We start from the raw sequence: 57,671 nt of genomic DNA, 5'->3' as shown, positions 1-57,671 counted from the left end.
GCCGGTGATAATTGCCAACGGAATCCACAGCAGGAACCAGTGCTCCTTAGGGCGCGACAGAATGCCGCCGCCCTCGGTCAGGCCCGCACCGATGCCGTAGGCCAGCAGTGACGAAGCCAGGATGAACAGCGGCTGGGCGCGTTGCTTCAGGCCTTTGTACAGGCCCCAACCGAGCATGAATATCCACGGGATAAAACCAATGATACCGACGTAGTAGAGCACCCCGAGGGCAAAGCTGTGAGGTTCGCGCAGTTGGTCTCCATCTGGCAGAGTCAGAAACAGCTCGGAGTCGTAACTATGACCGATCCACGGATGTTCGGAGATAAGCCGCAACGACATGCTCCACAGTTCCAGGCGGAATGAGCTGCCTCGTTCAGTAATCGATTCGGGGTATAGCAACAGGAGCGCGGCAGCACCCAGGACCATGCCGCTGAGAAGTAAAGCCGAGCGACGGTTGCGGCTGACAAAACTCATCCACAGGATGGACAGCGTCAACGCCACCAAAGGCGTACGTGAGCCGGTTGCCAGCACGGCCGCAGTCATGATTGCCAGCGCTGGTACGCTGAACCACAACACCTTCAGGCGCTGGGTGGTCATGCAGACGTACAGCCAATACACAGTGAAAAAGCCAAAAAGGTGCGAGCTGAGCAGCGGGTTATCTAGGGCGCCAAGGCCACCGATCATGCGCATGCCGGGCTGAAAGACTTTTGCAAACGCCACAACGTTACCCAGACTCACCACCAGCGCAATGATAGCAGCGCTAAAGAAGATAGGCTTGAACAGCTCATTGCGATAATGCAGCAGGAGGCCACAGCCACCAAACAGCATGAAGGTGTTCAGCGGCCGCTTGAACAGGTCGGTATCGGAACTGGGCTCAGGGCTCCAGAGCAGGCTGGTCAGAGCCCAAACGGAGAAGGATAGAAACGCAATAGCCAGGGGCTCTCTTAACAGATCCTTGAGTTCCCGGGGACGCATGAGCAGCAGAAACAAGGTCGGTACGCTGAACAGGATGTATACGATCCGATGCAGTACATTACGATTGCCGACGAAGAACAGTGCACTCAGGAGCAGCAACAAGCCAACAGGTAAAATCCACAGGACCAGGAAGTCGAAAACGCGATTTGAGCCATAGATAAGGCGCTTGGAGTGCATACAGTAGAGCCATTCCAGAAATAGAAAGCCAACCATCTTAAGCTAGTGGCTAAGTAATGTCGCCGGTAGGATCCAACCGGGCCGCGGCTTACGCCGGGTGCAAGTACAACAGAGAAGCTGTGCTAAAGTCAGCCTCCTTTTTCAAAACGCCGCGTGATATGACCGACTCCAGTCCGAGCGCAAGCCCTTCGAGCTTGAAAATATACTTCCGCCTGCTCAGTTACGTTAAGCCCTATATGGGCTTGTTCGCGTTGAGTATCCTTGGATTTCTGATTTTCGCGTCGACCCAACCGATGCTGGGTTACATCCTCAAGTACTTTGTCGACGGTCTCTCCAATCCGGAAGCTGTGCTGTTCCCGACCGTGCCCTTTTTGCGCGACCTGCAATTGCTGCAGGCAGTGCCGCTGCTGATCATCCTGATCGCGGCCTGGCAGGGCCTTGGTTCGTTCCTGGGCAACTACCTGTTGGCCAAGGTCTCCCTGGGTCTGGTCCACGACTTGCGGGTGCAACTGTTCAACAACCTGCTGACGCTGCCCAACCGCTACTTCGATAATCACAACTCCGGGCATCTGATTTCCCGCATCACCTTCAACGTGACCATGGTCACGGGGGCCGCGACCGATGCCATCAAGGTGGTGATCCGCGAAGGCATGACGGTGATCTTCCTGTTCGCCTCCTTGCTGTACATGAACTGGCGCCTCACATTGGTAATGATCGCGATCCTGCCGTTGATTGCCGTGATGGTCAGTACCGCCAGCAAGAAATTCCGTAAGCAGAGCAAGAAGATCCAGGTGGCCATGGGCGACGTGACCCACGTGGCCTCGGAGACCATCCAGGGCTACCGCGTGGTGCGCAGCTTCGGCGGTGAAATCTACGAACAGAAGCGCTTTTTCAAGGCCAGCCAGAGCAACACCAACAAGCAACTGCGCATGACCCGCACCGGGGCGATCTACACCCCGGCGCTGCAATTGGTGATCTACTCCGCCATGGCCGTGCTGATGTTCCTGGTGCTGTACCTGCGTGGCGACGCCTCGGCGGGTGACATGGTGGCCTACATCACTCTGGCGGGCTTGTTGCCCAAGCCGATCCGCCAGCTCTCGGAGGTCAGCTCGACTATTCAGAAAGGTGTGGCGGGCGCCGAAAGTATCTTCGAACAGCTGGACGAAGACGTGGAGGTCGACCACGGCACTCTCGAACGCGACAAGGTCAGCGGTCGCCTGGAAGTTCGTCACCTGAACTTCACCTACCCTGGCACCGATCGCCACGTGCTCAAGGACATCAGCTTCACCGCCGAGCCTGGGCAGATGATTGCGCTGGTGGGGCGCTCGGGCAGTGGCAAGTCGACCCTGGCCAGCCTGATCCCGCGCTTTTACCATCATGAAAGCGGTGAAATCCTGCTCGATGGCATCGAGATTGAAGACTACAAGTTGCTCAACCTGCGCAAACACATTGCCCAGGTCACCCAACATGTGACCCTGTTCAGCGACACCGTGACCAACAACATCGCCTACGGCGACCTGGCCGGTGCACCTCGTGCCGATGTGGAAGCGGCGGCGGCGGATGCCAATGCGAAGGACTTCATCGATCAGTTGCCCAAGGGCTTCGATACCCAGGTGGGTGAGAACGGTGTGCTGTTGTCCGGCGGCCAGCGTCAGCGTTTGGCGATTGCGCGTGCGTTGCTCAAGAATGCGCCGTTGCTGATCCTCGACGAGGCCACCTCGGCCCTCGATACCGAGTCCGAGCGGCATATCCAGGCGGCACTCGATAAGGTCATGCAAGGCCGCACGACCCTGGTGATCGCGCACCGTTTGTCCACCATCGAGAAGGCTGACCTGATCCTGGTGATGGACGACGGGCGGATTGTCGAGCGTGGTACCCATGGCGAGTTGTTGGCGCAGAACGGTTACTACGCCCGCCTGCATGCCATGGGTCTGGATGCACCGGTGCAGGCTGATATCACCTGATCCAACCGGCATCACGGTGTAAAGGAAATGTAGGAGCGAGCTCGCTCGCGAAAAACCTCAACGATAAACCGCGCTTCCTGAATAAACGCGGCGTCTGTGAGTTTTTCGCGAGCAAGCTCGCTCCTACAGAGAGCAAATCCCCTCCCACATTTGCCCTGCGGTGGTCGCAAGCCATCGCAAACCCTGTGCTAATATCGCGCCCCTGTTCATTTTGTATGTGGGTTGCTCCATGAAGTTGTCCATGCCGCGATTCAATCAAGCCGCTGTCTTGGTGGTCGGCGATGTCATGCTCGACCGTTACTGGCATGGTGGTACCTCACGGATTTCCCCTGAGGCTCCGGTACCGGTCGTCAAGGTCGAGCAAATCGAAGACCGCCCAGGTGGCGCTGCCAACGTCGCGCTCAATATTGCCGCCCTCGGCGCCCCGGCCTGCCTGGTGGGGGTGACCGGCGACGACGAAGCGGCCGAAAGTCTGGCCAACAGCCTGCAGGGTGCCGGCGTGCATGCGTTGTTCCAGCGCATCGCCCATCAGCCGACGATCGTCAAGCTGCGGGTCATGAGCCGTCACCAGCAGTTGCTGCGTATCGATTTCGAAGAACCCTTCGCCACCGACGCCCTGGCCCTCGGCGACCAGGTCGACGCGCTGCTCGACGGTATCAAGGTGCTGGTGTTGTCCGACTACGGCAAAGGCGCCTTGCAGAATCACCAGGTGTTGATCCAGGCCGCCAAGGCTCGCAACATTCCGGTGTTGGCCGATCCCAAGGGCAAGGACTTCTCGGTTTACCGAGGCGCCAGCCTGCTCACGCCCAACCTCAGTGAGTTCGAAACCATCGTCGGCGGTTGCGCTGATGAGCACGAACTGGTGAGCAAGGGCGCGGCGCTGATGGCCGATCTCGACTTGGGCGCCTTGCTGGTGACCCGTGGCGAGCACGGTATGACCCTGTTGCGTCCGGGTCACCCGGCGATGCACCTGCCGGCGCGTGCCCGTGAAGTGTTTGACGTTACGGGCGCCGGTGACACGGTAATCTCTACTCTGGCTGCGTCTATCGCGGCTGGCGAGGAACTGCCCCACGCCGTGGCCTTGGCTAACCTGGCCGCGGGCATTGTGGTGGGCAAGCTGGGTACTGCAGCCATCAGCGCACCTGAGTTGCGCCGTGCGATCCAGCGTTCCGAAGGCTCGGAGCGCGGTGTGCTGGGCCTGGAGCAGTTGCTGCTGGCAATTGACGATGCTCGAGCTCACAACGAAAGCATTGTGTTCACCAACGGTTGCTTTGACATCCTGCACGCCGGGCATGTGACGTACCTGGAGCAGGCAAGCGCCCAAGGCGATCGCTTGATCGTTGCGGTCAACGACGACGCTTCGGTCAGCCGCTTGAAAGGTCCTGGCCGCCCGATCAACAGTGTTGACCGGCGCATGGCGGTACTCGCGGGTCTGGGCGCGGTGGACTGGGTGATCAGCTTTTCCGAAGGCACCCCGGAAAACCTGTTGGCCCAGGTCAAGCCCGATGTGCTGGTCAAGGGTGGTGACTACACCGTCGATCAGGTAGTCGGTGCGGACATCGTCAGTGCGTATGGCGGCACGGTCAAAGTGTTGGGTCTAGTGGAAAACAGTTCAACCACCGCAATCGTGGAGAAGATCCGTAATAATGATTGATACTAAAAAATGGATTCTGATCACTGGCGGGGCTGGGTTCATCGGCTCGCATTTGGTCGATGCGCTACTTGCTGGAGGCTATTGGGTCCGTGTGCTGGATAACCTCTCCACCGGTAAGCGAAGCAATTTGCCGCTTGATAACGAGCGATTCGAATTACTTGAAGGTGACGTCGCCAATGCTGAAGAGGTGGCGCGAGCCGTTGTTGGTATGACGGCGGTGGTGCACTTGGCGGCAGTAGCCTCTGTTCAAGCATCGGTGGATGATCCCGTCGGCACTCATCAGAGCAATTTCGTCGGCACCTTGAATCTCTGCGAGGCTATGCGCAAGGCTGGCGTGAAGCGTGTGGTATATGCCTCCAGTGCAGCTGTATATGGCAACAATGGTGAAGGTGCTTCGATTGACGAGGAGACGGCTAAAGCTCCATTGACGCCCTATGCGTCAGACAAGTTGGCTGGCGAATATTATTTTGATTTCTACCGTCGCCAGCATGGCCTGGAACCGGTGATTTTCCGCTTCTTCAATATTTTCGGACCCCGTCAGGATCCGTCATCGCCATACTCTGGCGTGATCAGCATCTTTAGCGAGCGTGCTCAGCGCGGCTTGCCTATCGCCGTGTTCGGCGATGGTGAGCAGACCCGCGATTTCATGTATGTGGGAGATTTGGTTGATCTGCTGGTACAGGCCGTTGAGGTGCCAGATGCACCCTTGGGTGCTATTAACGTCGGTTGGAACCGTACCACCACCCTGAGGCAGGTTCTGCGGGCGTTGGAAGAGGCACTCGGCTCGCTTCCTGCTGTGACGTATGAACTGGCGCGCTCTGGCGATATTCGGCACTCCAGGGCGAACAACCAAAGGTTATTGGCCAGTTTCACGCCGCCCGAGCCTACCCCGTTGAAAGTGGGGCTGGAGCAGCTGTTGAACGGCTGACTGCTGGACCTGCATGAGTCGAGGTGGACAAAACCGTCCGCCTCGCGCCTCAATGAAAGGGTTAACGCATCAGCTTCTGACTTTTTTCTTCGGCACGATCTTGCGCAGCATCTGCCGTGCCTTGCCGGTCAAGCGCTTGAGCTTGGAGTCTTTTTCCGGTTCTGCCAGGCCCTGCTGCCTGAGCCAATCCTTCCAGCGAATCCGCTCATCGCGCACCAGCCAGCCTTCTTGCTGGGCAAAACTTTCCGCCAGATAGAGGCCGCGCGTGCTGGCCGGGTACAGTTGGTCTTTCTTGACCGTGTACAACTCTGCCAGTGGCTCGCCATCTTTGAGCGGCATCAAGTACAGGTCCGGGCGCTGACGGTCCAGGCGCGCCACCAGTTGGTCACCCTCCAAACGCTCATCCACATGAAACAAGCTGAGGGACTTGGCTTCCTTCGGCACTTCCAGGCGCAGGTCATAAATCAATTGCAGCGAGGCGGTCGGCAGGTGCACATAGGCCCGTGGGCGCTCCATCAGTTGCATGGTGGCGCAGCGTACCGGGCGTGCGGCGCCGGACAAGGGGCTGAGCCGAAACGGTAGGGCCTCGCGGTAATGCAGGGCGGCGGAGTAGGGCGCCGGCAGCCAGGTGTCGTTGAAGCGCCCGCCGAGCCAGCCTTCTGGGGTTTCGAGCAGGCACTCTTCGGCAATTTCCTGGATGGCGGTGTGCAGCGGCAGGTTCAGTTCATGGGCCGGGACGTAGCCGGAGATCAGCTTGAGCACAACATCGCCACGGTCCTGGCGGCGTTGGCGCACCAGCACCCAGTAGTCCTTGTTTTGCCAGTGCAGGGTCAGGCGTACCGAGACGCCGAGGTTCGCCAGTTCCAGGGCGAAGCGTTCGGCATCTGGTACCTCGACCGGCTTGCGCCGTTGCAGGGTCTGGGCGAAGTTGAGCGGCATGCCGACGCTCTGGTAGCTCAGGCCTTCGGGGGTGGCTTCGACGTGCAGCGGCAGTGTCTTGAAGTTGCTGGGGTTCTTTCTTATGAGCGTACGCGGCATGTCGGCTCCTTCTTGCGACGGGGTCGGCCGCGTGGGCGGCATCAGAGTTGACGAATGACCCGGGCAGCAGTTGCTACGTTATGGGCCAGGTGCAGCGGATTAATGGTCCCGACAATAGCACTGGCGACGCCCGTTTGCGCGAACAACAAGGTGAAACTGGCCTGAATTGGATCCATTCCCGGTTCCAGGCATACGTGGCCGCTGGCCAGCGCTTTTTTCACCAGGATGCCCTTGCCGTGGGCGGCCGCATAGTCGATCACGGCCTTCTCAGCCTGTTCGTTGAGGTTGTAGGTGACCATCGCGCAGTCGCCCTGTTCCAGCGCTTTCACGCCGCCCTCGACGGTTTTGCCGGAGAAGCCGAAACCGCGGATCTTGCCGTCTTTCTTCAACTGCTCCAGGGTCTGGTAAACCTCGCAATCGTTGAGGATATGCAAGTCGTTGCCGTCGGAGTGCACCAGCACCAGGTCGATAAAATCCGTTTCAAGTCGTTTCAGACTGCGTTCGATCGACATCCGCGTATGGGCCGCGCTGAAATCGTGATGGGAGACGCCATTGGCAAACTCTTCGCCAACCTTGCTGACGATGACCCAGTCCTTGCGCTGGTCACGCAGCAGCGGCCCCAGGCGCTCTTCGCTCATGCCATAGGCTGGTGCGGTGTCGATCAGGTTGATGCCCAGCTCGCGGGCCTGGCGCAACAGCATGCGGGCCTCGTCGTCGCCAGGGATCTGAAAGCCGTTGGGGTATTTCACCCCTTGGTCGCGGCCCAACTTGACGGTGCCCAGGCCCAGGGGTGACACCATCAGGCCGGTGCTGCCCAGGGGGCGATGCAGGTCGTGCAGGGTTGGCAGGCTCATGGCAACAGTTGCTCCCAGGCGGGTTGGCCGATTGCCGGTGCTGGCAGCTCGGGCAGCGGGGTATTGGCGCCTGGGCGGATGCCGTCGCGCTCCAGAGCGTGGAGTACGAGGTCGGCGAAGTCCGGCGCCAGGGCCAGTTTGGTGGGCCAGCCCACCAGCAGACGGCCGTCTTCGGCAAGGAACGCGTTATCGGGACGGCTCAGCCCCGATTGCAGCGGCTCGGCGCGATCCACCCGCAGGGTGGCCCACTGAGTCTGGCTCATGTCGATCCAGGGCAGCAGTTGCGCCAGCTCTTTTTGCGCGGTGGCGATCTGTTCTTGCGGCGTACGCGCCACACCGTCAGCCTCGGCGATATCGCCGCCCATGTACCACACCCAGTTGCCGTCGGCGGCCGGGTGGGTGGTTACGGTGATCCGCGGCTTGGTGCCGCCGCCCAGGCAGTGGGCGTACAGCGGCTTGAGGCCGGGGCCTTTGGCGATGATCATGTGCAGCGGGCGTTTTTGCATGGCCGGCTGGCTATGGCCCAGGGCGGCGAGCAAGTCTGCCGTGCCGCCGCCAGCGCTCAGGACTATGCGTTGGGCGCGGATTTCACGGCCATCGACCTTCAAGCCCACCAGGGTGCCACCCTCCAGCAACGGTTCGATGTGCTGACCAGCAAGCAGACCGTCACCGGCCAATTGCGCCAGGCGGTTGATCAGGCTGGGCACGTCCACCACCAGCTCGGCCAGGCGATAGACCTTGCCTTTGAAGCGACGGTCCTGCAGCGCCAAGGGCAGTTCGTCGCCCTTGACCTGATCGACGCGGCCACGCACGGCCTTGCTGGCAAAAAAGCTGGTGAGGTTGCCGGCAATCGTGCCGGGCGACCACAAGTAATGCGCCTGGGACAGCACGCGCACACCGGACAGGTCCAGCTCGCCGCTGCCGGCCAGGGCTTCACGCCAGCGGCGCGGCATATCGGCAATGGCTTCGGAGGCGCCGGTGAGCGCGCCATGCAAGGCGTATTTCGCACCGCCGTGAATGATCCCCTGGGACTTCAGGCTTTGCCCGCCGCCCAGGGTGGCGCTTTCCACCAGTACCGTGGAAAACCCCTGGCCGCGCAGGCGCGCATTGAGCCAGAGGCCGGCAACCCCGGCGCCGACAATCAGAACGTCGGTGGAAATAACGGATGGCATCGGCGACCTCAGTGTTCAAGACAAGAGGCGCAGTATACAGGCTGTTGAGTGGCGGTCAGTGCCCGGCGGTTTTCGAGAACAGCTGAATCACCACCACGCCCAGCACAATCAGGCCCATCCCCAGCATCGCCGGTACATCCAGCTTCTGCCCATAGATGAACAACGCCGCGATGCTGACCATCACGATGCCCATCCCGGCCCATACCGCGTATGCCACGCCGACCGGCACGGTGCGTACCACTAGGGTCAGCATCCAGAACGCCACGCCGTAACCGACGATCACCAGCAGCAACGGGATAGGGGTGCTCCAGCCTTTGATGGCTTTCATGGAAACGGTGGCGATCACTTCCGAGCAGATGGCGATGGCCAAGTAGTAGTAGGCGGCATTCATGGGGCAATCCTCGACGTGATGCGCATTTGATAAGGTCGGCATTCTAGAGGTTCGCCAGATGGGGTAAAGTCATTACCTATCTGGAATTGAGATGGGTTGAGCCATGAGCGTGCAATGGGATCTGGAGCAGATGCGGCTGTTTGTCAGCGTCGCCGAGCAGCGTTCGTTTTCTGCCGTGGCCCGTGGGCAGCGCAAGGCGCAATCGGCGGTCAGCAGTGGCATTGCCCTGCTGGAGGCTGACTTGGGCGTTGTCCTGTTCGACCGTAGCAGCGGCCGGCAACCGCGCCTGACCGAGGCCGGCAGTGTGTTGCTGGAGGAAGCGCGTGAGGTGCTGCGCCAGTGTGAGCGCCTCACGGGCCGGGCGTTGTCGTTGACCCGCGGCGAGGAAGCCTGCCTGCGCCTGGCTCAGGATGAGGCGATGTTGTTCCAGCCTGTGCTCGACAGCCTGGAGGCGCTGGCGGTGCACTACCCGCTTTTAGAGGTGCAGTTGTCCAGCGCGGCTCAGGGCGATGTGGCGCGCAAGCTGGTGGAGCGCAAGGCGGACCTGGGGCTGTTGTTCTATCACGATCAGATTCCCGAAGCCCTGGAGCGAAGGGTGGTGGGCAGTGTGGAAATGGTCACGGTGTGCGGAGTCAATCACCCGTTGGCCAAGGAGCAGTACGTGACGTGCCAACACCTGGCCCAGTTTCGGCAGTTGCTGATGTCGACCCAGACCAGCGTCTACCCCGGCAGCGAGGCGGCCAGCCCCTTGGTATGGCGTGCTGACAGCTTCTATGTATTGGCCGAATGGCTGATGAGTGGCCTGGGCTGGGCCTGGCTGCCTCGGCATATCGTGCAATACCCGACCTACCAGCAACAGATGGTCGAATTGGCCAGCGAATGGACCCCGCCCGCCCTGGTGGTGGAACTGGTGTGGCGCCGCGACGAGCACCTGGGGCCCGCCGCTCGCTTCTTGGCCAAACGTTTTGCCGAGTGCTTGCAGGCGATCGACTGAAAAAGCCGATAAACTCCGCCGCCATGAATAGAACTCTCTACAGCTGTCTGTTTTACCTGGCGCTGCCGTTGGTGGCTTTACGCTTGTGGTTGCGTGCGCGCAAAGCGCCGGCCTATGCCAAGCGGGTGGGCGAGCGGTTTTCCTATGGCTTGCCGGTGATGCGGCCCGGCGGGATCTGGGTGCACGCGGTGTCGGTCGGCGAAAGCATTGCCGCCGCCCCGATGATTCGCGGCTTATTGGAGCGTTATCCACAGCTGCCGATGACTGTCACCTGCATGACACCCACAGGTTCCGAGCGTATCCAGGCGCTATTTGCCAACGAACCGCGCATCCAGCACTGCTATTTGCCGTACGACTTGCCCTGCGCCGCCAAGCGTTTTCTCGACCGCGTGCAGCCTACGCTGGCGGTGATCATGGAAACCGAGCTGTGGCCCAACCATATCCATGCCTGCGCCCAGCGCGGTATCCCGGTGGCGCTGGCCAATGCGCGGCTGTCGGCGCGTTCGGCCAAGGGGTATGCGCGATTTGCCAAGCTGACGGCGCCGATGCTGGCAGAAATGAGCTTGTTCGCGGTACAGACCGAGACAGAGGCCGAACGTTTTCGCGGCCTGGGCGCACGGCCTGAAACCGTGGAAGTGACCGGCTCGATCAAGTTCGACCTGAGCATCGACTCTCAGTTGACGGCCCGCGCCGCCGCCCTGCGTGAACAATGGGGCGCCAGCGAGCGTCCGGTCTGGATCGCCGCCAGTACCCACGAAGGTGAAGACGACGTGGTGCTGGCAGCTCATCGCCAGTTGCTGGCGAACTATCCCAATGCACTGCTGATTCTGGTGCCCCGTCATCAGGAGCGCTTTGGCCCGACGTTTGAGCGCTGCGTGCAGCAAGGGTTTGCCACCGTGCGTCGCTCCAGCGGTGAGCCGGTCACCGAGCAAACCGCGGTGCTGCTTGGCGACACCATGGGCGAATTGCTGTTTCTTTACGCCCTGGCCGACAGCGCATTTGTCGGTGGCAGCCTGGTGCCGACCGGCGGGCACAACCCGCTGGAACCGGCGGCGCTGGGTAAACCGCTGATCATGGGCCCGCATGTCTTCAACTTCCTTGACATCACCGCGATGATGCGCGACGCCGGGGCTTTGCGAGAGGTGGACGATGCCGATGGGCTGGCCGAAGCGGTGCGACAGTTGTTTGAGTTGCCCCAGGACGCACGCAAGATGGCGCAGGCTGGGCTCAAGGTGATGCAGGCCAACCAGGGCGCGTTAAAGCGTTTACTGGATGGCTTGGACAAACTGATCAAACACTGACCACACCAACCCAATGTGGGAGCTGGCTTGCCTGCGATAGCATCACCTCGGTGTACCAGATATACCGAGGTGTCTGCATCGCAGGCAAGCCAGCTCCCACATGGGTTCGGCGGTGCGCTTAATAGCCGGGGCGGGCCTTGAGCTGTTCGGCAGCGGCTTTGGCGAGGTCCGGCGGCAGGAAGTCTTTGTCCGGGTTGTAGTCGGCCTTGAGGTAGCGCGCCAGATCCTGCAAATCCCCTGGGTTGAGCGTGCCTGCCGCCTGCTTCAAGCGCAGGTTATCGAGGATGTAGTCGTAGCGGCTGTTGTTGTAGTTGCGCACCGACGCGTACAACTGGCGCTGTGAATCCAGTACGTCGACGATGTTGCGCGTGCCCACCTGATAGCCGATTTCCGTGGCTTCCACCGCGCTCTGGTTGGAGATGATCGACTGACGGCGTGCCTGTACCTGCTCCACATCGGTGTTGACTGCACGGTGCAGGTTACGGGTGTTTTCCACTACCTGGCGGCGTAGGCCTTCGCGCTGTTGCTCGGTCTGGTCGAGGCGCGAATAGGATTCGCGCACTTGCGAACTGGTGAGGCCGCCGCTGTAGATCGGGATGTTCAAGCGCAGGCCGACGGTGCGTTGCGACACATCGCCACCGTACGGGATGGGCAACTGATTCGGGTTGCTGAAGCCCAGGGCGTCGTTGTCGCCTTTTTCGTATTGCGCAACCGCATCGAGCGTCGGCAAGTGGCCGGCTTTGCGCTGCCGAAGGGTTTCTTCAGCGGCGGTTACCGCGTAATTGCTGGCGAGCAGGTTAAGGTTCTGGCGCCCGGCAGTTTCGACCCAGGCCTTGGCGTCGTTCGGTGCCGGCGGCAGCACCGGCAGCGTGTGGACGATACCCTGGATCGAGTTGTATTGGCGGTTGGTCAGGGTGATCAGCGCTTCGAAAGCGTCGTCCACCTGGCGCTGAGCCAGGATACGGTTGGCCCGTGCAGTGTCGTAGCTGGCTTGTGATTGCAGCACATCGGTCTTGTCCGATAGGCCCACATCGAAGCGTTCGTTGGACTGGTCGAGCTGGCGCTTGAAGGCATTTTCTTCGGCCTTGGTCGACGCCAGGTTGTCCTGGGCGCGCAGCACGGCGAAGTAGCTCTCGGCACTTTGCAAAATCAGGTTCTGCTCGGAAGCCGACAGTTGCAGCGAGGCTTGCTCGTTAACGGCTTGGGCGGCTTGCAGCTGGAACCAGCGGTCGGCACGGAACAGCGGCTGGCTCAGGGTGGCCCGCCAGGAGTGGGCGTCACGGTTGGCCGTGGCGGCCGGTTGGTCGATCTGGGTACGTACGTTATTGCTGTCGGCGCCGGCCGACAGATTCGGCAGCAAACCTGCGCGGGCCTGGGGCACCACTTCTTTTTGCGCGCCGTACTGCGCACGGGCAGCGGCCAGGTCGGCGTTGTTGTGCGCCGCTTCCTGATAGACGCTGACCAGGTCGGTATTGGCGGACAAGGGCGCTTCAGCTGCCCAGACCAGTCCGTTGGTCGCACAAGACACGGCAACAGCCAGTGAGAGTTTGCGCAGCATGAGGCGATCCCTAGTAAGAATATTACGGTGATAATTCAGCGCCCAAGGCTAAGGCTGGCCATGCCTGGCGTCAAGCCTTGAGGCCGTGCCCGAGTGTAGTGGCCGTACCGTCACACAACAATCCCACGATCACGCCATTCATCACGCTGAATGCACCGCTATTGGCAATTTGCCCACGCCATGGTCTAGACTGGCCGCGTTCTTGTCGGGGTGCCTTGTTGGAAGGCTGAGATCGGTAAATACCGGATCCCGTTGAACCTGATCAGGTTAGCGCCTGCGTAGGGAACAAGATTTCTCGTCACCCGGCGAGTCCTCTTGTGCTTCGTCCGGGATGTTGTTCGACAATCGAACAGCCCTCGTGCGCCAAGCACAGCACTGGTTACAGTGCGTCCGTCCGTCACAGGTTCGCTCCGACAAAAATCCACCGCCTGGATAAGTTGGAGAGCCTGTGATGAGTACAAAACTAAAAAATACCGTGCACCTGAGTGAATCGGCCAAGGTCGACTCCGGCTCCGTGCAGCCATTTACCCGCTCGCAAAAAATCTACGTGCAGGGCTCCCGCCCGGATATTCGCGTGCCGATGCGTGAAATCAGCCTGGATGTGACCCCCACTGAGTTTGGTGGCGAAATCAACGCCCCTGTAGTGGTCTACGATACCTCCGGCCCCTATACCGACCCCAATGTCATCATCGACGTGCGCAAAGGCTTGGCCGATGTGCGCTCGCCGTGGATCGAAGAGCGTGGTGACACCGAGCGGCTGGCCTGCTTGAGTTCACGCTACGGCCAGGAACGTCTGGATAACCCCGACCTGGCCTACCTGCGCTTTGCCCACCTGCAAAACCCGCGTCGGGCCAAGGCCGGCGCCAACGTCAGCCAGATGCACTACGCGCGCAAAGGCATCATCACGCCAGAAATGGAATACGTGGCCATCCGCGAAAACATGAAGCTTGAGGAAGCTCGCGCCAGCGGCCTGCTCAAGCAACAACATGCCGGGCACAGCTTCGGCGCCAGTATTCCGAAAATCATCACGCCCGAGTTCGTGCGCGAAGAAATCGCTCGCGGCCGCGCAATCATCCCGGCCAACATCAACCACACCGAGCTGGAACCGATGATTATCGGCCGTAACTTCCTGGTGAAGATCAACGGCAACATCGGCAACAGCGCCCTGGGTTCGTCCATTGAAGAAGAAGTGGCGAAGATGACCTGGGGCATTCGCTGGGGCTCGGACAACATCATGGACCTGTCCACTGGCAAGCATATTCATGAAACCCGCGAGTGGATTATCCGTAATTCGCCCGTGCCGATCGGCACCGTGCCTATCTACCAGGCCCTGGAAAAAGTCGACGGCGTTGCCGAAGACCTGACCTGGGAGCTGTTCCGCGACACCCTGATCGAACAGGCCGAGCAAGGCGTGGACTACTTCACCATTCACGCCGGCGTACTGCTGCGCTACGTGCCGCTGACCGCCAATCGCGTCACCGGCATTGTCAGCCGTGGCGGCGCGATCATGGCCAAGTGGTGCTTGGCCCATCACAAGGAAAACTTCGCCTACACGCACTTCGAAGAGATCTGCGAAATCATGAAGGCCTATGACGTCAGCTTCTCCCTGGGGGATGGCCTGCGCCCGGGGTCGGTGGCCGATGCCAACGACGCTGCGCAATTCGGTGAACTGGAGACTCTGGGCGAGCTGACCAAGATCGCCTGGAAGCACGACGTACAAACCATGATCGAAGGCCCCGGCCATGTGCCGATGCAACTGATCAAAGAGAACATGGACAAGCAGCTGGAGTGCTGCGACGAGGCGCCGTTCTACACCCTCGGCCCGCTGACCACTGATATTGCGCCGGGCTACGACCACATCACCTCGGGTATCGGTGCGGCGATGATCGGCTGGTTCGGTTGCGCCATGCTCTGCTACGTCACGCCCAAGGAGCACTTGGGGCTGCCGAACAAGGATGACGTGAAGACCGGGATCATCACCTACAAGATTGCGGCCCACGCGGCCGACCTTGCCAAAGGCCACCCTGGCGCGCAGATTCGCGATAACGCCCTGAGCAAGGCGCGCTTCGAATTCCGCTGGGAAGACCAGTTCAACCTCGGCCTGGACCCGGATACCGCACGGGCATTCCACGACGAGACGTTGCCCAAGGAATCGGCCAAGGTCGCGCATTTCTGCTCCATGTGTGGGCCTAAATTCTGCTCGATGAAGGTCACCCATGAGGTGCGTGAGTACGCGGCCAACCAGCGCATCGATGCGGTGGATGTGGATGTGGCCAAGGGCTTGGCCGAGCAGGCTGAGCGGTTCAAGCAGGAAGGTAGCCAGCTCTACAAAAAGGTCTGATCCATAGGCGGCGGTGCCTGCACCGCCGTCATCGCAGGCAAGCCCGGCTCCCACAGTTGGCCTAAGTGGACACAGATTTTGTGTTCACAGCCGGTCCCCTGTGGGAGTCGGGCTTGCCCGCGATAGCGATCTGACAAACACCCAATCTCCCCCTGCAATAACAACCGATCAGCGGCGTGCCGGCATCAGCTCAGGCTTGATCACGCCGGTGAGGCGCGTATAGGGCAGGGTGATTTCGATCAGCCCCTGTGCGTAAGGGGCGATGGTGCTGACGTTGTACTTGAGCACCACACCGCCGCTGGTCAGGGCCACGTTCGGGGTTTTCTGGAACGGCCAGCTCTTCACGAACTCCGGATCGCGGTCCATCTTGGTGCCGATCAACCAACTGTTGTGGGCGACTTTCGCGGTATTCCAGAAGGCCTGCTCTTGGCCGGGCAGCAGCATGTCGGCCAGGGTCAGTTCCTTATGCAGAATCCGTGAATAGTTGATAAACCCCCGGCCTGGCTCGCCGTGGGCGACGCCGGTGTCCAGGTAACTGGACACTTCAACGATCACCAGTCCGTCATGCTGGTCACGTACCTTGGCTTGCAAGTACATGCCATGGCGGTCCGGCGACTCACGCAGGAAGGTGTTCCGGTAGGCGTTCAGGCTCGCCGGTACGCTGGCGCCAGGCGTGGTGCGGGTCATTTGCAGCAAACGCTGTTCCACCAGGCTGTCGAGTTGTGGCTCGGTGGGGAAATGCACGGTGTCGATGTTCACCAGCGGGCAGGCCGGGCTGTCACAGCCGGGCTTGATCTGCTCCGATTTGTCGGTGGTAACGTCCAGCGGCTTGAGATAGGCCGGTTGGAACAGGCTCTGGCAAGCACCCAGGGTCAAGGCAATACAGGCCACGGAGGCGATTTTTAAAAGCGACATGTGTGTCCTTCGTAAATCGATGGAAAGCGAAAAGAGTAGCGCTTGGACTGCCAACGTGGCCGCCAGTTCGCCACTAAACTGATTGCAGCGAGTTTGACGCTCGCCGCCTCTCCCGGCAACCGCAAAGGGGCTGCATCAACGGGCGTCGGCGCGTTAGGATGGCGCCCATTGCACGAGCTTAACGAGGGACACCATGACGGACATCGCGAAGTCGACGCCGAACAAGATCGAGATTGTTCAGCGTGACAATGCCTATAAAGGCTTCTACAAGCTCGATCGCGTGCAACTGCGCCACGAAAAATTTGACGGCGGCATGAGCCGGGTGATCAACCGCGAGGTGTTCGTGCGTCACGACGCCGTGTGCGTGCTGCCCTACGACCCGCTGCGCGATGAGGTGGTGTTGATCGAACAGTTCCGCGTCGGCGCCATGGGCCGCGCCGACAACCCCTGGCTGGTGGAGATGGTCGCCGGCCTGATTGACAAGGATGAGCAACCCGAGGAGGTTGCACACCGCGAGGCCGAGGAGGAAGCTGGGCTGACATTCTCCGCGCTGTGGCCGATCACCAAGTATTTCCCGTCGCCGGGCGGCAGTACTGAATTTGTCCACCTGTACCTGGGCCGATGCGACAGCTCGGGCGCGGGTGGTGTCCATGGATTGGAAGAAGAAGCAGAAGACATCCGCGTAACCGTCTGGGCATTCGAAGATGCCTTGCAGGCGGTGCGCGATGGCAAGATTTCCAACGCAGCCAGCATTATCGCCCTGCAATGGCTTGCGCTTAATCGCGCGGAAGTGAGGGGGTTATGGCAGTAAAGGCACGGGAACGTTATCGAGTTGACCTGATCGGGCTGCAAGCGGCCTGCGAGGCCAACTATGCGCGGCTGATGCGCCTGCTCCCCGACATGCGCCACGCCCCCCAGGCGCGGCGCATTGCTGTCACCCATGGCGACCAGATGCTCGGTGTGCTGACCCTGGAAGTCATTCTCACCTGCCCGTACACCACCACCCTGCGGGTGCGCCAGGAACACAGCCTGCCGTGGTTGCCGGTGCCGCAACTGGAAGTACAGGTCTACCACGACGCCCGTATGGCCGAAGTGATCAGCGCCGAGCACGCACGACGCTTTCGCAGCATCTATCCTTACCCGAATGTGTTCATGCACCAGCCCGATGAGAAAGCACAGCTCAATGTGTTCCTCGGCGAATGGCTCAGCCACTGCCTGGCCTTGGGCCATGAGTTTGAAGTGGTGCGGTAGAGGTGAACTGTGCCTGCTTCCTTGGGTTTCCTCTTTGTGTCCTGCCCCAGCATAATCGCGCCAAATGTCCATTCCTGTAGTTGCCAGGGAGAGCGCCTTGCCGAGCGTATCCGCCGTGAATCCTGATGCCGTGTTGCTGGTGCAGTTGTCCGACAGCCATCTGTTTGCCGACGCTGACGCCACGCTGCTGGGCATGAACACCCGTGAAAGCCTGCAGCGGGTGGTCGAGTTGGTGCGTGCGCAACAGCCGGCCATCGACCTGATACTGGCGACCGGCGACTTGTCCCAGGACGGCACGCTGGCGTCCTATCAACAGTTTCGCGATTTGACCGCTCCCCTTGGCGCCCCGGCGCGCTGGATTCCCGGCAACCACGACGAACCGCAGGTCATGGCCCAGGCTGCCATGCACAGTGATTTGCTCGAGCCGGTGGTGGATATCGGCAACTGGCGTATTACCCTGCTGGATTCGGCGGTACCCGGGTCGGTACCGGGTTACTTGCAAGACGAGCAACTGCAACGGCTGGCGCAGGCCTTGAGCGAAGCGCCGGACCGCCATCACCTGGTGTGTTTCCACCATCATCCGGTGCCCATCGGCTGTGCATGGATGGAGCCGATTGGCCTGCGCAACCCCGAGGCGCTGTTTGCCGTGCTTGAGCGCTTCCCGCAGACCAAGGCATTGCTTTGGGGCCATGTGCATCAGGAAATCGACGGCGAGCGCAACGGTGTGCGACTGCTGGCTTCGCCGTCCACCTGTATCCAGTTTGCGCCAGGGAGTGAGGATTTTCAGGTTAGCGAGCAGGCACCGGGTTATCGCTGGTTGCGCTTGCATGGCGACGGACGGTTGGAAACGGGGGTGGAGCGTTTGGTCGGCTTCGCATTCACCGTCGATTACGGCAGCAACGGCTATTAAGACCTGCAAACACTGATCAAAGGGTGGGAGCTGGNACCTGGCGCTGACTCGTTGACTGAATCGCCGCCATCGCAGGCAAGCCAGCTCCCACATTGGGTCCGCTTCTGCCTGCATTCCCTGTAAACTGCGCCTCTTTGGCCCCTGCACGGAGAGCCCGGCATGTCCGCTTCGATCCTGTATATCCACGGTTTCAACAGTGCGCCGGCTTCCAACAAGGCCAGCCAGTTGACCACTGTGATGGGCACCCTTGGCCTCTCCGACCAGCTACGTGTACCGGCGCTGCATCACCACCCTCGTCAGGCGATTCTTCAATTGGAGCAAGCGATTGCGCAACTGGGCCGGCCACTGCTGGTCGGCAGCTCACTCGGCGGCTACTATGCAACCCATCTTGCCGAACGCCATGGCCTCAAGGCGCTGCTGGTCAACCCGGCGGTCAGTCCCCATCGGATGTTCGACGGTTACCTGGGCACCCAGAAGAACCTCTACACCGATGAGACCTGGGAATTGACACAGGACCACGTCACGGCCCTGGCCGAGCTGGAAGTACCGGCGCCCCAGGATGCCGCGCGTTATCAGGTGTGGTTGCAGACCGGGGACGAAACCCTGGATTATCGCCTGGCCCAACAGTATTACCGGGCCTGCGCCTTGCGCATCCAGGCCGGTGGCGACCATGGTTACCAGGGGTTCGCCCAGCAATTGCCGGCACTGTTGTGCTTTGCCGGCATTGGCGCAGATCAGTTTCAATCCTTCGATTTTTCGTCACTGTAGAAAATCGCAGGTCACTTTTTAATCGAACGACTCACGACGAGACCCCATGGCCACTCCCAGCGCTAGCTCTTATAACGCCGACGCCATCGAAGTCCTCTCGGGCCTCGACCCGGTGCGCAAACGCCCCGGCATGTATACCGACACCAGTCGGCCGAACCACCTTGCCCAGGAAGTCATCGACAACAGCGTCGACGAAGCCTTGGCCGGGCACGCCAAGTCGGTGCAAGTCATCCTTCACGCCGACCATTCCCTGGAAGTGTCCGACGATGGTCGTGGCATGCCGGTGGACATTCACCCCGAAGAGGGTGTGCCGGGCGTCGAGCTGATCCTTACCAAGCTCCATGCCGGCGGCAAGTTCTCCAACAAGAACTACCAGTTCTCCGGCGGTTTGCACGGTGTGGGTATTTCCGTGGTCAACGCGCTGTCGACCCTGGTGCGGGTCAAGGTCAAGCGCGACGGCAACGAGTACCAGATGACCTTCGCCGATGGCTACAAAGCCACCGACCTGGAAGTGATCGGTACCGTTGGCAAGCGCAACACCGGCACCAGCGTGTACTTTGCGCCGGACCCCAAGTATTTCGATTCGCCCAAATTCTCCATCAGCCGCCTCAAGCACGTGCTCAAGGCCAAGGCTGTGTTGTGCCCGGGGCTGCTGGTCAGCTTTGAAGACAAAGGCACCGGCGAGAAGGTCGAGTGGCACTACGAAGACGGCCTGCGTTCCTACCTGGAAGACTCGGTCAGCGACTTCGAACGCCTGCCCAACGAGCCGTTCTGCGGCAGCCTGTCGGGTAATAAAGAAGCGGTGGACTGGGCGCTGCTGTGGTTGCCCGAAGGTGGCGACAGCGTGCAGGAAAGCTACGTCAACCTGATCCCCACGGCCCAGGGCGGCACCCACGTCAACGGTTTGCGCCAAGGCTTGCTGGATGCCATGCGTGAGTTCTGCGAATATCGCAGCCTGTTGCCGCGCGGCGTCAAGCTGGCGCCGGAAGACGTGTGGGAACGCATCGCGTTCGTGCTGTCGATGAAGATGCAGGAACCGCAATTTTCCGGCCAGACCAAGGAGCGCCTGTCGTCCCGCGAGGCAGCGGCGTTTGTCTCTGGCGTGGTCAAGGACGCCTTCAGCCTGTGGCTCAACGAGCATCCCGAGCTGGGCCTGGCCCTGGCGGAGCTGGCGATCAACAACGCCGGCCGGCGCTTGAAGGCCAGCAAAAAGGTCGAGCGCAAGCGCATCACCCAGGGCCCGGCACTGCCGGGCAAACTGGCCGATTGCGCCGGGCAAGACCCGATGCGTTCCGAGCTGTTCCTGGTCGAAGGTGACTCCGCCGGCGGTTCCGCCAAGCAAGCGCGGGACAAGGAGTTCCAGGCGATCCTGCCACTGCGCGGCAAGATCCTCAACACCTGGGAAGTCGACGGCAGCGAAGTGCTGGCCAGCCAGGAAGTGCACAACATCGCCGTGGCCATCGGGGTCGACCCGGGTGCAGCGGACATGAGCCAGCTGCGCTATGGCAAGATCTGTATCCTCGCCGACGCCGACTCCGACGGCCTGCACATCGCTACCTTGCTGTGCGCGTTGTTTGTGCAGCACTTCCGCCCATTAGTGGATGCCGGTCACGTCTACGTCGCCATGCCGCCGCTGTATCGCATCGACCTGGGCAAGGAGATTTTCTACGCTCTGGACGAAGCCGAGCGCGATGGCATCCTCGACCGCCTGGTGGCCGAGAAGAAACGCGGCAAGCCACAGGTCACGCGATTCAAGGGCCTGGGTGAGATGAACCCGCCGCAACTGCGCGAAACCACCATGGACCCGAACACCCGGCGCCTGGTGCAGTTGACCCTGGAAGACTTCGCCGCTACCTCGGAAATGATGGACATGCTGCTGGCTAAGAAACGCGCTGGCGACCGCAAGACCTGGCTTGAATCCAAAGGCAACCTGGCCGAGGTTCTGGGCTGATGCGCACAGGCTTCGCCCTGGCGATCCTGATGTTGAGCGGGCTGGCGGTCACCCAGGTGGCCGCAGCCAGCGTGGCAGAGCTCAAGCTGGTCTCGGAACACCCGGTTGACGGCATGCGCGGTGGGAACCTGTCGGGCCTGGCGTTGTGTGGCAACGAGCTGTGGACGGTTTCGGACCGCGATGACGACCAGATTTACCGCCTGGATACCCGTGCGCCGACGTGGAGCGCGCAAGCGCTGAAGATCGACGTGCCGCCCGTGCCCGAGTCCGGCCTGCCTTGGGGCTTGCGTTCGCGCACCAAGGCCGCTTCGTTCATACGTGGTGGTGACCTGGACTTTGAAGGCATCAGCTGTGATGCCGCAGGCAACCGTTACATTGTCAGCGAAGCCCATGCCGCGGTGTTGCAGGTGCCCGCCACGGGCGCGCCGGAGTGGTTGAAAATCGCGCCGGGCATGGTGCGTGAAGCCAGGGCCAGTGGCATGTTGCTGCACTTTAATGCCTTGTTCGAAGGCTTGGCGGTAAACCCTGAAGGCAATCAGATCTGGCTGGCTGCCGAGCGTGAACGCCGTGGCCTGGTCTCGATCAAGCGTGGGCAGAGCGTATGGGATTGTGATGGCCGTTGTGTATTGTTGAGCGAGGCCGGCCAGGAAGTGCAACCGGCGCAGTTCCCCAACGCCAAGGCCGTGTCCAAGGACTTTGCCGACTTGTCGCTGTTCAACGGCAAGCTGTTTACCCTGGAGCGCAATGCGTTCCAGATCTGCCGGCGCGACCCGCTCACGGCCAAGGTTGAGCTGTGCTGGTCGTTTGCCGACGACACCCTGACGCCACAGCGACGTTACCCACAGTCGTATGGCCTGGCTGAGGCCCTGTTGGTGGATGCTGACGGTGCCTGGGTTGGGATCGACAACAATTTCGGCCCGCGTGCCGATGGTGAAAAACGTCCGATGGTCTATCGTTTTGCCGCTCCGGATGGCGGCTGGAGTGCCCAGCCATGAGTCGAGATTTTTTTGAATTGAATCAGCGCAGCGGCAGTTCCGCTGCGCCTTACCCCATGATGAGGCCCGCATGAGTGACATCCTCGCAGACAGCTTAGATGGCGTAGAACGCCGGTCGCTGGCTGAATTCACCGAAAATGCCTACCTCAACTACTCCATGTACGTGATCATGGACCGTGCCTTGCCGCATATCGGCGACGGCCTGAAGCCCGTGCAACGGCGCATCATCTACGCCATGAGTGAGTTGGGCCTGGACGCCGATTCCAAGCACAAGAAGTCGGCGCGTACCGTCGGTGACGTGCTGGGTAAATTCCACCCCCACGGCGACTCGGCGTGCTATGAAGCCATGGTGCTGATGGCCCAGCCGTTCAGCTACCGCTATACCCTGGTGGACGGCCAGGGTAACTGGGGTGCACCGGATGACCCCAAATCCTTCGCCGCCATGCGTTACACCGAGGCGCGGCTGTCGCGTTATTCCGAAGTGCTGCTCAGCGAGCTGGGCCAGGGCACTGCCGACTGGGGGCCGAACTTTGACGGCACCCTCGACGAACCCCTGGTGTTGCCGGCGCGTTTGCCGAATATCCTGCTCAACGGCACCACCGGTATTGCGGTCGGCATGGCCACCGATGTGCCGCCGCACAACCTGCGCGAAGTCGCCACTGCCTGCGTGCGCTTGCTGGATGAGCCCAAAGCTACGGTCGAGCAGCTCTGCGAGCATATCCAGGGCCCGGATTACCCGACCGAAGCAGAAATCATCACGCCGCGCGCGGACCTGCTGAAGATGTACGAAACGGGCAAGGGCTCGGTGCGTATGCGCGCGGTGTACCACATCGAGGACGGCGACATTATTGTGACCGCGCTGCCGCACCAGGTATCGGGTGCCAAGGTGCTGGAGCAGATCGCCGCGTTGATGCAGGCCAAGCCGTCGAAATTGCCACAAGTGGCCGACCTGCGTGACGAGTCCGACCATGAGAACCCGTGCCGTATCGTGATCATCCCGACCAACAGCCGGGTGGATCATGAAGTGTTGATGCAGCATTTGTTTGCCAGCACCGACCTGGAGTCCAGCTATCGGGTCAACGTCAATATCATCGGCCTGGACGGCAAGCCGCAGTTGAAGAACCTGCGCAATCTGCTGGTGGAATGGCTGGAGTTCCGCGTACAAACCGTGCGCCGCCGCCTGCAATTCCGCCTCGACAAGGTCGAGCGCCGCTTGCATCTGTTGGACGGTTTGCTGATCGCCTACCTCAACCTGGATGAAGTGATCCATATCATCCGTACCGCCGAGCATCCGAAGGCCGAGCTGATCGCGCGTTTCGAGCTGAGCGAAATCCAGGCGGACTACATCCTCGACACCCGCTTGCGCCAGTTGGCACGCCTGGAAGAAATGAAACTGCGCGATGAGCAGGATGCCCTGCTCAAGGAACAAGCCAAGCTGCAAGCCCTGCTGGGCAGCGAAGCCAAGCTCAAGAAGCTGGTGCGCAGTGAGCTGCTCAAAGATGCGGAAACCTATGGCGATGACCGTCGCTCGCCTATCGTCGAGCGCGCTGAAGCCAAGGCCCTGACCGAAACCGAGCTGTTGCCCAACGAGAAAATTACCGTCGTTCTGTCGGAAAAGGGTTGGGTTCGCTCCGCCAAAGGGCATGATATTGACGCAACCGGCCTTTCGTACAAAGCCGGTGATGGCTTCAAGACCGCTGCCGCCGGGCGTTCCAATCAGTTCGCGGTGTTTATCGACTCGACCGGGCGCAGTTATTCGGTGCCGGCCCACACCCTGCCGTCTGCACGGGGGCAGGGCGAGCCGTTGACCGGGCGCCTCACGCCGCCGCCGGGGGCGAATTTCGAGTGCGTGCTGTTGCCGGACGATGATTCGCTGTATGTCATCGCCTCCGACGCCGGTTACGGTTTCGTGGTCAAGGGTGAAGACCTGCAGGCCAAGAACAAGGCGGGCAAGGCGCTGTTGAGCCTACCGAACAACGCCAAGGTGATTCTGCCGAGGCCGGTGGAGGATCGTGAAAGCAACTGGCTGGCGTCGGTGACCACCGAAGGGCGCTTGCTGGTGTTCAAGATCAGCGACTTGCCGCAGTTGGGCAAGGGTAAAGGCAACAAGATCATCGGGATTCCCGGTGACCGGGTGGCCAGTCGCGAGGAGTATGTGACTGACATCGCCGTGGTCCCGGAAGGCTCTACCCTGGTGCTCCAGGCCGGCAAGCGCACGTTGTCATTGCGCCCTGACGACCTTGAACACTACAAGGGTGAGCGTGGCCGGCGAGGTAACAAACTGCCACGAGGCTTCCAGCGAGTGGATGCCTTGCTGGTCGAAACGCCGGTTTAAGCGGTACTAGAGGCCTCGATCTACGATTTAACGCGTAGATCGATGCTTTCGCGCTGGAGTCATGGCGCATATTCACGGATGATATGGCCTTTCCAGCGCCGGCGTGGCCGAGCGTGTTCAGGTTATTTTTAGTATTACATTGTGGTTCGCCTTGTGGCAGCCACTTGGATGGGATGATGACTGCTCCACGCCTTCCTCTATTTTTGATGCTCGCTGGCCTTTTGGGGTTGGCGGGTTGCAGCACACATCAACCGGTGTCGCTGTACCAGCTGGACAGCGGAAGTCCGGCTCAGCCAGCCCAAACCGCTGGCATGGCAGTATTGCTGGGGCCGGTAGTCGTTGCCGATTACCTGCAACGCGAAACCCTGCTTCAACGTCAGAACGACGGCAGCCTGCAAGGTTCCACAGATGGTCGTTGGGCCGGTAGCCTGTCGTCGGATATCAACCAGTTGATGTTGCGTCAGGTCGCCGGCCAGTTAGACAGCCAGCGAGTAGTCCTGGCGCCGGGACCCTCCGGGTTCACCCCGGATGTACAGGTGTTGCTGACCATTACGCGGCTGGATTCCGGCAAGTCGCAACCGGCGATCCTGGATGCACAGTGGCGCCTGATCGACCGTCGCGGGCAGGTGCGGGACAACCGCATTGTGCACCTGCAGGAAGAACACGCCGGCACCACTGCGTCCCAGGTCCAGGCCCAGGGTGTGCTGTTGCAGCACTTGGCACAGCAGTTGTCGGTGGCGCTCAAACCACTGGCCAACCAGCCGCCGATTGCCGAAGCGCAGCCGCGTAAACAGGCCCCCGCCCAGGCCAAGCCTGCGGCCCCGGAAAAGCCGAAGATGCCGATGGCCACGCCGATTCGTACGGATCTGGAAGTGTTCAGGTTCTGATCTGAAATTTATTTTTGAAAAAGCCCGCCAAGCCCGCGGGCTTTTTCATGCCTGCTGTAAAACGCCAGCGCCTAATTCTGCGTACCTGTTAATTCTGACAGTATCCAGCTGCGCATAAGGTCTCTAGTGTGATTTCAGTCCTATCTCTTAAGGTACTGAACTCATGAAAAAAATATCGATCTTCCTCGCTTGGTTTTTTTGTAGTGCATTAAGTGTTGCTCTCATGGGCTGTAGCCATGAAGTTAATCGTGAATTTGGCGGCCTTGAAAATGATGAACTTCCGCCCGCCGAAGGTGAACTGTCAAGCTTGAGTCAGATAATCCGCCCTGTGACGGGCACCAAGAGGATGCTGGTCACGGTAACCCATTGGCAGGGAGAGCGAGTGTTGGACAGGGATCAGGTGGAGTTGCATACGCTGTCTACTGATCCTAATTCATTACGCTCTTATATTCTGGCTGCGTCCGGTGGAAAGCTGAAGTTGGAGGGGCGGGTAGTGGAGGCGACGTCTGGACCGAAGCCTGAGGGATGCTCTATGTCCACGTCTATCGCGGAGGGTCGCAAGACTGCCGAAAAGAATGGCCTTAATCCCGATGATTTCGACTATGAAATTAACATCGTTAACTGTGGCGGTGGCGCCTTGGCCTTTACCCCCGGTAGGCATGTTGGAGTGTTTGGCAAGGCAGGCTCACCGCATGTTTACAAGCACGAGCTTGGTCATAATTTAGGCTTTCGTCATGGGGGAAGCCTCATAGGCTGCCCCCGCAATGGCGCGTCTGTGAGTGCGCCTGTTGATTGCACTTACGTTGAGTATGGAGACACTGGTGACTCAGTGTCAGGTGGTGGCACGCTTTATCCTGCGGTCAGCCGCCGCTATGCCGGCTGGCTGGATGATGGCCAGGCGACGACTATCACGCGCACCGGCCTTTACAGTTTGAAGGTGTTGGGACGCGAAGGCCCGCAGCTGTACCTGATCAAGATCCCTGAAACCCATTCGCCCGGTGGGGCCTACTACCCGTTGTTGTCGCTCGAATACAGGAAACCTACGGTCTTTGATAACTTTCCGGAGAATGACAACCGGGTCAATGGCGTGTGGATGCGTTATGCGAGGGAGCAAGGCGTGCAGAATGTGCAGATTGATGCCACGCCAGAGACGCCAAGAACCAACGATCCTACCTTACTTACGGGGCAGACATTTGAGGACTCTTCCGGCAAGGTTAAAGTGCTTGTGTGCAGCGCCGGGCCGGACGAGGCGATAGTCGCGGTCGCGCTTGATGGGGCGGGTTTTCCTTACTGTACAACCACGGTCCCCGCTCCCGTCATTGCGGTCCCTCTCGAGGGGGCCAGCACCGGTAAACAGCCAGTATTTGCCGGCACTGCCTGGCCTGGCGCACGTATTGAAATAGTAAATGCTTCCAAGCCCGAGGAAGTCGTGGGCACAGCCATTGCTGATGGCAACGGCAACTGGTCGGTGTACTCGCTGTCAGTGCATGATGTTGGCAGTTATTCTTATACTGCCCGACAAACTTTTGGGGGAAGAACCTCGGTGTTATCTGGCAATCGCAGCTTCAAGGTGGCTGAACTGAGCGTGCCTGCGGCAATAATCGAGACCCCCGCCCAAAATGTCGAAGTTGGCCGCCTGCCGCAAGTGTCAGGTACCGGTGTTCCTGGTGCTACTGTGATGTTGCTTAAATCCAACGATCCTTACAATCCGCTGGCCACTACTAGGGTCGATGGCTATGGCCGCTGGTCAGTGCGCATAGAGCGCCCTCTACCGATAAGTCCACCCGCCTTTACCATGACCGGCTATCAAACCCTTGATGGAAAACGTTCGGGTTGGCTGGCGAACAGGACACTCAAGGTTGTTAATGTACCTGATCCGGCGATTATCCAAACGCCGGCCCAAAGCGTCAGAACGGGCCGCCGGCCTTTTGTGACAGGTACGGGTGTAGCAGGTGCTACTGTTGTGTTGATGCAGTCGTACAAACCTGAAAATATTTTAGCCACTACTACCGTCGATGGTTATGGGCGATGGGCCACGCAGGTTGATAATCCGCTGCCGATAAGCCCACCAGCCTTTACCATGACTGGATATCAGTCGATTGAGGGGAAAAGATCCGGTTGGTTGGCCAATAGAACTATCCAGGTTGTCGATGCTCCCGATCTGGCGATTATCGAAACCCCTGCACAAGGTGTGAAAACAGGACGTCGGCCAGTTGTGTCAGGTAGTGGTATTGCGGGCGCGACCGTCGTGTTGCTCAAATCGGGTGACCCGTATAACGCCTTGGCGACCACCACTGTCGATGGCTATGGACGCTGGTCGGTGCAGGTTGATCAGCCTCTGCCGGTCACAAACTCCTTTGTCATGACGGGCTATCAGCAGCTTGACGGTAAAATCGCCCGCTGGTTGGCGAATAGGACCTTCCAGGTAGTGCAGGTTCCCGATGCTCCGGTTATCGAAACCCCTGCCGAAAACCAGACCGTTGGCCGCCAGCCTCTTGTAAAAGGCACTGGCGTTGTGGGGGCCGTGGTTGAGTTGAATCAGGAGAACAGGCCCGGAATTCCACTTGGGTACGCGGTTGTCGATGGTTTTGGACAATGGTCTGTCCAGATAGAAAGGCCGCTACCCGTCGGGTCCAACTTTAAAATGAGTGGGTATCAGCTTTTGGACCAGGTCAGGTCAGGCTGGATTCCACGCCGAACCATTAATGTCGTGGATAGCAAGAAAATCAAATAGTACTCGAAAGCCCGCAGGTGTTCGTTCTCTGCGGGCTTGTGATCATCAATGCATTAGTCTTGGAGTCGACCCTTGTTGCGGGTCTCATGCATCCGCGCCAATTGCCGCTCCAGCATCGATGGATACGGCTCCATCAAGCGCTCCACACAGCTGGCCCCTTCAGGGCTGGCAATCGGGCGGATACGTGCGCGTTGGCGGATCAACGTGTCCTCACTGATCTTGCGCTCCACCAACAGCAGGTTACGGCTGTGCTGGGACAAGGCCAGGGCATCCTGGGCGATTTCGGTGAGTAGCAGGTCGATCTGGCTAATGCCAAACAGATCGTCACCCACGGTTAGACCCAACTGCAGTTGCAGGGTAATGCCGCTGTCGGCCACTTCGATCTGCAGGGCATGGCCCAGGGCGCGCAACAGCTCGCCGCAGCAGATGGCATTGGTCAGGTAGTCCTCGCCGCTGTCTTCACTGTGGAACAGCATCAGCGTGCTGCCATCGTTCAGGGTGTGCAGTTCGCTCTGGTAGAGCGAAGCGGCCTGGTCGAGGCAGTCGCGGTAGCGTTCGAGCAGTTCGGTCAGGCGGGCACGGGGCAGGCGGCGCAGTTGCTCCTGGGCGCCCAGTTGCACGGCGAGTACGGCACTGTGCTGTGGCTCGGCGTTCTTGACCGCAACGGGTTTGGGCGCAGCGACTGGGGCGGCTGCCGAGGTGTCGCGCAGGTCGGCGAACGGGTCTTCGTCGTCCAGTTCGTCTTCCTCGGCCTTGATCACATGGCGCGGCGCAGGCTTGAGGCCGGCCACCGGGGCGCTTTCGTCGAAGCCTGGGTCGCGCAGGTCGCGCACTTCAAACTCAGGCTCGTCGGCGTAGTCCTCGGCGTCGTCGTACTCAGGCTCGGGCTCGACTTCAGGCGCTTTTGGCTCCGGGGCAAAGCTGGCGTGGAGCTGGCGCGCGAGGTCGCCGATTTCGTCCTGGCGATCAGTGGCCGGGGTGTGTTCGTCGATATCCCGCAGCCAGATGCGCAGTTGCATCAACGGCGTGGAGATATGCCGGCCCAGGCGCAGGCTCAAGGCCAGGGCCAAGGCCAGTAGGATCGCGCTCAGAATGCCCATGCTTTGCAGGCTGATGGTCATCGGCTGCTGGAACTGTTGCATATCAAGGCTGATACGCAGTTGGCCGGCCTTCACGTCCTGGAACGTAATATTACTCTGATACAGGCCTTCGGCCTCACCGAGCAGACCGTTTTTCGGGCGTTGCCCGGCCTCGGCCATGATCCGGTTGTCCACGCTATAGATAGCGGCGTGGGCCACGAGCGGGTTCTTGGTCAGGTTGTTGAGCAACACGTTGAGGCTGAGGATGTCGTTGGATACCAGCAACTCAGTCGCCGAAGTGGCAGTCTGGGTTGTCAGGCTCGCGCCCAGGGCGTCAGCTTGCTCGTGCATGGCCTGCTTGAACTGCAAACCCATCACGCAGGCGTAGATCACCAGGGCCAGAGCGACCAGGATCACGTTATGGCTGGCGATGCGCAATGCAATCGGTACACGGCGATGGCGCAGTGCCCGGAAGATCAGCAGGAAGAAGTTATCGGTTTTTACTGGCGTGGGCCGGTTCACTTGCGCTCGGCTCTTGGTCCGTGAAGTTGACGCGCAGTATAGCGACAGGCCCATGGCCGGCAAAGCGCTGGCTGTGCCCGATGGTCACTGAAAGTGGGTAGAATGCGGTTTTTTTCCAGCCTGGGGGTGCGCTTTGCGCGAAATTGTCCTGATCAACATCACGGGTGAAGACCGGCCGGGTCTCACCGCAGCCATTACCGGCGTCCTGGCCCAGGGTGGTGTGAACATTCTCGACATCGGCCAGGCGGTGATCCACGACACCTTGTCGTTCGGCATCCTGGTGGAGATCCCCAGCACCGAACAGGCCTCCTCGGTACTCAAGGACATCCTGTTTACGGCGTATAAGCTCGATCAACAGGTACGTTTCACCCCGGTGTCCGAAGCTGACTACCAGCACTGGGTCGAAGGCCAGGGTAAAAAGCGCCATATCGTCACCCTGTTGACCCGCAAGGTAACGGCTGAGCAGTTGCAGCGCGTCAGTTCGATCACCGCGCAATACGGATTGAATATCGACCATATCGACCGTCTGTCGGGTCGCATGCCCTTGGACACTCCGGCTGACAAAGGCAAGGGCTGCATCGAGTTCTCCGTGCGCGGTGAACCGGCTGATGCGCAAGCGCTACGCGCTGATTTCCTGAGCGTGGCCCAGGAACTGAATGTCGATATCGCCTTCCAGGAAGACTCCCTGTTCCGTCGCAACCGCCGCTTGGCGGTGTTCGACATGGACTCCACCTTGATCGAAGCCGAAGTCATCGACGAGCTGGCCAAGGCGGCCGGTGTGGGCGAGCAAGTCTCGGAGATTACCGAGCGCGCGATGGCCGGCGAGCTGGATTTTCGTGCCAGCTTCAAGGAGCGTCTGGCGCTGCTCAAAGGCTTGGACGTTGGCGTGCTGGATTCGATCGGCGCGTCGCTGCGCCTGACTGAAGGCGCCGAAACCCTGTTCGCCGAACTCAAGCGCCTGGGCTACAAGACCGCCATCCTGTCCGGCGGCTTCACTTACTTTGCCAAGCAGTTGCAGGCCAAGCTGGGCATTGACTATGTATTCGCCAACGAGCTGGAAGTGGTGGATGGCAAAGTGACTGGCGTCGCGGTGGAGCCGATTGTCGACGCCCAGCGCAAGGCCGACCTGCTCAAGGAATTGGCCCATAAGGAAGGCTTGCGCCTGGAGCAGACCATTGCGGTCGGCGACGGCGCCAATGACTTGCCGATGCTGGCGATTGCCGGGTTGGGCGTGGCCTTTCGCGCCAAACCGTTGGTCAAGCAGTCAGCCAAGCAGGCGATTTCGACCTTGGGGTTGGATGGCGTGTTGTATCTGCTGGGCTTGCGTGACCGCGACGGTCAGCTATAAGCCGATCTCACTGTCACTGATCGTTCCCACGCTCCGCGTGGGAGCGCCTCCAGTGACGCTCTGCGTCACGCTTTGGGCGCAGAGCGCCTCGGGCTGCATTCCCACGCGGAGCGTGGGAACGATCAACTGCAATATCAGGCTTTAGCAGCGGCGATACCCTGGCCCATCTGCACCGGCGTACCCGCTGCCAGTTCTTCAGCCCACTTCACCTGGTCCGGCCCGAACAACACGATGGCGGTCGATCCCAGTTTGAAGCGACCCAGCTCCGCACCTTTCTCCAGATGAATCGGCGCGCGGGCCGCTTCGTCGTAGCGGAAGGTTTTCAGCTCGCGTTTCGGCGGCGTTACCAAACCGGCCCACACGGTTTCAATCGACGCAACGATCATCGCACCTACCAACACCACGGCCATCGGGCCGCGTTCGGTGTCGAACAAGCAGACAACGCGCTCGTTACGGGCAAACAGTTCCGGCACGTTTTCGGCGGTGGTCTGGTTGACCGAGAAAATCCGCCCTGGCACATACACCATCTCGCGCAGGGTACCGGCCAGTGGCATATGTACCCGGTGGTAGTCCTTGGGCGACAGGTAAATAGTCGCGAAGTCGCCGCCCATGAACGGCGCAGCCATTGCCGCATCGCCACCGAGCAGTTCCAGCACGCTGAAGCTGTGGCCCTTGGCCTGGAAGATACGACCATGTTCGATCGGGCCTAGCTGGCTAACCGCGCCATCGGCAGGGCTCAGCACTGCGCCTGGGGTTGGATCCAACGGACGGGCGCCGTCTTTCAGCGCGCGGGTGAAGAAGGCGTTGAAGTGCTCGTAGGCGGTCAGGTCTTCCACCAGGGCCTGGGACATGTCCACCTGGTAGCGCTTGGCGAACCAGGCAGTGAATGCGTTCTTGAACCAGCGCACGCGGCACTCGGCGATACTGCCGGCCAGGCGCGACAGCAAGTGGTGCGGCAGCAAGTACTGGCTGAGGATAAACAACTGCTTTTTCATAACTGTCCTTAAACCTTAAATCTCAACGGGGGTGTCGGGGTGGTTGCCCCATTCGCCCCAGGAACCGGCATAACCTTTGACTCGCGGATAACCGAGCGCCTTGGCCACCAGGTAGGTGAAGCCAGAGCGGTGGTGAGTCTGGCAGTGGGTGATGATTTCTTTGTCTTTGGTCAGCCCGAGGTCTTCGAGGATTTGCGGCATGTCACGGCGGATACGCAGGCTGCGCGCCTTGTCCATGCCGGCGGTCCATTCGAAGTTCACCGCGCCGGGAATGTGGCCGCCCTTGGCTGCGAGCACTTTCTCGCCGGAATACTCCAGCGGGCCACGAGCGTCCCAGATCCCCAGGTCGGCCGCGCCGAGGCGGCTTTGCAGGTATTCGCGGGTGGCTGTGGGGCCGTCGTGCAGCGTAAGGCTGACCGGGCCGCCGGCTGCTGGGGGCACATCGGTGGAAAGCGGGTGCCCTTCCTCCAGCCAAGCCAGCAGGCCACCGTCGAGGTAGTGATATTTCTGGTGGCCGATCACGTCGAGCATCCAGATAAAACGCCCGGCCCAACCGCCGCCTTCGTCGTCGTAGACCACATAGGTGGCGTCCGGGGTGTGGCCCAGTTCGCCGAACAGTTTTTCCAGGTCGGCCTTGCTTGGTAGCAGGCCGGGTGCCGGTGGCTGTCCCAGTTGGGTGCGCTTGGGGTCAACGAAATGCGCGCCGGGGATATGCCCTTCGGCGTAGCGGGCGATACTGGTGAGGTCTACCAGTATCAAGTGCTTGGAATCGAGGCGACCCAACAGGTCGGCGGATTCGATCACCAGCGGCAAGCCAGAGAAGTCAGGCATGTGAGGTCTCCTGGGCACAAATGTTGGCGATAAAGGCCGGTGATTGTAGCGCAAGCATCAGGCGCTGCGGTTGGTAAAGCTGTGCAGGGCTTTCTCGATGCATTGGGCGGTTTTGCCGAACGCCTGCACGGTGGTTTCCGAGAACGGCCCGCCGCCCTGGTCCGCCACGATCAGCATGACCACACGGCCGTTGCAGCTTAGTGAGCGCAGCAGCAGATGCTCGCCAATAAACAGACGACGCAGGATCGGTGGCAGCAATGCGGAAAACTGCGCATGGTTGTCGGGGTTCAGGCGTACCTGGGCGGACTTTTCCAGCAGGCGTTGCAGCAGTGTGCTATTGACCACATCCAGGCTCAGGTGAGCCGCGTCCTTGGGCAGGCCGTCGGCCTGGTGTACACGCAAGGTGCTCAAGGCGCGATCTGCCATGAATATCAGTACCCGCTGCATGCCACTTGCCACCAGGGCTTCCTTGGCGCAAGTGGTCAGGTGCATGGCGTTGGCAAAGCGGCTCGGCTCCACCAGCAACTCGGTGCAACGCGTGCGCCACACGGCCAAGGCTTCGGCAGTGGGCGGTGGTGCAGGCAGCAAGCCGCGATGGACTTTCTGTACGTGCCACGGCCAGATCAGCGACAGCGCCGGGTGCCAGAGGTCGGGCATCAAGGTGGTACGAGCACTGGTCACCGCTTGTTGGTGGGCTTGCTGTTGCACATCGCTTAACGGCGTTTGCAGGTACAGCGCCGTCAGGTATTGCCAGCGCTCAGTGTGCGGGCAGGTCCAGGATTCCTGGGCCGACATCGCCAGGCCGTTGGCCAGCAACACGGTGTTGGCCGGCTGGTTCAGCCAGCGTCGCAGGTTGGGCTCGGCATCGAGCAATTGCTGGTGGCGCAGGGCATCGTCTTGACGGGCAATGTGCAGCGCCTTGACCAGCAGGCGTTGCTCGGCCAACAGCAACTTGTAGCCCTGTGAAACCCAGATCGGCAGGTGCCAGGCTTCGGTCAGGCCCAGGCACAGGTCAAGCAAACGCACGCCGAACAGCTGTTGCTCGACCTGGCGCGCCGATTGGCCTTTATGGATCACCCGCAACTCCCACTCCTCCAGGAGCTTGGGGTAGGCGACGGCCATCGGCCACAGCGGCGACAGAAACAGCAGGCTGCCCCAGTGGATGTCCTGCCACAGCCGCGCCAGGCGACTGCCGAACAAACCGTTGGCTTGCTGGGATGCGTGCTGACTGATCAGCAGCAGTTGACGCAAGGCCACGGGGATTTCCCGGGCGGGTACCGAAGGCAGGCGCGCCAACAACTCTTCGGCACGTTTGAGGCCAAGACGGTTAAGTGCGACTTCAAGGTTTTCTGCAGGTTCGGTCAGGCTGCCGTGGGCGTGGCTGTTGGCTTCGCGCATCACGCTCAGCACAAGGGCCGGACTGTTTTGCATCAGCTCAGCAATTTCTCGCAATGAACTGCGGCTATCGCGAATGGCTTTACACACACGTTCATGGCTGGCCTGGGGCACGGGCAGCAGCACGTCGTCCAGGCACTTGATCCAAGCGGCGAGGGTAGTGGGGCGGTTTGTTGGGACTGTCGTTTCAATTGCCATGATTGGGGCGCGATCATCACTTGCGTTCAACACGCCCGGAACGGGCCGAATTGGCTTTTCGCCTTAACGGGCTATAGTCTGGCGCAGTTTTGCCGATAAGTAGAACAAGAGTTTTCTGCTGCACCCCATATGTCCATGAACCCGACGGCGCAAGTACCCCTCTCCTATGGCTAAAATTATCGGCATCATTGTCGTCATCGCAAGTGTGCTCGGAGGGTACGTCCTCTCCCACGGTAAAATCGCCGCACTGATCCAGCCTTTCGAAGTGCTGATTATCGGCGGTGCCGCGTTCGGCGCATTTTTGCAGGCCAACCCAGGCTATATGACCATGCACGTGGTCAAGAAGTCCCTGGGCATGTTCAGCTCGCGCTTCTCCCACACGTTTTATCTGGAAGTGCTGGGGCTGATTTACGAGATCCTCAACAAAAGCCGCCGCGAAGGCATGATGGCGATCGAAGGCGATATCGAAGACGCCGCGGCCAGCCCGATTTTTGCCAAGTACCCGGCCGTGCTCAAAGACGAGCGCATGACCGCGTATATCTGTGATTACCTGCGCATCATGTCCTCCGGCAACATGGCGCCTCACGAGCTGGAAGGCCTGTTCGACATGGAGTTGTTCAGCCTCAAGGAAGAGCTGGAGCATCCTTCCCACGCCGTGACCGGCATTGCCGACGGCATGCCCGGTTTTGGTATTGTCGCGGCGGTACTGGGGATCGTGGTGACCATGGCGTCCCTGGGCGAGGGCGATCAGGCGGCCATCGGCATGCACGTAGGTGCGGCGCTGGTGGGCACCTTCTTCGGTATTCTCGCCGCCTATGGTTTCTTCGGCCCGCTCGCCACCTCCCTGGCCCACGATGCCAAGGAAGAGATCAACCTCTACGAAGCGATCAAGGCGTGCCTGGTAGCATCGGCGTCGGGCATGCCGCCGTCGTTGGCCGTGGAGTTCGGGCGCAAGGTGTTGTACCCGAAACACCGCCCAAGTTTCTCCGAGCTGGAACAAGCGGTTCGCGGTCGCTAAGCCATGGAAAACAACCAGCCGATCATCATCAAGCGCGTCAAGCGCTTCGCTGCGGGGCACCATGGCGGTGCCTGGAAAATCGCCTTCGCCGACTTTGCCACGGCGATGATGGCGTTCTTCCTGGTGTTGTGGCTGATGTCCACCGCTACGCCAGAACAGAAAATCGCCATCGCCGGCTACTTCAAGGACCCGATTGGCTTTTCGGAAAGCGGTACGCCGTTTGTCATTGACCTGGGCGGCTCGCCGGAACTGGCGCCCGAGCGCACCATCAACCCGGAAGTGCAAACTGAATCGCCTCAGGAAAAAATCCCGATTGAGCGCGACACTGTCGAATCCATGGCCGAGCAGGTCGAACAGGAGCGACTGGAACTGTTGCTGCAGGAATTGCAGAACAAGGTTGAAGAAAACCCACAGTTGCTGAAGTTCAAGGACCAGATTTCCTTCGAGATCACCCCCGAGGGGCTGCGCATCCAGATTACCGATGCGGCCAACCGGCCGATGTTCGACTCTGGCAGTGCGCGGTTGAAGCCGTACTTTGAAGACATCCTGCTGGCCATGGCTGACACCATCAAGGCGGTGCCGAACAAGATCAGCATCAGCGGGCATACCGACGCCAAGCCCTACGCGGGCCAGGGTGATTTCGGCAACTGGGAACTCTCGGCCAACCGCGCCAATGCTGCCCGGCGTGCGCTGGTGGCCGGCAGCTACCCGGACCCGCAAGTGGCGCGGGTAGTGGGTTTTGCCTCCTCGCAACTGTTTGATCCCAAAGACCCGTTCAACCCGGTCAACCGCCGTATCGACATCGTGGTGCTGACTAAAAAAGCCCAACGCGCGATTGAAGGCGATCAGCCGCCACCACCGGCACCAACCCAGGGCGACGGTGCACCTGGCGAAGTGCCGGCCGATCCGAACGCGCTGCCGCCGGAGCAGGAACCGCTGCCGGCCCATGAGCTGCGCCAGAAGCTGAACCTGTTTGATGATGGGGGCGTCAAGGATCCTACGGCGCCTGCGCCGAAGCCGTAAGCTCCAGATACAACGAGGCCGCGATAATCGCGGCCTTGTTGTATCTGCGCTGTCATAGATATCTACACAATTTTGGGGCGACGCTGGGCCTGTGGCGAGGGAGCTTGCTCCCGTGACGGCCTGACAGCCGGCGCCTATCTACCTGACGCCCTCAATCCAAATGTGGGAGCTGGCTTGCCTGCGATGGCGATTTGCCGATGTACATATCCATTCCTGCGGTAACGGCCACCGATACCGATGCTGCATTGTAGGAGCGAGCTTGCTCGCGAAAAACGTCAACGATAACGCGTGTATCCAGGATGCCCGCGTTGCGCTTGAGGTCTTCGCGAGCAAGCTCGCTCCTACAGAGGTGGGGGCTGCTTAGTAGCTGCTCTCGGGCAAGCTCGCAATAATCGACCGATAGCTGTTCATCCGCTGCTGCTGCACGCGCCCATCTTCCAGTGCCTTGAGCAGCGCACAGCCCGGCTCGCGGTCGTGTTTGCAGTCGCGGAAGCGGCAGGTGCCGATCAGGTCGTTGAACTCAATAAAGCCGGCTTCCACATCGCTACGGCTGACGTGGCCCAAGCCAAATTCACGGATACCCGGCGAGTCGATCAACTCGCCGCCGCCCGGGAAGTGGAACAGCCGTGCGGTGGTGGTGGTGTGGGTGCCCTGGCCGGACAGCTCCGACAGCGGGCCCACGCGGGTTTCGACTTCCGGCAACAGGCTGTTGACCAGCGACGACTTGCCCACGCCAGACTGGCCGACGAACACGCTGATCCGCCCGTCCAACTGCTGTTGCAGCTGTTCCATGCCGTTGCCGTGGTGAGCCGACACTTCCAGCACCGGGTAGCCCAGGGTGCGGTAGACCGCCAGCAATGCGTTGAGCGCCGGGGCGTTCTGCTCGTCGATCAGGTCGAATTTGTTCAGCAGCAGCAACGGGCGGATGCCAGCATGCTCAGCCGCGACCAGGTAACGGTCGATCAGGTTGGCATGGGGCTCGGGCAGTGGCGCGAACACGATCACGATCATGTCGACGTTGGCCGCCACCGGCTTGAGCTGCCCACGGCTGTCGGGGCGGCGCAGTTCGGTGCTGCGCGGCAACTGGGCGACGATGACGCCGATGCCCTGGTTGCCGGCACGCCACACCACCTTGTCGCCGGTGACCAGCGCGGGCAGGTTGGCGCGCAGGTGGCAACGGAACACCTGGCCTGCGAGTTCGCCTTCGAGCGCCTCGACTTCGACCTGCACACCAAAGTGCGCGATCACCAGGCCCGTTTGTTCGGGGCCCAGGTCGCCGCCCTCGAGCGCTTCCACGGCTGAGGATTCACGTTTGGCGGCGCGGGCGGCGCGTTCACCTTGAATCTTTTCGATGCGCCAGTTTTGGCGACGGTTGAGCTGGCGTTTGGCCATTGGTGTTCCGTGTCGATAATGCAAAAGTTGGGTAAAACGGCCGCGAGTCTAGCACGCCCCCGCCTGCTAAACTGCCCGGCTACGCCAAGGTGCCAAGAGAATCAAGCCATGCAAAACCCACAGAACCTGATTTGGATCGATCTGGAAATGACCGGTCTGAACCCCGACACCGACGTCATCATCGAGATGGCGACCATTGTCACCGACAGCAACCTCAACACCTTGGCCGAAGGCCCGGTGATCGCCATCCACCACAGCGACGCCGTACTCGCCACCATGGACGAGTGGAACACCCGCACCCACGGTAACTCCGGGCTGACCCAGCGCGTGCGCGACAGCCGCATCAGCATGGCCGAAGCCGAGGCCGAAACTATCGCCTTCCTGGAAAAATGGGTGCCCAAGGGCAAGTCGCCAATCTGCGGCAATAGCATCTGCCAGGATCGCCGCTTCCTTTATACGCACATGAAGGGGCTGGAAAGTTACTTCCACTACCGCAACCTGGACGTGTCGACCTTGAAGGAACTGGCTGCGCGTTGGGCGCCGGAAGTCAAAGACAGCTTCCATAAAGGCAGCACGCACCTGGCGCTGGACGATATTCGTGAGTCGATTGCCGAGTTGCAGCATTACCGCAAGCATTTCATCAAGGCTTGATTCTGCGGCGCCAGTGAGTGCGCTATCGCAGNGACTGCATTCGCAAATTCAAAGTGTGGGAGCTGGCTTGCCTGCGATACAGGCGACGCGGTTTATCGCCAAGCGCCCCCTTTTGGTGCCCTCGGCAAATGATTAGACTGCCGGCCTCTCTGTCAGGATCGCAATCATGTTGCTGATGCTCTACCTCGTCGCCATCACCGCCGAAGCCATGACTGGCGCCCTGTCCGCGGGTCGGCGTGGCATGGACTGGTTTGGCGTGGTGCTGATCGCTTGCGTGACAGCCCTGGGCGGCGGTTCGGTGCGCGATGTGTTGCTCGGCCACTACCCGCTGACCTGGGTCAAACACCCGGAATACTTGGTGCTGACCTCTGTTGCAGCATTGGTGACGATCTTTATCGCGCCCTTGATGCGCCACCTGCGCTCGCTGTTCCTGGCGCTGGATGCAGTGGGGTTGGTGGCGTTCACCCTGATCGGCTGCATGACCGCCCTGGAAATGGGCCACGGTATGTTGGTGGCGTCGGTCAGCGGGGTCATCACCGGGGTATTCGGCGGCATCCTGCGGGATATCTTCTGTAACGACATCCCGCTGATCTTCCGCCGCGAGTTGTATGCCAGCGTGTCTTTCCTGGCAGCGTGGTTCTACCTGCTGTGCCTGTACCTGGAGCTGCCCAGCGAGCAAGCGATTCTGCTGACGCTGTTCAGTGGTTTCCTGTTGCGCCTGCTGGCGATCCGTTTTCACTGGGAAATGCCCAAGTTCGTCTACAACGACGATGTGCACTAGCGCGCAGCGTGTTGCTCCAGCGCCCATTCCACGTGTTCGCGTACCAACTCCGACGGGTAGTCCCGCCGCGCCTTCAAGGCTTCCAGCACTGGAATGCTGGAGGGCGCATTGCCCAGGCCCACCGCCAGGTTGCGTAACCAGCGCTCATAACCGGCACGGCGCAGGGGTGAGCCCTCGGTGCTGCTGAGGAATTTATCCTCGTCCCACATAAACAATTCGGCCAGTTCAGCGTTATCCAGATTGTGCCGTGGCTTGAAATCGCTTTCGGCGGTAGGTCGAGCGAAACGATTCCACGGGCAAACGATCTGACAGTCATCGCAGCCAAATACCCGGTTACCAATCAGTGGGCGCAGGTCCTCGGGGATAGCGCTCTTGAGTTCGATGGTCAGGTACGAAATGCAGCGTCGCGCGTCCAGCACGTAAGGGCCGACGAAGGCGTTGGTGGGGCAGATGTCCAGGCACGCCGTGCAGCGGCCACAGTGCTCGGTGGCGTGGGGTGGGTCTACCGGCAACGGTAAATCGACAAACAGTTCGCTCAGGAAGAAATAACTGCCGGCCTTGCGGTTGAGTACCAAGGTGTTTTTACCGATCCAGCCCAGACCGGCTTGTTCGGCGATGGCTTTTTCCAGCACGGGCGCGCTGTCGACGAAGGCGCGAAAGCCGAACGGCCCGATCTGCGCCTGGATGCGGTCGGCCAGTTGCTGCACGCGCTTGCGGATCAGCTTGTGGTAATCGCGGCCCAGGGCGTAGCGCGAGATGTAGGCTTTTTCCGGCTGGCCGAGCAGTTGCGCCATCTGGGTGTCGCCGGGCAGGTAGTCCATGCGCAGTGACACCACGCGCAAGGTACCGGGCACCAGCTCGTCCGGGTGGGAGCGTTTGCTGCCGTGGGCGCCCATGTACTCCATCTCGCCGTGGTAACCCGCGTCGAGCCAGCGTTGAAGGTGCTGTTCATGCTCAGCCAGGTCGAGGCCGCTGATGCCCACTTGTTGAAAGCCCAGCTCGCAACCCCAGTCTTTGATCGATTGGGCGAGAGCGGGCAGATCGGAGGTAATAGCAGGCATGAGACACGGGAAACCACAGGTTAGATGCGTATAATTCTGCCAGACATCGGAGCTTGAAGACGCATGCCTCAGACAAAACACCCAATTACCGACGTGCAGCTGTTGTTGCCCGGCCATTTGCCGCAACTGGCTGCGCGTTCCCCGGACGCCCATAAGGGCCAGTTCGGCCACCTGCTGGTCATCGGTGGTGACCTTGGCTTTGGCGGCGCCGCGTTGCTGAGCAGCGAAAGTGCCTTGCGCAGCGGCGCCGGCATGGTCTCGCTGGCGACGCGGCCGGAACACGTGCCGGCCGCTCTGGCTCGGCTGCCGGAGGTCATGGCCGTCGGCGTAAGCTCGGCCAACCAGTTGATGGGCCTGCTGGAAAAAACCTCGGTGATCGTCATTGGCCCAGGCATGGGCGATGCCGCCTGGGGCAAGAGTCTGTTGTCGGTCGCGGCCAATGCCAGCGTGCCGCAGGTGTGGGATGCCGACGCGCTCAATCAACTGGCCACTGGCAGCGTCGAGCTGCCGGCCAACTGTGTGATTACCCCTCATCCGGGCGAAGCTGCGCGTTTGTTGGGGCTATCGACAGCCGAGGTTCAGGCAGATCGCCTTAAGGTGGCGCGCGCGTTGAGCCACAAATTCAATGCAGTGGCTATCCTCAAGGGTGCTGGCAGTTTGATTGCCAGCCCGGATGGACGGTTTGCCCGTTGTGATCAAGGCCACCCGGCAATGGCGGCGGCGGGGCTCGGTGATGTCTTGGCCGGCCTGGTCGGGGCACTATTGGCTCAGGGTATGCCCGCGTACGAAGCGAGCTGCCTGGCCGTGTGGTTGCACGCGACCGCCGGAGACCGCCAGGGTAGTTTTGGTCGCGGCTTGGCTGCCAGCGACCTGATCCCCGCCATTCGTCAATTGCTGGAGGAGCAGTCGCCGTGCCTGAAGTAATTCTTTTCCTGGCAGATGAAGAGGCCATGGTCGCGTTGGGCCAGCGTATTTCGCAGGTCACGCAAGGGGCCGGGTTGATCTTTCTCGAGGGTGATCTGGGCGCAGGCAAAACCACACTGTCCCGGGGGATTATTCGCGGCCTGGGCCATACCGGCGCGGTAAAAAGCCCGACCTTCACGTTGGTCGAGCCCTACGAAATCGGCGACGTGCGTGCTTTCCACTTCGACCTCTATCGCCTGGTCGATCCTGAAGAGTTGGAGTTCATGGGCATCCGTGATTACTTCGACGATGATGCGCTGTGCCTGATCGAGTGGCCAAATAAAGGCACAGGCTTTTTGCCAAAGCCGGACCTGACCATTACCATTACGCCGCATGAGCACGGACGTCAGCTGAAGTTGTTGCCCCAGAGCCCACGCGCTGAGTCGTGGTGTGCTGCTCTGGCATTGGAATTCAAATAATTGGTGGGGTTAGGTATGCGCTTTCGCGCGTTGGTTGCTGTCGTGGGGGTGTTGCTTGCGGCAATGACTGTCAATGCTCTGGCTGCTTCACAGGTGAAAAGTGTTCGCCTGTGGCGAGCGCCGGATAACACGCGACTGGTGTTCGACCTGTCTGGCCCGGTCCAGCACAGCGTCTTTACCTTGACGGCGCCTGATCGCCTGGTGATCGACATCAACGGTGCCAGCTTGGCCGCGCCGCTGAAAGTCTCTACCGCCAACACGCCCATCACCGCCATGCGCTCGGCCCAGCGTACGCCGACCGACCTGCGTGTGGTCATCGACCTGAAAAAGGCCGTGACCCCCAAAAGCTTCTCCCTGGCCCCCAACGCCCAGTACGGCAACCGCCTGGTGGTCGACCTGTTCGACAACCCCGCCGACGCCGCACCGCCGCCTGCGCCAACGCCGAGCGTGGCGACGGTGCCTGCGGTGCCGGTCAACCCTTCGCAACCCCAGGTCAAGCTGCCACCGCCGCCGCCTGCACCGGCAGGCAAGCGCGACATTATCGTGGTGATCGATGCCGGCCACGGTGGCGAAGACCCGGGGGCTTCCGGCTCACGCGGCCAGCATGAGAAAGACGTGGTGCTCGCCATCGCCCGTGAACTGCAGCGCCAGGTCAACGGCATGAAAGGCTACCGCGCCGAGCTGACCCGTACCGGTGACTACTTCATTCCGTTGCGTGGCCGTACCGAAATTGCCCGTAAGAAGGGCGCTGACCTGTTCGTGTCCATTCACGCCGACGCCGCGCCTTCAACCGCTGCCTTTGGCGCCTCGGTATTTGCCCTGTCGGATCGCGGCGCCACCTCCGAGACTGCGCGCTGGCTGGCCGACAGTGAAAACCGTTCCGACTTGATCGGCGGGGCCGGCAACGTGTCCCTTGATGACAAGGACAAGATGCTCGCAGGCGTACTGCTCGACCTGTCGATGACCGCCTCGCTGACCTCCAGCCTCAACGTGGGCCAGAAAGTCCTGAGCAATATCGGCCGCGTGACGTCGCTGCATAAACAGCGTGTGGAACAAGCCGGGTTCATGGTGTTGAAGTCGCCGGACATCCCGTCGATCCTGGTGGAAACCGGGTTTATCTCCAACGCCAACGAAGCGTCGAAACTGGCCAGCGCCAGCCACCAGCAAGCGCTGGCGCGCTCGATCAGCGCCGGCGTGCGCCAGTTCTTCCAGCAGAACCCGCCGCCGGGCACCTACATCGCCTGGCTGCGTGACTCCGGCAAAATCGCCCAGGGCCCGCGTGACCATCGTGTCCAACCCGGTGATACCGTGGCCATGCTGGCGGTCCGTTTCCAGGTCACGCCTGCAGCCTTGCGCAGCGCCAATAACCTGAAAACCGACGAGTTGAAGATTGGCCAGGTGTTGACCATCCCCGGCACCTCATTGGCGGCGCAGTGATGAGCGAATCCACCTTGAACAGCGGCTCGCGCATTGAATTGCTCAGCCCGCGCCTTGCCAACCAGATCGCCGCGGGTGAGGTGGTTGAACGCCCGGCGTCGGTAATCAAGGAGTTGCTGGAAAACAGCATCGACTCCGGTGCCAAACGCATTGATGTCGATGTGGAGCAGGGCGGCGTCAAGCTGCTGCGGGTACGTGACGATGGCAGCGGCATCTCTTCGGATGACCTGCCCCTGGCCCTGGCCCGTCACGCCACCAGCAAGATCCGCGACCTGGAAGACCTGGAGCGGGTCATGAGCCTGGGCTTTCGAGGCGAGGCCCTGGCCTCCATCAGCTCCGTGGCCCGCCTGACCCTGACCTCCCGCACCCGTAGCGCCGAGCAAGCCTGGCAGGTGGAAACCGAAGGCCGCGACATGGCGCCTCGGGTCCAGCCTGCGGCGCATCCGGTGGGCACCTCGGTGGAAGTGCGCGACCTGTTCTTCAATACCCCGGCGCGGCGCAAATTCCTCAAGGCCGAAAAAACCGAATTCGATCACCTGCAAGAAGTCATCAAGCGCCTGGCCTTGGCGCGTTTCGATGTGGCGTTTCACCTGCGCCACAATGGCAAGACCATCCTCAGCCTGCACGAAGCCAACGACGACGCCGCGCGTGCTCGGCGGGTGGCAGCGGTGTGTGGCAGCGGGTTCCTGGAACAGGCGCTGCCGATTGAGATCGAGCGCAATGGCTTGAGGTTGTGGGGCTGGGTCGGGTTGCCGACGTTCTCCCGCAGCCAGGCCGACTTGCAGTATTTCTTTGTGAACGGCCGGGCGGTACGCGACAAGCTGGTGGCCCACGCGGTGCGCCAGGCTTATCGCGATGTGCTGTTCAACGGGCGACACCCGACCTTTGTGCTGTTCTTTGAGGTTGACCCTTCGGTGGTCGACGTCAACGTGCACCCGACCAAACACGAGGTGCGCTTCCGTGACGGGCGCATGGTGCATGACTTCCTGTATGGCACGCTGCACCGTGCCCTGGGTGATGTGCGCCCGGATGATCAATTGTCGGCGCCGATCGTCACCGCGGTGGTGCGCCCGAGCGGTCCCGAGGCCGGTGAGTTCGGGCCGCAAGGTGAAATGAGCCTGGCGGCCAACCTGCTGCAATCGCCGCAGGCGCAGCCAGCCTACACGGCGCCGAATTCGGGTGCCGGTGCGGGTTATCAGTACCAATACACACCGCGCCCGCAATCGACGGCGCCGGTGGCCGAAGCCCAGGCGGCGTACCGTGAGTTTTTCGCGCCGTTGCCGGGTGCCGAGCCGGGTGCTGCTGTGGCGTTGCCCGAAGGCGGCGGTGATATTCCGCCGCTGGGCTATGCCCTGGCGCAGCTCAAAGGCATTTATATCCTCGCCGAAAACGCCCATGGCCTGGTGCTGGTGGACATGCACGCTGCCCATGAACGGATCATGTACGAGCGCCTGAAGATCGCCATGGCCAGCGAAGGCCTCAGCGGCCAGCCGCTGCTGGTGCCCGAATCCCTGGCGGTGAGCCAGCGTGAAGCCGACTGCGCAGAAGAACATCACGGTGTGTTCCAGAAGCTGGGCTTCGAGCTGCAACGCCTGGGCCCGGAAACCCTGGCGATCCGCCAGATTCCCGCGCTGCTCAAGCAGGCCGAGGCCAACCGCCTGGTGGCCGATGTGCTGGCCGACCTGATGGAGTACGGCACCAGCGACCGTATCCAGGCGCATATCAACGAATTGCTCGGCACCATGGCCTGCCACGGCGCCATCCGCGCCAACCGCCGCCTGGCCCTGCCGGAAATGAACGGCCTGCTGCGCGACATGGAAAACACCGAGCGCAGCGGCCAATGCAACCATGGCCGACCGACCTGGACCCAGATGGGCCTGGATGATCTGGACAAACTGTTCTTGCGCGGCCGCTGATGAGTGCCTTGCCCCCCGCCATTTTCCTGATGGGCCCCACGGCCGCCGGCAAGACCGACCTGGCCATCGAGCTGACCAAGGTGCTGCCCTGTGAGTTGATCAGCGTCGACTCTGCCCTGGTTTACCGGGACATGGATATCGGTACGGCCAAGCCGTCGAAGGCGCTGTTGGCCCAATATCCGCACAAGTTGATCGACATCATCGACCCCGCGCAGAGCTATTCGGCGGCGGACTTTCGCACCGACGCCCTGGCGGCCATGGCCGAGATCACCGCGCGCGGCAATATCCCGCTGCTGGTGGGCGGCACCATGCTCTATTACAAGGCGTTGCAGGAAGGCTTGGCCGATATGCCGCCTGCCGATGCCCAGGTGCGCGCCGAACTTGAAGATGAGGCTGCGCGCCTTGGCTGGCAGGCCCTTCACGACCAGTTGGCGGCGGTAGACCCGGTGTCTGCGGCACGTATTCACCCCAATGACCCCCAGCGGCTCACACGCGCCCTGGAAGTCTGGCGCGTCAGTGGCCAGACCATGACTGAACATCGCCTGAAACAAACTGCGCAAAGTACTGATGCAGGCGCATCTGGACAGTCACAATTGCCCTATACTGTGGCGAATCTGGCCATCGCTCCGGCAAACCGCCAGGTGTTGCATGAACGAATTGCACAAAGATTCACAATAATGTTGGAACAGGGGTTTGTGGACGAGGTCGTAGCATTGCGTTCAAGAGGCGACCTGCATGCAGGGCTGCCTTCGATACGTGCTGTAGGCTACCGCCAAGTCTGGGATCATCTGGATGGCAAGCTGACGTCCGCCGAAATGCAGGAGCGCGGCATCATTGCCACGCGCCAATTGGCGAAGCGCCAGTTCACCTGGCTGCGCAGCTGGAGCGATTTGCACTGGTTGGACAGCCTGGACAGCGACAATCTGTCACGCGCCTTGAAATACTTGGGAACGGTCTCCATATTGAGCTGAGTCCTTGCAATTGCCGTCTATCCTTGGGGGTGTGACGGCCATAAGCTATCTATTTTCCGATTTTTTATTATTGATCCTTAAAGGAGTGCGGCACATGTCAAAAGGGCATTCGCTACAAGACCCTTACTTGAATACTTTACGTAAAGAGAAAGTTGGGGTTTCCATCTATCTGGTCAACGGCATCAAGCTGCAAGGTACGATCGAGTCGTTCGACCAATTCGTTATCCTGCTGAAAAACACCGTCAGCCAGATGGTTTACAAGCACGCTATCTCGACAGTCGTTCCAGTTCGTCCAATCCGTCTGCCTAGCGCAGCAGGTGATGAACAGGGTGACGCTGAGCCAGGTAACGCCTGATAGGAGTCTCCTTTGTTCTTTGAGCGCCACGGTGGTGGTGAGCGAGTAATCCTCGTTCACTTGGATGGACAGGACCCTGAGGCGCGCGAAGATCCGCAGGAGTTTCAGGAGTTGGCAAATTCGGCCGGCGCCGAGACCGTTGCGTTTTTTAACGTGCCGCGTCATCGGCCAACCGCCAAATACCTGATTGGCAGCGGCAAGGTCGAGGAACTGCGCGACCTGGTTCATGCCGAAGAAGCCGATCTGGTGATCTTCAATCACACCCTCACGCCCAGTCAGGAACGTAACCTCGAACGTGTTTTCGAGTGTCGCGTGATCGACCGTACCGGTCTGATTCTCGATATTTTCGCCCAACGCGCCCGCACCCATGAAGGTAAGCTCCAGGTTGAACTGGCCCAGCTTGACCACATGAGCACGCGCCTGGTTCGCGGCTGGACTCACCTTGAGCGTCAGGGTGGCGGTATCGGCATGCGTGGCCCGGGTGAAACCCAGCTGGAAACCGACCGGCGTCTGCTGCGGGTTCGCCTGCGCCAGATCAAGGGCCGCCTCGAAAAAGTGCGCAGCCAGCGTGAACAGTCGCGACGTGGCCGTTCCCGTGCGGATATCCCGACCGTGTCCCTGGTGGGGTACACCAACGCCGGCAAGTCCACGTTGTTCAATAACGTGACCAAGTCGGATGTGTACGCGGCCGACCAACTGTTCGCTACCCTCGACCCGACCCTGCGGCGTCTGGACATCGACGACCTGGGGCCGATTGTGCTGGCCGATACTGTGGGTTTCATTCGTCACCTACCCCACAAGCTCGTCGAGGCATTTCGGTCTACGCTCGAAGAGTCGAGCAATTCCGACCTGCTGTTGCACGTGATCGATGCGGCCGAACCGGATCGCATGTTGCAGATTGAACAGGTCATGGTGGTGCTGGGCGAGATTGGTGCCCAGGACTTGCCGATCCTCGAGGTCTATAACAAACTCGATTTGCTTGAGGGCGTTGAGCCACAGATCCAGCGCGACGAGAACGGCAAGCCCCAGCGGGTCTGGCTGTCGGCGCGAGATGGCAGTGGTTTGGAGCTGCTGGAACAAGCCATTGCCGAATTGCTCGGCAGCGATTTGTTCGTCGGCACCTTGCGCTTGCCGCAGCGTTTTGCTCGACTGCGTGCGCAGTTTTTCGAGTTGGGCGCGGTACAGAAAGAAGAGCACGACGAAGAAGGTGTCAGCTTGCTGGCCGTTCGATTGCCACGCTCGGAACTCAATCGGCTGGTCAGCCGAGAGGGTGTTGTACCGGCAGAGTTCATCGAACAACACACTTTGCAATAAAAGCCTGAGAAAGCGGTTGTGCCGCAGTAGCAGGCATTCTGTAGCATTGGTCGGCGCGCCGTGGGTGCGTCTTTGCTTTATCAGATGGAGAGCGCTATGGCTTGGAATGAGCCGGGTGGCAACTCGAATAATCAGGATCCTTGGGGTGGTAAGCGCCGCAATAATGGCGACCGCAAGGGGCCACCGGATCTCGACGAGGCCTTCCGAAAGCTGCAGGAAAGCCTGAATGGGTTGTTCGGTGGTGGAAAAAAACGTGGTGGTGACGACGGCGGTCGCACAAGCAAGGGCGGTGGCTATGGCCTGCTGGGCCTGGGTCTTGTCGTGCTCGCGGCCGTATGGCTGTACAGCGCGGTCTACGTGGTGGACGAGCAGGAGCAAGCCGTGGTGCTGCGCTTCGGCAAGTACTACGAGACTGTCGGGCCAGGCCTGAACATCTATTTCCCGCCGATCGACAAGAAGTACATGGAGAACGTGACGCGTGAGCGTGCGTACACCAAGCAGGGCCAGATGCTGACCGAAGACGAGAACATCGTCGAAGTGCCGCTGACCGTGCAGTACAAGATCAGCAACCTGCAAGACTTCGTGCTGAACGTTGATCAGCCGGAAATCAGCCTGCAACACGCAACCGAAAGTGCCCTGCGCCACGTGGTGGGTTCCACCGCCATGGACCAGGTGCTCACCGAAGGTCGTGAGTTGATGGCCAGCGAAATCAAGGAGCGTCTGCAACGCTTCCTCGACACTTACCGCACCGGTATCACCGTTACCCAGGTGAACGTACAGAGCGCAGCGGCACCGCGTGAAGTGCAGGAAGCCTTTGACGACGTGATCCGTGCACGTGAAGACGAGCAGCGTTCGCGCAACCAGGCTGAAACCTATGCCAACGGCGTTGTGCCGGAAGCCCGTGGTCAGGCCCAGCGCATCCTTGAAGATGCCAACGGTTACCGCGATGAAGTGGTCTCCCGCGCCAAGGGTGAGGCAGATCGTTTCACCAAGCTGGTCGCCGAGTACCGCAAGGCTCCTGAAGTGACCCGCGAGCGTCTGTACCTGGACACCATGCAGGAAGTCTTCAGCAACACCAGCAAGGTTCTCGTGACCGGCAGCAAAGGTGGGCAGAACAACCTGCTGTACCTGCCGCTGGACAAGATGATCGAAGGTGGTCGTAGCGGCGCCAGTGCACCGTCCACCGGTTCGAATGCCGCTGCCAACGAAGCGAGCGCCCGTGCGGCCGCTGACTTGCTGCAACAGCAAACACGTACCAGGGAGAGCCGTTGATGAGCAATAAATCGCTGACCGCCCTGATTGTGGGCGTCGTCGTGGTCATCGCTGCCTGGAACTGCTTCTACATCGTCGCTCAGACCGAGCGTGCGGTGCTGCTGCAATTCGGTCGCGTGGTCCAGGCGGATGTCCAGCCGGGCCTGCATGTGAAAGTCCCCTACGTCAACCAGGTGCGCAAGTTCGACGCCCGCCTGATGACCCTGGATGCACCGACACAGCGCTTCCTGACCCTGGAAAAGAAAGCCGTGATGGTTGACGCCTACGCCAAGTGGCGCGTCAAGGATGCCGAGCGCTTCTACACCGCGACTTCCGGCCTCAAGCAGATTGCCGACGAGCGTTTGTCCCGTCGTCTTGAATCGGGCCTGCGTGACCAGTTTGGTAAGCGCACCCTGCACGAGGTGGTATCCGGTGAACGTGATGCGCTGATGGCTGACATCACTCGCTCGCTGAACACCATGGCGGAAAAAGAGCTGGGTATTGAAGTGGTCGACGTTCGCGTCAAGGCCATTGACCTGCCCAAGGAAGTAAACCGCAGCGTGTTCGAGCGTATGAGCACCGAGCGTGAGCGTGAAGCGCGTGAGCATCGCGCCAAGGGTAACGAGTTGGCTGAAGGCATCCGTGCCGATGCCGACCGTCAGCGTCGTGTACTGCTGGCAGAAGCCTATCGTGAGTCTGAAGAGGCTCGTGGTGACGGCGATGCTCAAGCCGCGGCGATCTACGCCAAGGCCTATGGCCAGGACCAGGAGTTCTACGCGTTCTACCGTAGCCTGCGTGCCTACCGTGAAAGCTTCGCGAACAAAACCGACGTACTGGTGCTGGACCCAAGCAGCGACTTCTTCCGCTACCTGGAAAAGTCCAAGTAACCAGCCCGTGATTCTGTAAGGCGCACTCCGTCGGGCGGCTAAAATGTCTGGCGGGGTGATCCTTTCAGAAAACGGGTGTATGATGCGGCAGCCGGGAAATTCCCGGCTTTTTTGCGTCTGCATGTTTGATTCGGCAGGCGTGACAGGTTTTTCGAGGAAAGTGCCCGACGAGGCCGTTTGCAGGCCGTTCGTCACGTCGCTCTTGCGCGTGGTTTATGCAAGGGGCGGGTATTTTCTGCTTCACTCAAGGCTCGGCCGAGGGCTGGCCGCCCGGATCAAAGGGGAATGGCGTAATGGCAACGGTAGACCGCTGGCTGCTGCCAGATGGCATCGAAGAAGTACTGCCACCAGAAGCTGCGCGCATTGAAGTAGCGCGTCGCCAGGTGTTGGATCTGTTCCAGAGCTGGGGTTACGAGTTTGTCGTGACTCCCCATATCGAGTACCTGGAATCCCTGCTGACCGGCGCGGGCCAGGACCTGGATCTGCGCACCTTCAAGGTCATCGACCCGCAATCGGGCCGGCAAATGGGGTTCCGTGCCGACATCACGCCACAAGTGGCGCGCATAGATGCGCACACCCTGCGTCGCGAAGGCCCCAGCCGCCTGTGCTACGCCGGCAGCGTACTGCATGCCCAGCCGCGCGCCTTGTCGTCCTCCCGTAGCCCGATCCAGTTGGGCGCCGAGTTGTACGGTGATGCCAGCCCGAGCAGCGATGTTGAAGTGATCAGCCTGATGCTGGCCATGCTGCAACTGGCGGATGTGCCGGACGTCCACATGGACCTGGGCCACGTCGGTATCTACCGTGGCCTGGCGCGTGCTGCCGGGTTGTCCGGTGAAGTGGAGCAACAGTTGTTCGATGCCCTGCAGCGCAAGGCGATCGATGAAGTGATCGCTCTCACCGAGGGTGTGCCTGCTGAACTGGCTGGCATGCTGCGGGCGCTGGTAGACCTGTGCGGCGGCCGTGAAGTGCTGGTGGCTGCGCGTGAGCGCCTGGCCAATGCGCCGGCACCGGTATTGGCAGCACTGGACGATGTGCTGGCAATTGCCGAGCGCCTGTCGGCGCGGTTCCCGGAGCTGCCGCTGTATTTTGATCTGGGTGAATTGCGCGGCTACCACTACCACACCGGTGTGGTGTTCGCGGTATTCGTCCCGGGTGTTGGCCAGGCCATCGCCCAAGGTGGTCGCTATGACGATATCGGCGCCGACTTCGGTCGTGCGCGTCCGGCCACTGGTTTTTCCACCGATTTGAAAACCCTGGTGACCCTGGGGCGTGCTGAGGTCGAGCTGCCGTCTGGTGGCATCTGGATGCCCGACAGTACGGACGCAGCGCTCTGGCAGCAGGTTTGCCAGTTACGCCGTGAGGGTCAGCGTGTAGTCCAGGCCTTGCCTGGGCAGCCATTGGCCGCCGCCCGTGAAGCGGACTGCGACCGGCAATTGATTCAGCAGAACGGGCTTTGGCAAGTATCGCCACTGGCTTCTTGAGTTTTCCTGCCGGCCATCGCCGGCACCAAGTTTGCGCGAATGAGGACAAGTGTTATGGGTAAGAATGTCGTAGTCCTGGGCACCCAATGGGGTGATGAGGGCAAAGGCAAGATCGTTGATCTGCTGACCGAACATGCTGCCGCCGTAGTGCGCTACCAAGGTGGCCACAACGCTGGCCACACCCTGGTCATCGATGGCGAAAAAACCGTCTTGCACCTGATCCCGTCGGGTGTCCTGCGCGAAGGCGTGCAGTGCCTGATCGGCAATGGCGTGGTGGTTGCACCTGACGCCCTGCTGCGCGAGATCACCAAGCTGGAGGAGAAAGGCGTACCGGTGCGCGAGCGCCTGCGTATCAGCCCGTCCTGCCCGCTGATCCTGTCCTTCCACGTTGCGCTGGACCAAGCCCGTGAAAAGGCGCGTGGCGAGCTGAAGATCGGCACCACCGGTCGCGGCATCGGCCCGGCCTACGAAGACAAGGTTGCACGTCGTGGCCTGCGTGTGGGCGACCTGCTCAACATGCCGCGCTTTGAAGACAAGCTGCGTGAACTGGTGGATTACCACAACTTCATGCTGGTCGGTTACTACAAAGAGCCAGCCATCGAGTTTGAAAAGACCCTGGCCGAGTGCAAGGAATACGCTGAGCTGCTCAAGCCGTTGATGCTGGACGTGACGGCCGAGCTGCACGATCTGCGTCGCGCTGGCAAGGACATCATGTTCGAAGGTGCCCAGGGTTCGTTGCTGGACATCGACCACGGTACCTACCCGTACGTGACCAGCTCCAACACCACCGCTGGCGGCGTTGCGACCGGTTCTGGCGTTGGCCCGATGTTCCTGGACTACATCCTGGGTATCACCAAGGCCTACACCACTCGCGTAGGTTCGGGCCCGTTCCCGACTGAGCTGTTCGACGACGTCGGCGCGCACCTGGCCAAGCAAGGCCACGAATTCGGCGCCACCACTGGCCGTGCTCGTCGTTGCGGCTGGTTCGATGCCGTTATCCTGCGTCGCGCTATCGATGTGAACAGCATCTCGGGCATCTGCCTGACCAAGCTGGACGTACTCGACGGTCTGGAAGCCATCAACATTTGCGTCGGCTACAAAGACGCCCAAGGCAACGATGTTGCCCCGACTGACGCTGACAGCTACGTGGGCCTGCAGCCTGTGTACGAAGAAGTGCCAGGCTGGACCGAATCGACCGTGGGCGCCAAGACCCTGGAAGAGCTGCCAGCCAACGCCCGCGCCTACATCAAGCGTGTGGAAGAGCTGATCGGTGCGCCGATCGACATTATTTCGACGGGCCCGGACCGCAACGAGACCATCGTTCTGCGTCACCCGTTCGCGTAATAAGCTGTTGATGTGAAAAGCAAAGGGCTCCTTCGGGAGCCCTTTGTCGTTTCTGCCTGGCAAGCGGCACGACCCTTGCTGTGTTTCCCTCTTTCGAGGTGCTATCAAATTAGTGGCACCCGTGGTGGAGGGATTTCCAGTGTCTGCCGTTCTCTCGTTGTTACAAAGCCGTCTGTTGCGGCCGGTGTTCGTTACCCTTGGTATCGCTCTTTTGGTGCAAGTGCTGGTGGCCGTCGCGCTGACGCGGAGCACGGTGACGGCGCTGGAAGCCGATTTGGGCAATCGCCTGGGCATTGATAGCCAGAAGTTGTCTGGCGAACTGGCCCAAGCTGGCAAGGAAGTCACGTCCAGCCTGGACAGCCTGTCCGCCAGCACGCGCCAGCGACTGACAACTGGGCTTTCCACGCGCTTGCAGGAAGAGCAAAAGCAGTTGCGTGCGACGCTGGAAAAAGACCTGCAGGACTCCGCCAATGACATGGCGCAACTGCTGGCCTCGGTCGCGCCCCGTGCCATGTGGGACAGTGACGTGCCGACCCTTTCAGAGTTTGCCCGCCGGGCCCAGCGCAACCCCAATGTGCTGTTCGTGGTGTATGACGACGCCGCAGGCGAGCACCTGACGCGTTATCTGAACCGTGAGAACCCGATCAACCAGGCGTTGCTGGCAAAAGGCGCGGGTGAGCGTGCTCTGGATAAGGTACTGGACGCGGCCAAGACTGACCCTTCCGTGTACTACGTTGAAGCCTCCATCAGCCCCAACGGTGTGGAAATCGGCAAGGTGCGCATGGGCGTGTCGACCGCTGCGGTTGAGGCCGACCTGCAAGCCTTGGATAAGCGCTTTGCCGCGCTGATCGCCAGCGGTGATCAACTGGTGGGTGATAGCCTCAAGGGAGCCGCCGCTGACAGCGCCAACGCCATGGGCGCCCGGCTGCAATCGGCACAAGCCACTGCCACGCAAATGACGGCCAACACCGCCGCCGCCGTGCAAGACGCGGCGGGCACCCTGCGCTGGCGCATCGGCATGGGGCTGGCACTGGTGGGGCTTGGGGTATTGCTGCTGATCGCCATTGTGCTGGGGCGGCGCGTGGTCAATCGCCTGAAGTTGCTGATTGCCGCGATGGATGATCTGGCGGCCGGCGAGGGCGACCTCACCAAGCGCGTGCAGATCAACAGCAAGGATGAAATCGGCGATATGGCCTCGGCGGTCAATCGCTTTGTGGATAAGTTGCAGCCCATCGTACGGGAGGCAGGCGACGTGGCCCAGCGTACCGGTGTGGAAATCGGTGCCATGACATTGCGCAATGCTGGCGCCGATGCGGCGGCGGGCTTGCAGCGTGATGAAGTGGCCGAGAGTTTGCGCGCTTTGTCGCAAATGGCCGACGAGGCCCAGGCCGAAAGTCACGCTATGCAGGCGGCGTTGCAGCAGGTGGTGGATATTCGCCAGGCCACGGATGAAAACTCACGAACCTCGGCTGAAGTCGGTAGCTTGATCGAGGCGTTGGCGGGGCAGGTGCAGGCCGGTTCCCAGGTGATCGAACGGCTGGCGCAGCAAAGCGAACAGATTGAAGTGGTGTTGACCGTGATTCACGGCATCGCCGAGCAAACCAACTTGCTCGCTCTCAACGCGGCCATCGAGGCGGCACGGGCTGGCGAGACTGGGCGCGGCTTTGCGGTGGTGGCCGATGAAGTGCGTGCGCTGGCGAGCAAGACTCAAAGCTCCACTGGCGATATCCAGGCGCATATCGTGGCATTGCAGCAGGGCGCACGTGAGGCGGTGGAAACCATCGGCAAGGCGGGGCGCCAGGCCAGTGAGGGCTTGCTGGTGCTGCGCGACAGCGTGCGCTTGCAGCAGACGGTGCAGGCTTCTGTGGAGCAGGTGCATGCGGCGATTGGCCTGGCGACGCGTGCGGCTGAGCATCAGGCCCAGGGCGCGCATGCGGTGCGTGGGCGCGTGGAGGTGATCCATGCCCAGGCGGAGCGTGCGGCGCAAGCGGTGGTGGAGACGACGGCCAGTGGGAAGGTGCTGGATGGGTTGGCGGCGCAGTTGAAGGCGAGCTTGGGGCAGTTCAGGGCGTGAGGTCGTCTGGACGGGCTTCATCGCAGGCAAGCCAGCTCCCACATTCAACTGCATTCCAAAGTTGGAGCGCGGTCAACTGTGGGAGCTGGCTTGCCTGCGATAGCTGTTTCAGCGGCTCAAATACATCCGCGTCGTAAGTAGATACACCGGCAACCCCGACACCAGAATCAACAACGCTGCATACGGCGTCGCCGCCGCAAATTCCACATTCGAGGTATGCGCCCAGACGGCCGTTGCCAAGGTATTCAGCCCGGTCGGGCTCAGCAGCAATGTCGCCGTCAATTCCTTCATCGCATCCAGGAACACCAAGGCAAACGCCGCCCCCAGCGCCGGAAAGATAATTGGCAACGTCACCCGGCAAAACGCACTGAAGGACGATGCGCCTAACGTGCGCGCAGCCTCTTCCAACTGTGGCGCCGCCTTGTTCAGCGCTGTACGAATCGGCGCCTGGGCCAATGGCAAAAACAGCAGCGCATAAGCAATCAGCAGCAATGCCGAGGTCTGGTACAGCGCCGGCACGTAATGCAGGGCGAAATACACCAGGGTCAACGCAATCACCAGGCCGGGCAGGGCATGCAGTAAGTACGGCAAGCGTTCGGCCCATAGCGCCAGTTGCCCTTTGTAGCGCACCACCAGCAAACCAACCGGTACTGCCAGTACCAGGCACAGTGCGGCGCCGCCCAGCGAGAGCGCCAGGGAAGACAGCAGCGCCTCACCGATCTCGGCCATCGGAAACGCTGCCGACGAACCGACTGCCAACCAATACCCGAGCATTCCCAGTGGGATGCCACTGCCAATGATCCCCAGCGCCAGGCAATACACCTGGCCCAATGGCGCCCACCTGCCCAGTCGAACCTGCTCGGCGTGCCGCGCCGCGCCCTGGCCGATGCGCACGTGCCGGCCTTTGCCGCGTACGCGCAGTTCCAGCCATAGCAGGGTCAGGCACATCACCAGCAGCACTGCCGAGAGCATTGCCGCATTGGCATTGCTGAACTCCAGTTCGAACTGCTGGTAGATCGCGGTGGTGAAGGTCTGCAGCCCAATGATCGACAGCGCGCCGAATTCCACCAGCATGTGCAGTGCGATCAATAGTGAGCCGGCCAGCAGCGATGGCCACAGCAGCGGCAAGGTGATGCGAAAGAACACGCCCCAGCGGTTGTGCCCCAAAGTGCGGGCCGACTCTTCCAGGGAAGGGTCAAGATTGCGCAGCGTTGCCGCCACCGGCAGAAATACCAGCGGGTATTTGGACAGGCTCATCACTAGGATCGCGCCGCCAAGCCCCTCGAACTGGGCGCTCAGCGACACCCAGGTAAAACTGCTGACGAACGCCGGCACCGCAAACGGCAGGCACAGGATCACGCCCCAGATGCGTCGCCCCGGCAGGTTGCTGCGTTCCAGCAGCCAGGCCAGGGACAGGCCGATCACGCCGCAGCTCAGGGTCACGCCGACCATGAGCGCCAGGGTGTTGCGCAGCAGTCCGAACACATAAGGCCGCCACAGTAGATGCACCGCCTCCGTCCAGCCCGCCTGCCAGGCTTTGAGCCCGACGTAGGCGAGCGGCAACAGGCTCAGGCCAACCAGCAACAGCACAGGTAGCAGCAGCCAGATCGACGGGCGTTTGCGACGGGGGGTGAACCCCGCGACGGAAAGCGATGGGTTCATCAGTTCAGGCCAACGTCACGTTCCAGTTCCAGGGCTTCTTCGGCGTTGCCCAGGTCTGCGGGGGTGACCTTTGGTGGCTGCAGCTCGCTGAATGGCTTGAGGCCGCGGTTCGATTCCATGCCCTTGCGCAGCGGGTACTCGGCCGACGTGTTGGTGATCACGCGCTGGCCTTCTTCGCTGGCCATGAATGCCAGCAATTGCTGAGCTTCTTTGGGATGCTTGCTGGATTTGAGTGCGGCAGCGGAGGATACGGTGATCAGGCCGCCAGCATCACCATCGGTGAAGTAGTGCAGTTGGGAATCCAGATTGGTTTTTTCCTTTTTCAGGGCAAACCAGTAGTAGTTATTCACCAGCACGGTGGCCACTTCGCCTTTTTCCACGGCCTTGAGGGCAACCATATTGTTGCTGTACACCTTGCCGAAGGCGCGCAGACCGGTCAGCCATTCTTCTGCGGCTTCGCGACCGTGCAGCTTGATGATCGCCACGGCTTGCTCCTGGAACGCGCCGCTGGTGGGAACGAAGCCGACTTTGCCTTGCCACTCGGGGCCGGCAAAATCCAGTACCGACTTGGGCAGGTCTTTTTCGGCAATCAGTTTGGGGTTGAAGGCTACGACGCGGGTGCGTGCGGTCACGCCCATCCAGTCGCCGTTTTTGCCCACGTAATCCTTGGGCAGGACATCGAGGGTGCTGGCATCGATTTTTGCCAACAGGCCTTGCTCGCCGAGTTTGTTCAGGGGCGGTGATTCTTCGGTGTAGATGACGTCGGCAGGGGAGCGCTCACCTTCTTCGACGACCTGGCTGGCCAGCTGGTTGCTGCTACCTTTGCGCACGTTGACGTGGATGCCGGTCCTGGCTTCGAAGGCCTTGGCGAGTTCATCGCCGACTTCTTTGTGTTGGCCGTTGTATAAGGTCAGGGAGACCTTGTCGGCAGAATGGGCGGCGGGCGAGAGCAGGGTCAGGCTGAGTAGGGTGAGGGTCAGGCCGCGCAGAAGGGATGTCTTGAGTCGGTTGTCACGGATCATCATCCGAAGTGTTCCTCGCTTATATGCAACAAATCATTGCAAGGATAAACGATAAATCTTCTCAAGTGCGGATGAGGGGGAAATCACTGGGGAAGTTTTCAAACCCCGGAAACGAAAAAACCCGCTTTCGCGGGTTTGATCTGAATTTGGTGCCCAGGAGAAGACTCGAACTTCCACGACCTTGCGAT

At 60.8% G+C, this 57,671-nt stretch carries 47 protein-coding genes and 1 riboswitch (1 of these 48 running past the window's edge); of the genes, 32 read left to right on the top strand and 15 right to left on the bottom strand.

Going from position 1 to position 57,671, the window contains the following annotated elements; genetic code table 11:
• A protein-coding gene (locus ACTJLA_RS08215; protein ID WP_314545912.1) for an O-antigen ligase family protein crosses the window boundary here: on the bottom strand, positions 1–1,152 show its 5' portion. Its footprint begins 690 nt before the window's first position; the window shows 1,152 of its 1,842 coding nt (coding positions 1–1,152); the start codon lies at positions 1,150–1,152; its stop codon lies beyond the left edge, outside the window.
• Positions 1,153–1,310: 158 nt separating this feature from the next.
• On the opposite strand from ACTJLA_RS08215, the gene msbA reads away from it, so the two are divergent.
• The 3 genes from msbA to ACTJLA_RS08200 all read left to right on the top strand — a co-directional run bounded on the left by msbA (position 1,311) and on the right by ACTJLA_RS08200 (position 5,698).
• On the top strand, positions 1,311–3,116 hold the full coding sequence (gene msbA, locus ACTJLA_RS08210; RefSeq protein WP_054918872.1) for a lipid A export permease/ATP-binding protein MsbA: 1,806 nt from the start codon (positions 1,311–1,313) through the stop codon (positions 3,114–3,116).
• Positions 3,117–3,345: 229 nt separating this feature from the next.
• Positions 3,346–4,770: a bifunctional D-glycero-beta-D-manno-heptose-7-phosphate kinase/D-glycero-beta-D-manno-heptose 1-phosphate adenylyltransferase HldE gene (hldE, locus tag ACTJLA_RS08205; RefSeq protein ID WP_054896276.1), complete on the top strand. Its 1,425-nt coding sequence runs from the start codon at positions 3,346–3,348 to the stop codon at positions 4,768–4,770.
• A complete protein-coding gene (locus ACTJLA_RS08200; protein WP_054896249.1) occupies positions 4,763–5,698 on the top strand; it encodes an NAD-dependent epimerase/dehydratase family protein in 936 nt (311 codons plus the stop codon). Before hldE ends, ACTJLA_RS08200 begins: the two co-directional genes overlap by 8 nt.
• Positions 5,699–5,767: 69 nt before the next feature.
• Here ACTJLA_RS08200 and ACTJLA_RS08195 read toward each other — a convergent pair whose 3' ends face one another.
• The 4 genes from ACTJLA_RS08195 to ACTJLA_RS08180 are packed head-to-tail and all read right to left on the bottom strand — an operon-like array spanning position 5,768 to position 9,153.
• On the bottom strand, positions 5,768–6,736 hold the full coding sequence (locus ACTJLA_RS08195) for a metal ABC transporter ATPase (RefSeq protein ID WP_314545917.1): 969 nt from the start codon (positions 6,734–6,736) through the stop codon (positions 5,768–5,770).
• Between the two features lie 41 nt (positions 6,737–6,777).
• Positions 6,778–7,590, bottom strand: a complete 813-nt coding sequence (locus ACTJLA_RS08190; protein ID WP_054896251.1) for an aldo/keto reductase — start codon at positions 7,588–7,590, stop codon at positions 6,778–6,780.
• The gene (locus ACTJLA_RS08185) at positions 7,587–8,762 is read right to left on the bottom strand and encodes an NAD(P)/FAD-dependent oxidoreductase (protein ID WP_314545920.1); all 1,176 of its coding nucleotides are present in this window, start codon (positions 8,760–8,762) and stop codon (positions 7,587–7,589) included. The genes ACTJLA_RS08190 and ACTJLA_RS08185 overlap by 4 nt, the downstream gene beginning before the upstream one ends.
• A gap of 55 nt (positions 8,763–8,817) precedes the next feature.
• Complete coding sequence (locus tag ACTJLA_RS08180) at positions 8,818–9,153, bottom strand: DMT family transporter (RefSeq protein WP_003188013.1); 336 nt, start codon at positions 9,151–9,153, stop codon at positions 8,818–8,820.
• 103 nt (positions 9,154–9,256) lie between these two features.
• Between ACTJLA_RS08180 and ACTJLA_RS08175 the strand changes: the two genes are divergently transcribed.
• Both ACTJLA_RS08175 and waaA read left to right on the top strand, forming a co-directional pair.
• Positions 9,257–10,147, top strand: a complete 891-nt coding sequence (locus tag ACTJLA_RS08175) for a LysR family transcriptional regulator (protein ID WP_054918871.1) — start codon at positions 9,257–9,259, stop codon at positions 10,145–10,147.
• A gap of 23 nt (positions 10,148–10,170) precedes the next feature.
• A complete protein-coding gene (waaA, locus tag ACTJLA_RS08170; RefSeq protein WP_072445876.1) occupies positions 10,171–11,448 on the top strand; it encodes a lipid IV(A) 3-deoxy-D-manno-octulosonic acid transferase in 1,278 nt (425 codons plus the stop codon).
• Between the two features lie 118 nt (positions 11,449–11,566).
• Here waaA and ACTJLA_RS08165 read toward each other — a convergent pair whose 3' ends face one another.
• Entirely contained in the window at positions 11,567–13,006 is a 1,440-nt protein-coding gene (locus ACTJLA_RS08165; protein WP_014716646.1) for a TolC family outer membrane protein, read from the bottom strand.
• Positions 13,007–13,202: 196 nt separating this feature from the next.
• A riboswitch (TPP riboswitch) is annotated at positions 13,203–13,308 on the top strand.
• Between the two features lie 149 nt (positions 13,309–13,457).
• Here ACTJLA_RS08165 and thiC point away from each other — a divergent pair.
• Entirely contained in the window at positions 13,458–15,347 is a 1,890-nt protein-coding gene (gene thiC, locus ACTJLA_RS08160; protein WP_034125634.1) for a phosphomethylpyrimidine synthase ThiC, read from the top strand.
• Positions 15,348–15,515: 168 nt separating this feature from the next.
• On the opposite strand, the gene ACTJLA_RS08155 is transcribed toward thiC, so the two are convergent.
• Positions 15,516–16,262 (bottom strand): RsiV family protein, encoded by a 747-nt coding sequence (locus ACTJLA_RS08155; RefSeq protein ID WP_314545930.1) that lies wholly within the window; start codon positions 16,260–16,262, stop codon positions 15,516–15,518.
• A gap of 193 nt (positions 16,263–16,455) precedes the next feature.
• On the opposite strand from ACTJLA_RS08155, the gene ACTJLA_RS08150 reads away from it, so the two are divergent.
• From ACTJLA_RS08150 to ACTJLA_RS08110, 9 genes are all read left to right on the top strand, one after another.
• Positions 16,456–17,073 carry an NUDIX domain-containing protein gene (locus tag ACTJLA_RS08150; protein ID WP_034125636.1) on the top strand — a complete coding sequence of 206 codons (618 nt, stop codon included), beginning with the start codon at positions 16,456–16,458 and terminating at the stop codon, positions 17,071–17,073.
• Entirely contained in the window at positions 17,064–17,513 is a 450-nt protein-coding gene (locus tag ACTJLA_RS08145; RefSeq protein ID WP_003188022.1) for a DUF1249 domain-containing protein, read from the top strand. Before ACTJLA_RS08150 ends, ACTJLA_RS08145 begins: the two co-directional genes overlap by 10 nt.
• A 97-nt stretch (positions 17,514–17,610) precedes the next feature.
• Positions 17,611–18,423 (top strand): 3',5'-cyclic-AMP phosphodiesterase, encoded by an 813-nt coding sequence (gene cpdA, locus ACTJLA_RS08140; RefSeq protein ID WP_034125637.1) that lies wholly within the window; start codon positions 17,611–17,613, stop codon positions 18,421–18,423.
• 159 nt (positions 18,424–18,582) lie between these two features.
• Positions 18,583–19,191, top strand: coding sequence for a YqiA/YcfP family alpha/beta fold hydrolase (locus ACTJLA_RS08135; protein WP_014716651.1), 609 nt, complete (start codon positions 18,583–18,585; stop codon positions 19,189–19,191).
• A 46-nt stretch (positions 19,192–19,237) separates the two neighbouring features.
• Positions 19,238–21,142, top strand: coding sequence for a DNA topoisomerase IV subunit B (gene parE, locus ACTJLA_RS08130; RefSeq protein ID WP_003188026.1), 1,905 nt, complete (start codon positions 19,238–19,240; stop codon positions 21,140–21,142).
• Positions 21,142–22,137, top strand: coding sequence for an esterase-like activity of phytase family protein (locus ACTJLA_RS08125; RefSeq protein ID WP_314545938.1), 996 nt, complete (start codon positions 21,142–21,144; stop codon positions 22,135–22,137). Before parE ends, ACTJLA_RS08125 begins: the two co-directional genes overlap by 1 nt.
• A 70-nt stretch (positions 22,138–22,207) precedes the next feature.
• Positions 22,208–24,472 carry a DNA topoisomerase IV subunit A gene (parC, locus tag ACTJLA_RS08120; RefSeq protein WP_034125639.1) on the top strand — a complete coding sequence of 755 codons (2,265 nt, stop codon included), beginning with the start codon at positions 22,208–22,210 and terminating at the stop codon, positions 24,470–24,472.
• 173 nt (positions 24,473–24,645) lie between these two features.
• Entirely contained in the window at positions 24,646–25,359 is a 714-nt protein-coding gene (locus tag ACTJLA_RS08115) for a PqiC family protein (RefSeq protein ID WP_032873461.1), read from the top strand.
• 163 nt (positions 25,360–25,522) lie between these two features.
• The gene (locus ACTJLA_RS08110; protein WP_314545945.1) at positions 25,523–28,093 is read left to right on the top strand and encodes a hypothetical protein; all 2,571 of its coding nucleotides are present in this window, start codon (positions 25,523–25,525) and stop codon (positions 28,091–28,093) included.
• 53 nt (positions 28,094–28,146) lie between these two features.
• On the opposite strand, the gene ACTJLA_RS08105 is transcribed toward ACTJLA_RS08110, so the two are convergent.
• Positions 28,147–29,694, bottom strand: coding sequence for a HAMP domain-containing protein (locus ACTJLA_RS08105; protein WP_054896258.1), 1,548 nt, complete (start codon positions 29,692–29,694; stop codon positions 28,147–28,149).
• A 133-nt stretch (positions 29,695–29,827) separates the two neighbouring features.
• On the opposite strand from ACTJLA_RS08105, the gene serB reads away from it, so the two are divergent.
• Positions 29,828–31,042, top strand: a complete 1,215-nt coding sequence (gene serB, locus ACTJLA_RS08100) for a phosphoserine phosphatase SerB (protein ID WP_003188034.1) — start codon at positions 29,828–29,830, stop codon at positions 31,040–31,042.
• A gap of 134 nt (positions 31,043–31,176) precedes the next feature.
• On the opposite strand, the gene asd is transcribed toward serB, so the two are convergent.
• The 3 genes from asd to ACTJLA_RS08085 are packed head-to-tail and all read right to left on the bottom strand — an operon-like array spanning position 31,177 to position 34,461.
• Complete coding sequence (asd, locus tag ACTJLA_RS08095) at positions 31,177–32,037, bottom strand: archaetidylserine decarboxylase (protein WP_060764581.1); 861 nt, start codon at positions 32,035–32,037, stop codon at positions 31,177–31,179.
• A 15-nt stretch (positions 32,038–32,052) separates the two neighbouring features.
• Positions 32,053–32,868: a rhodanese-like domain-containing protein gene (locus ACTJLA_RS08090; RefSeq protein WP_034125642.1), complete on the bottom strand. Its 816-nt coding sequence runs from the start codon at positions 32,866–32,868 to the stop codon at positions 32,053–32,055.
• A 57-nt stretch (positions 32,869–32,925) separates the two neighbouring features.
• Positions 32,926–34,461 carry an HDOD domain-containing protein gene (locus tag ACTJLA_RS08085; RefSeq protein WP_314545953.1) on the bottom strand — a complete coding sequence of 512 codons (1,536 nt, stop codon included), beginning with the start codon at positions 34,459–34,461 and terminating at the stop codon, positions 32,926–32,928.
• 166 nt (positions 34,462–34,627) lie between these two features.
• Here ACTJLA_RS08085 and motA point away from each other — a divergent pair, with 166 nt between their 5' ends.
• Together motA and motB are read left to right on the top strand one after the other, a co-directional pair.
• Complete coding sequence (gene motA / locus ACTJLA_RS08080) at positions 34,628–35,479, top strand: flagellar motor stator protein MotA (RefSeq protein ID WP_003188041.1); 852 nt, start codon at positions 34,628–34,630, stop codon at positions 35,477–35,479.
• Positions 35,480–35,482: 3 nt separating this feature from the next.
• Positions 35,483–36,502, top strand: a complete 1,020-nt coding sequence (motB, locus tag ACTJLA_RS08075; protein WP_314545955.1) for a flagellar motor protein MotB — start codon at positions 35,483–35,485, stop codon at positions 36,500–36,502.
• Between the two features lie 360 nt (positions 36,503–36,862).
• Here motB and rsgA read toward each other — a convergent pair whose 3' ends face one another.
• Positions 36,863–37,894 carry a small ribosomal subunit biogenesis GTPase RsgA gene (gene rsgA, locus ACTJLA_RS08070; protein WP_003188044.1) on the bottom strand — a complete coding sequence of 344 codons (1,032 nt, stop codon included), beginning with the start codon at positions 37,892–37,894 and terminating at the stop codon, positions 36,863–36,865.
• Positions 37,895–38,002: 108 nt separating this feature from the next.
• On the opposite strand from rsgA, the gene orn reads away from it, so the two are divergent.
• Complete coding sequence (gene orn / locus ACTJLA_RS08065) at positions 38,003–38,545, top strand: oligoribonuclease (RefSeq protein ID WP_003171343.1); 543 nt, start codon at positions 38,003–38,005, stop codon at positions 38,543–38,545.
• A gap of 163 nt (positions 38,546–38,708) precedes the next feature.
• A complete protein-coding gene (locus tag ACTJLA_RS08060; RefSeq protein ID WP_169913170.1) occupies positions 38,709–39,326 on the top strand; it encodes a trimeric intracellular cation channel family protein in 618 nt (205 codons plus the stop codon).
• Here ACTJLA_RS08060 and queG read toward each other — a convergent pair.
• Positions 39,323–40,387, bottom strand: a complete 1,065-nt coding sequence (gene queG / locus ACTJLA_RS08055) for a tRNA epoxyqueuosine(34) reductase QueG (RefSeq protein ID WP_198790502.1) — start codon at positions 40,385–40,387, stop codon at positions 39,323–39,325. The genes ACTJLA_RS08060 and queG overlap by 4 nt on opposite strands.
• A 63-nt stretch (positions 40,388–40,450) precedes the next feature.
• On the opposite strand from queG, the gene ACTJLA_RS08050 reads away from it, so the two are divergent.
• The 12 genes from ACTJLA_RS08050 (at position 40,451) to ACTJLA_RS07995 (ending at position 54,799) form a co-directional block, all read left to right on the top strand.
• Positions 40,451–41,311: an NAD(P)H-hydrate dehydratase gene (locus ACTJLA_RS08050; protein ID WP_314545959.1), complete on the top strand. Its 861-nt coding sequence runs from the start codon at positions 40,451–40,453 to the stop codon at positions 41,309–41,311.
• On the top strand, positions 41,299–41,769 hold the full coding sequence (gene tsaE / locus ACTJLA_RS08045) for a tRNA (adenosine(37)-N6)-threonylcarbamoyltransferase complex ATPase subunit type 1 TsaE (protein ID WP_014716665.1): 471 nt from the start codon (positions 41,299–41,301) through the stop codon (positions 41,767–41,769). The genes ACTJLA_RS08050 and tsaE overlap by 13 nt, the downstream gene beginning before the upstream one ends.
• A gap of 15 nt (positions 41,770–41,784) precedes the next feature.
• Positions 41,785–43,206 carry an N-acetylmuramoyl-L-alanine amidase gene (locus tag ACTJLA_RS08040; protein WP_003188054.1) on the top strand — a complete coding sequence of 474 codons (1,422 nt, stop codon included), beginning with the start codon at positions 41,785–41,787 and terminating at the stop codon, positions 43,204–43,206.
• Complete coding sequence (gene mutL / locus ACTJLA_RS08035) at positions 43,206–45,122, top strand: DNA mismatch repair endonuclease MutL (protein ID WP_054918857.1); 1,917 nt, start codon at positions 43,206–43,208, stop codon at positions 45,120–45,122. Before ACTJLA_RS08040 ends, mutL begins: the two co-directional genes overlap by 1 nt.
• Positions 45,122–46,093 (top strand): tRNA (adenosine(37)-N6)-dimethylallyltransferase MiaA, encoded by a 972-nt coding sequence (miaA, locus tag ACTJLA_RS08030; RefSeq protein ID WP_072445892.1) that lies wholly within the window; start codon positions 45,122–45,124, stop codon positions 46,091–46,093. Before mutL ends, miaA begins: the two co-directional genes overlap by 1 nt.
• A 94-nt stretch (positions 46,094–46,187) precedes the next feature.
• The gene (gene hfq / locus ACTJLA_RS08025) at positions 46,188–46,448 is read left to right on the top strand and encodes an RNA chaperone Hfq (protein WP_003188059.1); all 261 of its coding nucleotides are present in this window, start codon (positions 46,188–46,190) and stop codon (positions 46,446–46,448) included.
• Between the two features lie 12 nt (positions 46,449–46,460).
• On the top strand, positions 46,461–47,762 hold the full coding sequence (hflX, locus tag ACTJLA_RS08020) for a ribosome rescue GTPase HflX (protein WP_003188061.1): 1,302 nt from the start codon (positions 46,461–46,463) through the stop codon (positions 47,760–47,762).
• Positions 47,763–47,858: 96 nt separating this feature from the next.
• Entirely contained in the window at positions 47,859–49,034 is a 1,176-nt protein-coding gene (gene hflK, locus ACTJLA_RS08015) for an FtsH protease activity modulator HflK (RefSeq protein ID WP_003188062.1), read from the top strand.
• Positions 49,034–49,900, top strand: coding sequence for a protease modulator HflC (gene hflC, locus ACTJLA_RS08010; protein WP_003188064.1), 867 nt, complete (start codon positions 49,034–49,036; stop codon positions 49,898–49,900). The genes hflK and hflC overlap by 1 nt, the downstream gene beginning before the upstream one ends.
• A gap of 293 nt (positions 49,901–50,193) precedes the next feature.
• Positions 50,194–51,381, top strand: a complete 1,188-nt coding sequence (locus ACTJLA_RS08005) for an ATP phosphoribosyltransferase regulatory subunit (protein WP_003188066.1) — start codon at positions 50,194–50,196, stop codon at positions 51,379–51,381.
• A 54-nt stretch (positions 51,382–51,435) separates the two neighbouring features.
• Positions 51,436–52,725: an adenylosuccinate synthase gene (locus tag ACTJLA_RS08000; protein ID WP_014716669.1), complete on the top strand. Its 1,290-nt coding sequence runs from the start codon at positions 51,436–51,438 to the stop codon at positions 52,723–52,725.
• Positions 52,726–52,864: 139 nt separating this feature from the next.
• Positions 52,865–54,799, top strand: a complete 1,935-nt coding sequence (locus ACTJLA_RS07995) for a methyl-accepting chemotaxis protein (RefSeq protein ID WP_314545971.1) — start codon at positions 52,865–52,867, stop codon at positions 54,797–54,799.
• Positions 54,800–54,907: 108 nt separating this feature from the next.
• On the opposite strand, the gene ACTJLA_RS07990 is transcribed toward ACTJLA_RS07995, so the two are convergent.
• Together ACTJLA_RS07990 and ACTJLA_RS07985 are read right to left on the bottom strand one after the other, a co-directional pair.
• Entirely contained in the window at positions 54,908–56,461 is a 1,554-nt protein-coding gene (locus ACTJLA_RS07990) for an ABC transporter permease (RefSeq protein ID WP_440840957.1), read from the bottom strand.
• Complete coding sequence (locus ACTJLA_RS07985; RefSeq protein ID WP_314545976.1) at positions 56,461–57,486, bottom strand: extracellular solute-binding protein; 1,026 nt, start codon at positions 57,484–57,486, stop codon at positions 56,461–56,463. The genes ACTJLA_RS07990 and ACTJLA_RS07985 overlap by 1 nt, the downstream gene beginning before the upstream one ends.
• Positions 57,487–57,671: the final 185 nt, after the last annotated feature.

The sequence above is a fragment of the Pseudomonas sp. 22072 genome, from assembly GCF_052046095.1.
Lineage (GTDB): Bacteria > Pseudomonadota > Gammaproteobacteria > Pseudomonadales > Pseudomonadaceae > Aquipseudomonas > Aquipseudomonas paracarnis.
The sequence above is the reverse complement of the archived record's forward strand: the minus strand, read 5'-3'. Positions and strand labels throughout refer to the sequence as shown.

Excerpts from the sequence above, each read along its gene's own strand:
- msbA (WP_054918872.1), top strand. The coding sequence starts at position 1,311 with ATGACCGACTCCAGTCCGAGCGCAAGCCCTTCGAGCTTGAAAATATAC.
- asd (WP_060764581.1), bottom strand. The coding sequence starts at position 32,037 with ATGAAAAAGCAGTTGTTTATCCTCAGCCAGTACTTGCTGCCGCACCAC.
- ACTJLA_RS08085 (WP_314545953.1), bottom strand. The coding sequence starts at position 34,461 with ATGGCAATTGAAACGACAGTCCCAACAAACCGCCCCACTACCCTCGCC.
- ACTJLA_RS08115 (WP_032873461.1), top strand. The coding sequence starts at position 24,646 with ATGATGACTGCTCCACGCCTTCCTCTATTTTTGATGCTCGCTGGCCTT.
- waaA (WP_072445876.1), top strand. The coding sequence starts at position 10,171 with ATGAATAGAACTCTCTACAGCTGTCTGTTTTACCTGGCGCTGCCGTTG.
- ACTJLA_RS08050 (WP_314545959.1), top strand. The coding sequence starts at position 40,451 with ATGCCTCAGACAAAACACCCAATTACCGACGTGCAGCTGTTGTTGCCC.
- ACTJLA_RS08150 (WP_034125636.1), top strand. The coding sequence starts at position 16,456 with ATGACGGACATCGCGAAGTCGACGCCGAACAAGATCGAGATTGTTCAG.
- motA (WP_003188041.1), top strand. The coding sequence starts at position 34,628 with ATGGCTAAAATTATCGGCATCATTGTCGTCATCGCAAGTGTGCTCGGA.
- mutL (WP_054918857.1), top strand. The coding sequence starts at position 43,206 with ATGAGCGAATCCACCTTGAACAGCGGCTCGCGCATTGAATTGCTCAGC.
- ACTJLA_RS08125 (WP_314545938.1), top strand. The coding sequence starts at position 21,142 with ATGCGCACAGGCTTCGCCCTGGCGATCCTGATGTTGAGCGGGCTGGCG.
- hflK (WP_003188062.1), top strand. The coding sequence starts at position 47,859 with ATGGCTTGGAATGAGCCGGGTGGCAACTCGAATAATCAGGATCCTTGG.
- queG (WP_198790502.1), bottom strand. The coding sequence starts at position 40,387 with ATGCCTGCTATTACCTCCGATCTGCCCGCTCTCGCCCAATCGATCAAA.
- ACTJLA_RS08185 (WP_314545920.1), bottom strand. The coding sequence starts at position 8,762 with ATGCCATCCGTTATTTCCACCGACGTTCTGATTGTCGGCGCCGGGGTT.
- ACTJLA_RS08180 (WP_003188013.1), bottom strand. The coding sequence starts at position 9,153 with ATGAATGCCGCCTACTACTACTTGGCCATCGCCATCTGCTCGGAAGTG.
- thiC (WP_034125634.1), top strand. The coding sequence starts at position 13,458 with ATGAGTACAAAACTAAAAAATACCGTGCACCTGAGTGAATCGGCCAAG.
- ACTJLA_RS08195 (WP_314545917.1), bottom strand. The coding sequence starts at position 6,736 with ATGCCGCGTACGCTCATAAGAAAGAACCCCAGCAACTTCAAGACACTG.
- ACTJLA_RS08135 (WP_014716651.1), top strand. The coding sequence starts at position 18,583 with ATGTCCGCTTCGATCCTGTATATCCACGGTTTCAACAGTGCGCCGGCT.
- ACTJLA_RS08145 (WP_003188022.1), top strand. The coding sequence starts at position 17,064 with ATGGCAGTAAAGGCACGGGAACGTTATCGAGTTGACCTGATCGGGCTG.
- miaA (WP_072445892.1), top strand. The coding sequence starts at position 45,122 with ATGAGTGCCTTGCCCCCCGCCATTTTCCTGATGGGCCCCACGGCCGCC.
- parC (WP_034125639.1), top strand. The coding sequence starts at position 22,208 with ATGAGTGACATCCTCGCAGACAGCTTAGATGGCGTAGAACGCCGGTCG.
- ACTJLA_RS08165 (WP_014716646.1), bottom strand. The coding sequence starts at position 13,006 with ATGCTGCGCAAACTCTCACTGGCTGTTGCCGTGTCTTGTGCGACCAAC.
- ACTJLA_RS08000 (WP_014716669.1), top strand. The coding sequence starts at position 51,436 with ATGGGTAAGAATGTCGTAGTCCTGGGCACCCAATGGGGTGATGAGGGC.
- ACTJLA_RS08155 (WP_314545930.1), bottom strand. The coding sequence starts at position 16,262 with ATGTCGCTTTTAAAAATCGCCTCCGTGGCCTGTATTGCCTTGACCCTG.
- rsgA (WP_003188044.1), bottom strand. The coding sequence starts at position 37,894 with ATGGCCAAACGCCAGCTCAACCGTCGCCAAAACTGGCGCATCGAAAAG.
- ACTJLA_RS08200 (WP_054896249.1), top strand. The coding sequence starts at position 4,763 with ATGATTGATACTAAAAAATGGATTCTGATCACTGGCGGGGCTGGGTTC.
- ACTJLA_RS08090 (WP_034125642.1), bottom strand. The coding sequence starts at position 32,868 with ATGCCTGACTTCTCTGGCTTGCCGCTGGTGATCGAATCCGCCGACCTG.
- orn (WP_003171343.1), top strand. The coding sequence starts at position 38,003 with ATGCAAAACCCACAGAACCTGATTTGGATCGATCTGGAAATGACCGGT.
- ACTJLA_RS08040 (WP_003188054.1), top strand. The coding sequence starts at position 41,785 with ATGCGCTTTCGCGCGTTGGTTGCTGTCGTGGGGGTGTTGCTTGCGGCA.
- parE (WP_003188026.1), top strand. The coding sequence starts at position 19,238 with ATGGCCACTCCCAGCGCTAGCTCTTATAACGCCGACGCCATCGAAGTC.
- ACTJLA_RS08190 (WP_054896251.1), bottom strand. The coding sequence starts at position 7,590 with ATGAGCCTGCCAACCCTGCACGACCTGCATCGCCCCCTGGGCAGCACC.
- ACTJLA_RS08005 (WP_003188066.1), top strand. The coding sequence starts at position 50,194 with ATGGCAACGGTAGACCGCTGGCTGCTGCCAGATGGCATCGAAGAAGTA.
- ACTJLA_RS07990 (WP_440840957.1), bottom strand. The coding sequence starts at position 56,461 with ATGAACCCATCGCTTTCCGTCGCGGGGTTCACCCCCCGTCGCAAACGC.
- hldE (WP_054896276.1), top strand. The coding sequence starts at position 3,346 with ATGAAGTTGTCCATGCCGCGATTCAATCAAGCCGCTGTCTTGGTGGTC.
- hflC (WP_003188064.1), top strand. The coding sequence starts at position 49,034 with ATGAGCAATAAATCGCTGACCGCCCTGATTGTGGGCGTCGTCGTGGTC.
- hfq (WP_003188059.1), top strand. The coding sequence starts at position 46,188 with ATGTCAAAAGGGCATTCGCTACAAGACCCTTACTTGAATACTTTACGT.
- ACTJLA_RS07985 (WP_314545976.1), bottom strand. The coding sequence starts at position 57,486 with ATGATGATCCGTGACAACCGACTCAAGACATCCCTTCTGCGCGGCCTG.
- motB (WP_314545955.1), top strand. The coding sequence starts at position 35,483 with ATGGAAAACAACCAGCCGATCATCATCAAGCGCGTCAAGCGCTTCGCT.
- ACTJLA_RS08110 (WP_314545945.1), top strand. The coding sequence starts at position 25,523 with ATGAAAAAAATATCGATCTTCCTCGCTTGGTTTTTTTGTAGTGCATTA.
- ACTJLA_RS08175 (WP_054918871.1), top strand. The coding sequence starts at position 9,257 with ATGAGCGTGCAATGGGATCTGGAGCAGATGCGGCTGTTTGTCAGCGTC.